The organism is Stenotrophomonas sp. 3(2025) (genome assembly GCF_052665395.1).
On sequence record NZ_JBQOIF010000023.1, the window covers coordinates 1 to 56,426 of the forward strand.

The 56,426-nt window shown below is 64.7% G+C and carries 48 protein-coding genes (1 of these 48 running past the window's edge); 28 read left to right on the plus strand and 20 right to left on the minus strand.

Annotated features, from left to right (window positions below):
- The first annotated feature begins 1,320 nt into the window (after positions 1 to 1,320).
- The 3 genes from ACUXVE_RS16025 to fabV all read left to right on the plus strand — a co-directional run bounded on the left by ACUXVE_RS16025 (position 1,321) and on the right by fabV (position 6,412).
- A complete protein-coding gene (locus ACUXVE_RS16025) occupies positions 1,321 to 2,448 on the plus strand; it encodes a hypothetical protein (protein ID WP_445514782.1) in 1,128 nt (375 codons plus the stop codon).
- Positions 2,449 to 2,911: 463 nt separating this feature from the next.
- Complete coding sequence (locus tag ACUXVE_RS16030) at positions 2,912 to 4,969, plus strand: peptidase domain-containing ABC transporter (RefSeq protein ID WP_445514783.1); 2,058 nt, start codon at positions 2,912 to 2,914, stop codon at positions 4,967 to 4,969.
- Positions 4,970 to 5,152: 183 nt separating this feature from the next.
- Positions 5,153 to 6,412 (plus strand): enoyl-ACP reductase FabV, encoded by a 1,260-nt coding sequence (gene fabV, locus ACUXVE_RS16035; RefSeq protein ID WP_445514784.1) that lies wholly within the window; start codon positions 5,153 to 5,155, stop codon positions 6,410 to 6,412.
- Positions 6,413 to 6,530: 118 nt separating this feature from the next.
- On the opposite strand, the gene ACUXVE_RS16040 is transcribed toward fabV, so the two are convergent.
- The 3 genes from ACUXVE_RS16040 to ACUXVE_RS16050 all read right to left on the minus strand — a co-directional run bounded on the left by ACUXVE_RS16040 (position 6,531) and on the right by ACUXVE_RS16050 (position 10,421).
- A complete protein-coding gene (locus tag ACUXVE_RS16040) occupies positions 6,531 to 8,600 on the minus strand; it encodes an EAL domain-containing response regulator (RefSeq protein WP_222389898.1) in 2,070 nt (689 codons plus the stop codon).
- Positions 8,601 to 8,691: 91 nt separating this feature from the next.
- Positions 8,692 to 9,876, minus strand: a complete 1,185-nt coding sequence (locus tag ACUXVE_RS16045) for an NAD(P)/FAD-dependent oxidoreductase (RefSeq protein WP_445514785.1) — start codon at positions 9,874 to 9,876, stop codon at positions 8,692 to 8,694.
- The gene (locus ACUXVE_RS16050) at positions 9,873 to 10,421 is read right to left on the minus strand and encodes a YaeQ family protein (protein ID WP_025875114.1); all 549 of its coding nucleotides are present in this window, start codon (positions 10,419 to 10,421) and stop codon (positions 9,873 to 9,875) included. Before ACUXVE_RS16050 ends, ACUXVE_RS16045 begins: the two co-directional genes overlap by 4 nt.
- A 127-nt stretch (positions 10,422 to 10,548) precedes the next feature.
- Between ACUXVE_RS16050 and ACUXVE_RS16055 the strand changes: the two genes are divergently transcribed.
- Positions 10,549 to 11,418: a pseudouridine synthase gene (locus ACUXVE_RS16055; RefSeq protein ID WP_222389894.1), complete on the plus strand. Its 870-nt coding sequence runs from the start codon at positions 10,549 to 10,551 to the stop codon at positions 11,416 to 11,418.
- A gap of 13 nt (positions 11,419 to 11,431) precedes the next feature.
- Here the strand turns inward: ACUXVE_RS16055 and ACUXVE_RS16060 are convergent, their stop codons facing one another.
- Complete coding sequence (locus tag ACUXVE_RS16060) at positions 11,432 to 11,920, minus strand: YaiI/YqxD family protein (RefSeq protein WP_127563463.1); 489 nt, start codon at positions 11,918 to 11,920, stop codon at positions 11,432 to 11,434.
- Between the two features lie 304 nt (positions 11,921 to 12,224).
- On the opposite strand from ACUXVE_RS16060, the gene ACUXVE_RS16065 reads away from it, so the two are divergent.
- Complete coding sequence (locus ACUXVE_RS16065; RefSeq protein WP_025875108.1) at positions 12,225 to 12,434, plus strand: cold-shock protein; 210 nt, start codon at positions 12,225 to 12,227, stop codon at positions 12,432 to 12,434.
- Positions 12,435 to 12,512: 78 nt separating this feature from the next.
- Here ACUXVE_RS16065 and ACUXVE_RS16070 read toward each other — a convergent pair whose 3' ends face one another.
- Positions 12,513 to 12,932 (minus strand): hypothetical protein, encoded by a 420-nt coding sequence (locus ACUXVE_RS16070; RefSeq protein ID WP_445514786.1) that lies wholly within the window; start codon positions 12,930 to 12,932, stop codon positions 12,513 to 12,515.
- Positions 12,933 to 13,023: 91 nt separating this feature from the next.
- On the opposite strand from ACUXVE_RS16070, the gene ACUXVE_RS16075 reads away from it, so the two are divergent.
- From ACUXVE_RS16075 to ACUXVE_RS16085, 3 genes are all read left to right on the plus strand, one after another.
- The gene (locus tag ACUXVE_RS16075) at positions 13,024 to 13,713 is read left to right on the plus strand and encodes a glutathione S-transferase (RefSeq protein ID WP_445514787.1); all 690 of its coding nucleotides are present in this window, start codon (positions 13,024 to 13,026) and stop codon (positions 13,711 to 13,713) included.
- A gap of 31 nt (positions 13,714 to 13,744) precedes the next feature.
- Complete coding sequence (locus tag ACUXVE_RS16080; protein WP_445514788.1) at positions 13,745 to 15,310, plus strand: protein adenylyltransferase SelO; 1,566 nt, start codon at positions 13,745 to 13,747, stop codon at positions 15,308 to 15,310.
- Between the two features lie 192 nt (positions 15,311 to 15,502).
- Positions 15,503 to 16,039 carry an adenine phosphoribosyltransferase gene (locus ACUXVE_RS16085; RefSeq protein ID WP_222389889.1) on the plus strand — a complete coding sequence of 179 codons (537 nt, stop codon included), beginning with the start codon at positions 15,503 to 15,505 and terminating at the stop codon, positions 16,037 to 16,039.
- A gap of 78 nt (positions 16,040 to 16,117) precedes the next feature.
- Here ACUXVE_RS16085 and dbpA read toward each other — a convergent pair whose 3' ends face one another.
- The 3 genes from dbpA to ACUXVE_RS16100 all read right to left on the minus strand — a co-directional run bounded on the left by dbpA (position 16,118) and on the right by ACUXVE_RS16100 (position 18,977).
- Positions 16,118 to 17,494 (minus strand): ATP-dependent RNA helicase DbpA, encoded by a 1,377-nt coding sequence (gene dbpA, locus ACUXVE_RS16090; RefSeq protein WP_025875072.1) that lies wholly within the window; start codon positions 17,492 to 17,494, stop codon positions 16,118 to 16,120.
- Positions 17,495 to 17,596: 102 nt separating this feature from the next.
- Positions 17,597 to 17,869, minus strand: coding sequence for a hypothetical protein (locus ACUXVE_RS16095; protein WP_222389888.1), 273 nt, complete (start codon positions 17,867 to 17,869; stop codon positions 17,597 to 17,599).
- 28 nt (positions 17,870 to 17,897) lie between these two features.
- Positions 17,898 to 18,977: a YeiH family protein gene (locus ACUXVE_RS16100; RefSeq protein WP_445514789.1), complete on the minus strand. Its 1,080-nt coding sequence runs from the start codon at positions 18,975 to 18,977 to the stop codon at positions 17,898 to 17,900.
- 102 nt (positions 18,978 to 19,079) lie between these two features.
- Between ACUXVE_RS16100 and ACUXVE_RS16105 the strand changes: the two genes are divergently transcribed.
- Both ACUXVE_RS16105 and ACUXVE_RS16110 read left to right on the plus strand, forming a co-directional pair.
- Positions 19,080 to 19,955 (plus strand): LysR family transcriptional regulator, encoded by an 876-nt coding sequence (locus tag ACUXVE_RS16105; RefSeq protein WP_222389883.1) that lies wholly within the window; start codon positions 19,080 to 19,082, stop codon positions 19,953 to 19,955.
- 329 nt (positions 19,956 to 20,284) lie between these two features.
- Positions 20,285 to 22,165, plus strand: coding sequence for an ATP-binding cassette domain-containing protein (locus ACUXVE_RS16110; RefSeq protein WP_032977580.1), 1,881 nt, complete (start codon positions 20,285 to 20,287; stop codon positions 22,163 to 22,165).
- Positions 22,166 to 22,297: 132 nt separating this feature from the next.
- On the opposite strand, the gene ACUXVE_RS16115 is transcribed toward ACUXVE_RS16110, so the two are convergent.
- Positions 22,298 to 22,759: a c-type cytochrome gene (locus ACUXVE_RS16115; RefSeq protein ID WP_049466129.1), complete on the minus strand. Its 462-nt coding sequence runs from the start codon at positions 22,757 to 22,759 to the stop codon at positions 22,298 to 22,300.
- 9 nt (positions 22,760 to 22,768) lie between these two features.
- Positions 22,769 to 23,161, minus strand: coding sequence for a c-type cytochrome (locus ACUXVE_RS16120; RefSeq protein ID WP_025875058.1), 393 nt, complete (start codon positions 23,159 to 23,161; stop codon positions 22,769 to 22,771).
- Between the two features lie 205 nt (positions 23,162 to 23,366).
- Here ACUXVE_RS16120 and ACUXVE_RS16125 point away from each other — a divergent pair, with 205 nt between their 5' ends.
- The 3 genes from ACUXVE_RS16125 to ACUXVE_RS16135 are packed head-to-tail and all read left to right on the plus strand — an operon-like array spanning position 23,367 to position 31,113.
- The gene (locus ACUXVE_RS16125) at positions 23,367 to 24,518 is read left to right on the plus strand and encodes an efflux RND transporter periplasmic adaptor subunit (protein ID WP_445514790.1); all 1,152 of its coding nucleotides are present in this window, start codon (positions 23,367 to 23,369) and stop codon (positions 24,516 to 24,518) included.
- Entirely contained in the window at positions 24,515 to 28,036 is a 3,522-nt protein-coding gene (locus ACUXVE_RS16130; RefSeq protein WP_445514791.1) for an efflux RND transporter permease subunit, read from the plus strand. The genes ACUXVE_RS16125 and ACUXVE_RS16130 overlap by 4 nt, the downstream gene beginning before the upstream one ends.
- On the plus strand, positions 28,033 to 31,113 hold the full coding sequence (locus tag ACUXVE_RS16135) for an efflux RND transporter permease subunit (RefSeq protein WP_093819826.1): 3,081 nt from the start codon (positions 28,033 to 28,035) through the stop codon (positions 31,111 to 31,113). Before ACUXVE_RS16130 ends, ACUXVE_RS16135 begins: the two co-directional genes overlap by 4 nt.
- A 262-nt stretch (positions 31,114 to 31,375) precedes the next feature.
- Here ACUXVE_RS16135 and ACUXVE_RS16140 read toward each other — a convergent pair whose 3' ends face one another.
- The 6 genes from ACUXVE_RS16140 to ykgO form a co-directional block, all read right to left on the minus strand.
- Positions 31,376 to 32,596, minus strand: coding sequence for a TraB/GumN family protein (locus ACUXVE_RS16140; RefSeq protein ID WP_025875050.1), 1,221 nt, complete (start codon positions 32,594 to 32,596; stop codon positions 31,376 to 31,378).
- Between the two features lie 4 nt (positions 32,597 to 32,600).
- Positions 32,601 to 33,131 carry a GNAT family N-acetyltransferase gene (locus ACUXVE_RS16145; RefSeq protein ID WP_108265786.1) on the minus strand — a complete coding sequence of 177 codons (531 nt, stop codon included), beginning with the start codon at positions 33,129 to 33,131 and terminating at the stop codon, positions 32,601 to 32,603.
- A gap of 14 nt (positions 33,132 to 33,145) precedes the next feature.
- On the minus strand, positions 33,146 to 34,033 hold the full coding sequence (locus ACUXVE_RS16150) for a carbon-nitrogen hydrolase (protein ID WP_099821258.1): 888 nt from the start codon (positions 34,031 to 34,033) through the stop codon (positions 33,146 to 33,148).
- Positions 34,034 to 34,196: 163 nt separating this feature from the next.
- Positions 34,197 to 35,234 carry an agmatine deiminase family protein gene (locus tag ACUXVE_RS16155; protein WP_222389878.1) on the minus strand — a complete coding sequence of 346 codons (1,038 nt, stop codon included), beginning with the start codon at positions 35,232 to 35,234 and terminating at the stop codon, positions 34,197 to 34,199.
- Positions 35,235 to 35,273: 39 nt separating this feature from the next.
- Complete coding sequence (locus tag ACUXVE_RS16160; RefSeq protein ID WP_025875042.1) at positions 35,274 to 35,603, minus strand: hypothetical protein; 330 nt, start codon at positions 35,601 to 35,603, stop codon at positions 35,274 to 35,276.
- 146 nt (positions 35,604 to 35,749) lie between these two features.
- A complete protein-coding gene (ykgO, locus tag ACUXVE_RS16165) occupies positions 35,750 to 35,875 on the minus strand; it encodes a type B 50S ribosomal protein L36 (RefSeq protein WP_005409283.1) in 126 nt (41 codons plus the stop codon).
- Positions 35,876 to 36,072: 197 nt separating this feature from the next.
- Here ykgO and cmk point away from each other — a divergent pair, with 197 nt between their 5' ends.
- From cmk to galU, 8 genes are all read left to right on the plus strand, one after another.
- A complete protein-coding gene (cmk, locus tag ACUXVE_RS16170) occupies positions 36,073 to 36,750 on the plus strand; it encodes a (d)CMP kinase (protein ID WP_032977572.1) in 678 nt (225 codons plus the stop codon).
- Positions 36,751 to 36,951: 201 nt separating this feature from the next.
- On the plus strand, positions 36,952 to 38,637 hold the full coding sequence (gene rpsA, locus ACUXVE_RS16175; RefSeq protein WP_445514792.1) for a 30S ribosomal protein S1: 1,686 nt from the start codon (positions 36,952 to 36,954) through the stop codon (positions 38,635 to 38,637).
- 89 nt (positions 38,638 to 38,726) lie between these two features.
- Positions 38,727 to 39,032: an integration host factor subunit beta gene (locus tag ACUXVE_RS16180; RefSeq protein WP_005409286.1), complete on the plus strand. Its 306-nt coding sequence runs from the start codon at positions 38,727 to 38,729 to the stop codon at positions 39,030 to 39,032.
- 77 nt (positions 39,033 to 39,109) lie between these two features.
- Positions 39,110 to 39,394: a lipopolysaccharide assembly protein LapA domain-containing protein gene (locus tag ACUXVE_RS16185; protein WP_025875021.1), complete on the plus strand. Its 285-nt coding sequence runs from the start codon at positions 39,110 to 39,112 to the stop codon at positions 39,392 to 39,394.
- A 6-nt stretch (positions 39,395 to 39,400) separates the two neighbouring features.
- Complete coding sequence (gene lapB, locus ACUXVE_RS16190) at positions 39,401 to 40,579, plus strand: lipopolysaccharide assembly protein LapB (RefSeq protein WP_049466151.1); 1,179 nt, start codon at positions 39,401 to 39,403, stop codon at positions 40,577 to 40,579.
- 3 nt (positions 40,580 to 40,582) lie between these two features.
- Positions 40,583 to 41,560, plus strand: coding sequence for an MraY family glycosyltransferase (locus ACUXVE_RS16195; RefSeq protein ID WP_445514793.1), 978 nt, complete (start codon positions 40,583 to 40,585; stop codon positions 41,558 to 41,560).
- Positions 41,561 to 41,575: 15 nt separating this feature from the next.
- A complete protein-coding gene (locus tag ACUXVE_RS16200; protein ID WP_162292037.1) occupies positions 41,576 to 43,489 on the plus strand; it encodes a polysaccharide biosynthesis protein in 1,914 nt (637 codons plus the stop codon).
- Complete coding sequence (gene galU, locus ACUXVE_RS16205) at positions 43,486 to 44,364, plus strand: UTP--glucose-1-phosphate uridylyltransferase GalU (protein ID WP_025875017.1); 879 nt, start codon at positions 43,486 to 43,488, stop codon at positions 44,362 to 44,364. The genes ACUXVE_RS16200 and galU overlap by 4 nt, the downstream gene beginning before the upstream one ends.
- Positions 44,365 to 44,795: 431 nt before the next feature.
- Here galU and ACUXVE_RS16210 read toward each other — a convergent pair whose 3' ends face one another.
- The 3 genes from ACUXVE_RS16210 to ACUXVE_RS16220 all read right to left on the minus strand — a co-directional run bounded on the left by ACUXVE_RS16210 (position 44,796) and on the right by ACUXVE_RS16220 (position 49,141).
- Positions 44,796 to 46,004: an acetyl-CoA C-acyltransferase gene (locus tag ACUXVE_RS16210; protein WP_032977565.1), complete on the minus strand. Its 1,209-nt coding sequence runs from the start codon at positions 46,002 to 46,004 to the stop codon at positions 44,796 to 44,798.
- 69 nt (positions 46,005 to 46,073) lie between these two features.
- On the minus strand, positions 46,074 to 48,446 hold the full coding sequence (locus ACUXVE_RS16215; RefSeq protein WP_445514794.1) for a 3-hydroxyacyl-CoA dehydrogenase/enoyl-CoA hydratase family protein: 2,373 nt from the start codon (positions 48,444 to 48,446) through the stop codon (positions 46,074 to 46,076).
- 26 nt (positions 48,447 to 48,472) lie between these two features.
- Complete coding sequence (locus ACUXVE_RS16220; RefSeq protein WP_093819811.1) at positions 48,473 to 49,141, minus strand: TetR/AcrR family transcriptional regulator; 669 nt, start codon at positions 49,139 to 49,141, stop codon at positions 48,473 to 48,475.
- Between the two features lie 321 nt (positions 49,142 to 49,462).
- Between ACUXVE_RS16220 and ndk the strand changes: the two genes are divergently transcribed.
- The 7 genes from ndk to der all read left to right on the plus strand — a co-directional run bounded on the left by ndk (position 49,463) and on the right by der (position 56,082).
- Positions 49,463 to 49,888, plus strand: a complete 426-nt coding sequence (gene ndk / locus ACUXVE_RS16225) for a nucleoside-diphosphate kinase (RefSeq protein WP_008265389.1) — start codon at positions 49,463 to 49,465, stop codon at positions 49,886 to 49,888.
- A 10-nt stretch (positions 49,889 to 49,898) separates the two neighbouring features.
- Positions 49,899 to 51,104 carry a 23S rRNA (adenine(2503)-C(2))-methyltransferase RlmN gene (rlmN, locus tag ACUXVE_RS16230; protein ID WP_445514795.1) on the plus strand — a complete coding sequence of 402 codons (1,206 nt, stop codon included), beginning with the start codon at positions 49,899 to 49,901 and terminating at the stop codon, positions 51,102 to 51,104.
- A complete protein-coding gene (locus tag ACUXVE_RS16235; RefSeq protein WP_093819806.1) occupies positions 51,091 to 51,879 on the plus strand; it encodes a tetratricopeptide repeat protein in 789 nt (262 codons plus the stop codon). Before rlmN ends, ACUXVE_RS16235 begins: the two co-directional genes overlap by 14 nt.
- Positions 51,880 to 51,897: 18 nt before the next feature.
- Positions 51,898 to 52,758 carry a helix-turn-helix domain-containing protein gene (locus tag ACUXVE_RS16240; RefSeq protein WP_445514796.1) on the plus strand — a complete coding sequence of 287 codons (861 nt, stop codon included), beginning with the start codon at positions 51,898 to 51,900 and terminating at the stop codon, positions 52,756 to 52,758.
- A 64-nt stretch (positions 52,759 to 52,822) separates the two neighbouring features.
- On the plus strand, positions 52,823 to 53,461 hold the full coding sequence (locus ACUXVE_RS16245) for a YfgM family protein (RefSeq protein ID WP_093819802.1): 639 nt from the start codon (positions 52,823 to 52,825) through the stop codon (positions 53,459 to 53,461).
- Positions 53,461 to 54,669 carry an outer membrane protein assembly factor BamB gene (gene bamB / locus ACUXVE_RS16250; RefSeq protein ID WP_093819799.1) on the plus strand — a complete coding sequence of 403 codons (1,209 nt, stop codon included), beginning with the start codon at positions 53,461 to 53,463 and terminating at the stop codon, positions 54,667 to 54,669. The genes ACUXVE_RS16245 and bamB overlap by 1 nt, the downstream gene beginning before the upstream one ends.
- 15 nt (positions 54,670 to 54,684) lie before the next feature.
- Complete coding sequence (der, locus tag ACUXVE_RS16255) at positions 54,685 to 56,082, plus strand: ribosome biogenesis GTPase Der (RefSeq protein WP_093819797.1); 1,398 nt, start codon at positions 54,685 to 54,687, stop codon at positions 56,080 to 56,082.
- 65 nt (positions 56,083 to 56,147) lie between these two features.
- Here der and ACUXVE_RS16260 read toward each other — a convergent pair whose 3' ends face one another.
- Positions 56,148 to 56,426, minus strand: the 3' end of a protein-coding gene (locus ACUXVE_RS16260) for a GNAT family N-acetyltransferase (RefSeq protein ID WP_445514797.1). 282 nt of this gene lie beyond the right edge of the window; the window shows 279 of its 561 coding nt (coding positions 283-561); its start codon lies off the right edge, out of view; the stop codon is at positions 56,148 to 56,150.

Here is a 56,426-nt window from a genome sequence, read left to right on the forward strand (position 1 = left end):
GGGGGGGGCTGGTGGCAGAGGGCCATTCAGTCGGCAGTCACCTTGTGGAGTGCACTTGGCTTCGAAACGCTATCAGTGTGCGCATTGCTACTTCAGCGTCCGAATCGCCCGCTCTACTATCTTGTTCTGCTATGGCAGTGCGGGGTTGACGAACTCCCGCAGCGGGCCCTGGCTGCGCGCCAGTCGCGCGTATTAACAGCTGGAGAAAACCAAGGCGCCGTCAGGCTATAGAAGAATAGGCACAGGAACGAGCCCCAGCATTGTGTAGCTGGCAAAAAGGCCAGCGCGGTGCGGCCGATGCGGTGTTCGCCTTGTCAGTTCGCGACAGGCGCCAACCAAGCAACTGTCGCGCATCAGCGCCAGGCTGATCCAACCATCCTTGCCACCTTAGCCCCGGCACGGACCGGTGCCGCATTGCTTATCCGGGCCGTCAGCGTAAGGAGCCTTCGCCTAAGTCTACGGACGCCGACCAACTGGGTGCTTACGCACATGCCAACTTTTAGTTGAAAGGTCCGCTTGACGGTGTTTGTTCTTGTCAAGCAGCGCAGCCGTGGTGCGATAGCGGAAGGAAAGCTCGGATTCGATCAACTCCTTGGCTGGCTCAGCCAGCTCAGACTCCACCTCGGCAGGCGCTTTAGTCGGCTTACAGAGCGTCGATCGATACGCTATACCGGATCACGGTGCAGCGTGGCAATGAGAATGGCAATATCCTCGTTTTTCAGGGTCTGATGGACCGCAAACATGTGCTCTCGTCCTTTGTCAGTAGTGACACCAGTCTTTCTCGGACAAGGATCTTCGGCATTGCCTCGTCGTAAGTCCTCCGCATCTCTTGAACCGCCGTTCGTGCCGCGCGCACACATCCTGAAGCTTTGCACGCGGGCACTCTCCATGCCGCACTCGCCATCCTCTACCCACATCTCGATCTTGGAAAAAGACAGGTCGAGCTAGCGACCTATTTCTGCCACCGTCTTCTTACCCTGCACGAACTCTAGTGTCAGCGTGGACTGGTGCCGGACGGTCCGGCAGACTTCTAGCGGGCCATCGCAGGTGTGCGAATCAACAAAAATTGCACGCGCTTAGCAAGAGTTTTCCTGGAAAATTCGATGCACGTCATGGCGCGAAAATTATACGGGGTAATGCCACTCCCGCATGTTTTGAGGCCGAAGTTGATGGTGGCCCACCATGGAAGTTTGCAATTGCTAGCCTCAAATCCATGGGCGCGATGAGCTATTTTCAATTGCCAATGTCGCATATGTACCTTGCGCGCTCTTCGCAAGTGAAGTAGGTTGACATCGACAACTGGTGGGATGGAGCTTGCCAATGACTGTTCTTATACTGTCTGAACCTAATGATTTTCATGCGGCAGCCGTGAATTGGGGGCTCGAGATGCTTAATGTCCCCGCTGATCTATGGGACAGATCTCAACTCGCAAACTCATCTACGCTTGCTATTAATGTAAGCGACGATTCGTGTAGTTTGGTGGTTGCGGGTCTTCATCTGAAAACGCAGTACAAAAGCGTATGGAATCGCCGGGGCTTGAAACCAGCGCCCAATAGAAGGGTGCATCCGTCAGACATGTACTACGCTCACCGAGAGGCGGTACGGGCGGTTGAAGTAGCGATGCTGATGCTTGAAGAGGAGTTTCATGGGGCTCTTTGGATTAATTCAAGATCATCTCAAATTCGCGCCGATCTAAAGCCTAATCAATTAGCTGTAGCGCGTCGGGCAGGATTTCTTATTCCTGAAACGCTATATAGTAATGATCCAAGAGAAGTGCGAAATTTTGCAAGTATTGGTCGGGTGATTGCAAAGTCCCACTTCCCGGCGGTTTGGACAGACCAGAGCGGCACTAGGAGGTGGTTTCATACAACCCGCTTTCATAGTGAAAGCTCTTCAGATTTTTCGCTATTTGCGTGTCCAATGATTTATCAGAAGGAGCTTGATATCGACTCCGAGCTGAGAGTTATTGTGATGGGGCGGTCTGTATTCTGCGTGAAGCGCAAAAGAGTGGCGCGAAATGATGTCCCCAGTGAAGTTCGAGATATTAGGGTCGAGGACCCAATTTCTTCCATTTATGCCTTGGATGAACGGACTAAAAGCGCTTGCATTGCCTACGTCAAATTGATGAATTTGAATTACGCGGCAATTGATCTGGCAATCTGCACGGATGGTCGTCTGTTATTTCTGGAGGGGAATGAGAGTGGTCAATTTCTCTTCCTTGAGCACGATGTACCTAGTGTGCCAATCTTGGATGCATTCTGTAGGTTTCTAGCGTCAGGCGATCCTTGCTTTGAGTATGAGGCGGGTGACCGGCGAATCCGTTTAGATGAATTTACTCGTACCAGCTCCTGTTCGGAGCTTATTGATCGATTGCACAAGGTCTGGTCCGGAAAGTTTCCTGCAAGCTTCGAATTCGATGAGGTACTTCACGGAAGTGAAGCGCGCTGAGGCGGCGTACGGCCTCCAACTTGAAGAAGGAAGTTTCTATGAAAAATGCAGAGCAGGACAGTTTCCGAATTCTCGCGCGCGAGCTTTCACGGGAGCTAACCCCGGCGGAGATGGATTCGGTTGGAGGGGCGGGAGGTACTGGTTTGTCCACTTGTTTGAAATCAACTACCATTTGCGACATGGACGCGTGGGAAGATTGGATCGCAGATTGATTGGATGAAATAAATAAGCCTCGTCAGAGTTCGTTATCCTCTGACGGGGCTTTTTTTTTGAAATTGTACGAATTTTGGAAAGAGGTGGCCGGCAATGCGGGTCATAATTGTCTCTTTCCTTTGCATTCAGATCTCCTGGAGTTGTGCAATCTTAGGTTTTTTAAGGATGTGTTCATTGGGGGGCTGTTGTGAATATGATTGGCGCAAAGACGTGGGGGGTGAAAAGGTTGATTGGCTCCCGAAGGATTGCCTTGTCTCTGCAGTCCGAAGGCGCGGAGTGTGGCTTGGCTTGCATAGCCATGATTTGTTCATACTACGATATTCCGCTAAGTCTTAATCAGCTAAGGCGACATTATGGGTCGTCCCGCCGGGGCGACTCCGTAGCTCGTTTGGTTGGAATTTTAAGAGATCTTGGCGTTAATTGTTCCGCGCTAAAAGTTGATAGCGGGTATATTCCTTCTCTGCAGGGTGTTTGGATTGCGCACTGGGAATTCAATCATTTTGTGGTAATTGAAAGTGTGGGTGGAGGGCGTGTTCGTGTCTTGGATCCTGCAAGAGGGAAGTATGTTGCGAATTATTGTGATATTGCCGCAAGTCTAACTGGTGTCGTGATTGAATGCTCATCAGCGGCGGCGAGTGAGGCTTGGCTTCAGGTGTCGGAAGTTGAGGATGGGAGTGAGTTACGTTTTCGCCGGTTCTGCAGATTGGTTGGTGGGCGCTCTGGGCTTGATAGGAAGCTTGTGGTTGCCGTTCTTCTCTCATTGCTTATTGAATTGGGCATGTTGCTTCTCCCGTTGCACATGAAGTGGATCGTTGACGGTGCAGTGGCAGGGTTGGATAGGAGTGATGTTCTTCTTTGGGCCGGTGCCTTCTCTTTGGTTGCCTTACTTCTCTGCCTGGCGATGTATATTCAGGGTTTTCTTCTTTCAAAGATAAGTGCCACGATGTCCTTGAGGTGGACGGTTGGACTGCTTACGCGTTTTATGAGTCTATCCCCTGAATTTTCAATGCGACGCTCGGTCGCTGATGTTCTTTCTCGCTTTCAGTCACTGCGAATCGTGCAGATGGCTCTTACTGGAGCTTTTGTTCGTGCCATCATTGATGGTCTTGCGTCTGTGGTTACTATTTCGGTGATCATTTACATTGACGTTTTTGCGGGAATCTTCGTTTCTGTTATTGCACTGATCTATTTGTTGCTTCGCTTGGTGACTGTTGGGTTGGTTGTTTCAAGTAGTACTGAGTTGGCGGGAGTGTATGCAAGGCAGCAGGGGGTAATGATGGAGTGTGTTCGAGGCATGCCGGCCATCAAGCTTTCTGGAAAGGAGGTGGAGCGTGTTTTGACGCTTGAGGAGGTAACCAAAAGAGTCTCCGAGAAGGATGTCTTATTACAGAAGATCTCTGCATTGTTTCAGGCCTTGTCTGCAGGAATGGTGCATTGGCAGCGGATTGCTCTCCTTTCCGCGGGTGTGATTTTAGGGTCGAGCGCGGGGAGTCAAATTGGCGCAACGATTGTTCTAGTGATTTTGGCGGATCAGTTCCTTGTCAGGTCTAATATGTTGGTCGACAGGCTGGTGCAGTTCAGTGAACTCGGAGCTCATGTCTCCCGAGTGGATGAGATCGCGAGGGAGTCGCCCGAATTGCTTGACGCGGATAGCACTGCGTCATTTCGAATGGATAGGCCTTCAATAACCCTCGTTAACATTGGATATAGATATTCAGCTGCCGACCCTTGGATTTTCCGTGGTATTTGCATGCATTTCGATTTTGGCGAGAGTGTGGCGATAGTGGGCCCTTCTGGTCGAGGAAAGTCGACAATTGTTAAAATAATTGTAGGTCTTCTGCAGCCCACGGAAGGGTGGATTGAGGTGGACGGTGTAAAGGTGGAAAATATTGGGTTGGCGCGTTATAGAGCGATTATGTCGAGTGTCATGCAGGATGACCACCTTTTTGCGGGGTCGTTGCGGGACAATATTTCATTCTTCGATAGATTTCCTGATGAGGAGAGGGTGAGGTCGTCTGCGCTGATGGCAGAAATTGATGTAGATATTGACGCTATGCCCATGCGATATGAAACCCTTGTTGGTGAGATGGGGGGCGCTATTTCCGGTGGTCAGAAGCAGAGGCTACTACTGGCTAGAGCTCTTTATGCCATGACTCCCGTGTTGGTTCTGGATGAGGCGACTAGTTATCTGAGTGTGGATTGTGAGCAGAGGGTGGTGGACAGAATTAGGTCATTAGAAATGACTAGGATCGTGGTGGCGCATCGGCCCGACAGTATTAATATGTGCGATAGGATTATTGAGCTTTAAGGCTTTTTGATTGCAGTGCCATTGTTTGCTGGATTGACTGCTGGAATTTGTCAGGCGGTTGTAGGCCAGTTGCTTTGCGTTTAATATTTCCAGTTGTTCACAGTCGCGCTGAGGCATCTGGGTTGGACGCCCGGATTTTTTCAGTGGAGGCGTTTTAGAGCTCACGACCCATAAGGGGTATCCATGGTCATCAAACCGCGCGTCCGCGGCTTCATCTGCGTCACCACCCACCCGACCGGCTGCGACGCCGCCGTCAAGCAGCAGATCGACTACATCCGTGCGCGCCCGCCGATCCAGAACGGCCCCAAGCGCGTGCTGGTGATCGGCGCCTCGACCGGCTACGGCCTGGCCGCGCGCATCACGGCCGCCTTCGGCAGTGGCGCGGCAACCCTGGGCATCTTCTTCGAGCGCCCGGGCAGTGAAACCAAGCCGGGCACGGCGGGCTGGTACAACTCGGCGGCGTTCCACAAGTACGCCGACGAAGCGGGTCTGTATGCCAAGAGCATCAACGGCGATGCGTTCTCCGATGAGGTGAAGGCCAAGACCATCGAGATGATCAAGGCCGATCTCGGCCAGGTCGACCAGGTGGTCTACAGCCTCGCTGCGCCGCGCCGCAAGCATCCCAAGACCGGCGAGATCATCAGCTCCACGTTGAAGCCGATCGGCGAGCCGATCACCCTGCGTGGCCTGGATACCGACAAGGAAGTGCTGACCGAAACCCATCTGCAGCCGGCCACCCCGGAAGAAATCGCCGGCACCGTCGCGGTGATGGGCGGCGAGGACTGGCAGATGTGGATCGACGCGCTGGCCGATGCCGGCGTGCTGGCCAACGGCTGCACCACCACGGCCTTCACCTATGTGGGCGAAGAGATCACCCAGGCGATCTACTGGAACGGCTCCATCGGTGCTGCCAAGAAGGATCTGGACGACAAGGTGCTGGGGCTGCGCGAGAAGCTGGCCAGGATCGGCGGCGATGCGCGCGTGTCGGTGTTGAAGGCGGTGGTGACCCAGGCCAGCTCGGCCATTCCGACCATGCCGCTGTACCTGTCGCTGCTGTTCAAGGTGATGAAGGAAAAGGGGACCCACGAAGGCTGCATCGAGCAGCTCGACGTGCTGTACGACATCCTGTACGGCGCCAAGGCCGATGGCGTGGCGGTCGATCGCCTGCGCCACGACCTGGTCGATGGCGATGGCCATACCGTTGTGCTGATCGATGAGGAAGGCCGCCTGCGCGCTGACTACAAGGAAATGGCCGCTGACGTGCAGGGCAAGGTGCTGGCGCTGTGGCCGCAGGTGACCAACGAGAACCTGTACGAGATCAGCGACCTGGCCGGCTACAAGGCCGATTTCCTGCGCCTGTTCGGTTTCGGCGTCGAAGGTGTCGACTACGAAGCCGACGTCAACCCGGACGTGAAGATCGACAACCTGGTCGATCTGACCTGATCAACGGAAAAGGCCGGCGCAAGCCGGCCTTCTTCATGGGTAGCGCCGGGCCATGCCCGGCGAGCGCAGCGGTCTGCAGGCCATCCGCCGGGCAAGGCCCGGCGCCACCGGTGAGGTGTCAGCCGAACTCGAAGTTCATCGCCGGCGCTGCCGGGCCGACGAAATCGCCCTGCACGTAGTCCACGCCGGCACTGAACAGCAGTGTCATCGAGTTGGCGTCGCTGACGAACTCGGCGATGGTGCGGATGCCCGCTTCCTGCGCGCGTGCGGTTATCTGGCTGACCCGGTCGATGTTCTCGCGGGTGGCGGCCAGGTCGCTGGTGAAGCCGCGATCAAGCTTGAGGAACTGCGGCTGGAAGTGGGCCAGCAGCTGGAACGAGTCCAAGCCCGAGCCGAACTGCTCCAGGCCGATCCGGCAGCCGAGCGGTGCCACTTCCGCCAGGAACTGCTGGGCACTGCGCAGGTGGGTGAACACCTTCGATTCCGGTGCATGCAGCCACAGGCGTTCGCCCGGCACGCCGTGCGCCTGCAGCTGCTGGCGCAGCGTGGCGATCATCTTCGGATCATCGAACGATTCCGGCGTGACCTTCACCAGCACCTGGGTGGGATGACCCTCGCGGGCACGCGCGCCCAGCACCGCGATTGCCTGCGAGACGACCCAGCGGTTGATGTCCGCCAGCAGGCCATGCTCTTCGGCAATGCCGAGGAAGGCGGTCGGGCTCAGCAGTTCTCCGTTGTGTTCCAGCCGCAGGTACGCTTCATACAGTTCCAGCGACTCGCCCTGCAGGTTCAGCACCGGCTGGTAATGCAGCTGGAAGCCATCGCCTGCCAGGGCTTCGCGGATGCGCGCGACCCAGCGCTGCACGCGCTCTTCCTCCACGCGATCAACAGCGGCCGGGTCGAAGATGCGGCAGGTATTGCCGAGGGCGGCTGCGGCCTGCGTGCATTCGCTGGCGCGCGCCAGCACCTGGCCGATGCTGGCGATCTTCTCGCCCACCTGCACCCCGCCAATGCTGACGGTCACCGTGGCCGAGCGCGCGCCGATGCTGAAGACGTGTGCGGCGTAGGCTTCGCGGATGCGCTCGGCCAGTGCCACGGTCTGCGCATAGGGGCCGGACTGCAGTACGGCGAAACTGTGTTCGCCGAAACGGGCCAGCTGCGCATCGTCGCCAACAACGTCGGCCAGCAGGGTGGCGAGGGCGCCGATCAGGGCGTCGGCCGAGGCCAGTCCGATATCCGGGAGCAGGCGCGCGTAGTGGTCCGGTTCGACCATCAGCAGTCCGAACTGGCCTTCGCTGCGCCCGGCCTGGGCAACCGCGTCCTCGACCTGCAGCATGAAGGTGGGGCGGTTGAGCAGGCCGGTGACCTGGTCGCGCTGGCGCAGGTCCTCGACCTCGCGCGCCAGCTCCGGGTCGAATTCCATGCGCCGGCGGAACACCACCTGCAGGCAGGATTCGCCCTCGTAGGTGGCTGCGGTGAATTCCATCGTCGCCGGGAAGGCGCTGCCGTCCTGGTGGCGGGCGTCCAGCTGGTACTGCGGCGGAGGCGCTTCGCCGCGGCTGAGTGACTTCAGCAGCTGCTTGAAATCATCCACGTGCTGGGCGGCAACCATGTCCAGCAGCGAGATGCCTTCGACCTCCTCGAAATCCTCGTAACCGAACATTTCCAGGTAGGCATCGTTGGCGCGGATATGCATGCCTTCGTGGACATAGGCGATCGGCTCGCGCGAAGAGGCGATCAGCGCGTCGCAGCGACGCTCGGTCTCGCGCATCTGCGCTTCGATCCGGCGCAGGCCGCGGCGCGCCTGCAGGTCGACCCACTGGTCGCGGACCACCGCCAGCAGGTGTTCGGTGCGCTGGCGCAGGGCGAGGGCGCGAACCCCGTTGCTGCTGGCCTGTACCAGTTCGTCCTCGTCGATGCGTTCGGCCAGCAGCACCAGCGGGATGTCCTTGCCGCTGGCGGCGATGTGCTGGGCCACCAGTGGCAGTGGAATGCTCTGCGAGGGCGCAGCCAGCACCAGGTCGATCGCCTGGCTGGCCAGCACCTGCGACAGCTCGGCCGAGTCCTGCGGGCGCCATGGGCGCACGGCGATGCCGCTGTTGCGCAGGGTGCTGACGATGGCTTCGGCGTTCTCGCCGCTGTCATCGACGATCAGCAGGCGGATGGTGATGTCGTTCGCGTTCTGCATGCACTGCTCCCCAATCTGCAAATCTAGATACACGATGCGTGGCGGCGCGTCCATGCGCGCAACGGTTGCGTGCATGGAACGGCGATGCGGTTCACACCACGGCGCCGGCCGCGTGCCCGCTGGCCCAGGCCCACTGGAAGTTGTAGCCGCCCAGCCAGCCGGTCACGTCCAGCACCTCGCCGACGAAATGCAGGCCGGGTACGCGCTTGGATTCCAGCGTCGAGGAAGAGACCTCGTTGGTATCGACGCCGCCCAGGGTGACTTCGGCGGTGCGGTAGCCCTCGGTGCCGCTGGCCACCAGTGGGAACGCTGAAAGCACCTGTGCGGCCTTGCGCAGGTCCGGCTCGTCCAGCTGGCGTACCGGGCGGTCGGGCAGCCAGTGCTCGCACAGGCGCTGCGCCAGCCGCTTGGGCAGCACATCGCCCAGCACCGTGCGCAGTTCCGCGGCGGGGCGTTCGCGTTTCATCTGGCGCAGCCATTCGGCGGCATCCTGGCCGGGCAGCAGATCCAGCGACAGCGCGTCGCCGGGCTGCCAGAACGAGGAAATCTGCAGGATGGCCGGGCCACTGACGCCGCGATGGGTCAGCAGCATGAAGTTGCGGAAACTCGTGCCATTGCAGCTGGCCTCGACCGGCAGGGCGACGCCGCTGAGCTCGGCCAGGCGCTCCTGGTGGGTGCCGCTGAGGGTCAACGGCACCAGGCCGGCGCGGGTGGGCAGCACCTGGTGGCCGAACTGGCGCGCGATCTCATAGCCGAACCCGGTTGCACCCAGGCTGGGAATGGACAGGCCGCCGGTGGCGACCACCAGCGAGGCGCAATGGAACAGGCCGTGCGTGGTGTACACGCGGAAGCCGTCAGTGCCGTGCTCGATGCGCTCCACGCTGCACTGCGTGCGGATCTGCACGCCGGCCTGCTGGCATTCGTCCACCAGCATCTTCACGATCTGCTTGGACGAGACATCACAGAACAGCTGGCCCAGTTCCTTCTCGTGATAGGCGATGCCGTGGCGCTCGACCATGTCGATGAAGTGGTACGGCGAGTAACGCGCCAGTGCCGACTTGCAGAAATGCGGATTGGCCGACAGGAAGTTGGCCGGGGTGGTGCCGGTGTTGGTGAAGTTGCAGCGGCCACCGCCGGACATCAGGATCTTCTTGCCGATCTTGTTGGCGTGGTCGATCACCTGCACATGCCGGCCTCGCTGGCCCGCCGTGATCGCGGTCATCAGCCCGGCAGCGCCGGCACCGATCACCAGCACGTCGCAGCGGATCGTGCTCATGCCTTGGCGCGCTTTCGCCAGTTGGGGATCACGTCCAGCTGCATCTGATCGTTGAGCAGCTGCACTTCGGCGTCCTGGATCAGCACGCTCCAGCGCATCGCGCGCTGGATCTGCTGGCCCCACAGATCGACGAAGCCGCCGTCCAGGTCGACCACCGACAGGTTGTCGAAGCGGGCCAGGCCCTTGCCCTGCTTCTGCCACCAGATGTCCGATGCATTGCCGCCGTAGTTGACCACCTGCACCTGCCGGCTGCGGTTGCTGGCCTTGCGGATGCGCGACTCGTCCGGATGGCCGAGGTCGATCCACTGCAGGATGTCACCGGTGTAGTCGTGTTCCCACAGGTCCGGCTCGTCGTCGGTGCTCAGGCCGCGGCCGAATTCCAGGCGGTCGCCAGCGTTCAGCGCGAAGGCGAGCAGGCGCACCATCAGGCGTTCGTCGGTTTCGGACGGATGCTGGGCCAGGGTCAGGTTGTGGGTCGCGTAGTAGCCGCGATCCATGTCGCTGATCTGCAGTTCGGCCTTGCGGATGGTGGCGGTGAGGGCCATGAAGATCCAGAGGGGTAAAGACCGTCAATGATAGAGGTTTGCCCCGGGGGTGTCCGATATGGGGGTGTCGGCAGGGCGTGATCGGTGGCACGCTGGCCGCCCTGATGCTTCTGGCGTGTCCTGTCGTATGTCCCTGCCCAGCCGACTTCAGCTGCCGCCCGGTAACTGGGTTTCCCTGCTGGACGGCCTGTGCGCGCGCTTCCCGCGCATCGACCGGCTGCAATGGGAGAGTCGCTTCGCACGCGGGCGGATACAGGACGCACAGGGCAGGGCGCTGGCACCGGACATGCCGTGGCAGGTGGGGCTGGAGATCCGCTACTTCCGTGAAGTGGCCGATGAGCCGGTGATTCCCTTCGAGGAGAACATCCTGCATCACGACGCGCACCTGCTGGTGGCTGACAAGCCGCACTTCCTGCCGACCGCCCCGGCCGGTGCGTTTGTGCGCCAGACCCTGCTGGCGCGCCTGGTCGAGCGCACCGGCAACGCCGACCTGGTGCCGTTGCACCGGCTGGACCGGCTGACGGCCGGCCTGGTGCTGTTTTCCACCCAGCCGCAAACGCGCGACGCGTACCAGAGGCTGTTTCGTGAGCGCCGCATCGAGAAGACCTACCAGGCGCTGGCGCCGGACCTGCCGGACCTGCGGTTTCCACTGGAGCGGCATAGCCGGCTGCAGCCGGGGGAACCGTTCTTCCGTATGGCTGAAGTTCCCGGCGAGCCGAATGCGCTGACCCGTGTCGAGGTCTTGGATGCGCACGGCCCGGTCTGGCGCTACCAGCTAGCGCCCGAATCCGGGCGCAAGCATCAGCTGCGCGTCCATATGGCCGCGCTCGGGGCGCCGATCCTGGGCGACGAGCTCTATCCGCAGCTGCACGTGCGGCCACAGGGTGTGGCCGAGCCACCGTTGCAGCTGCTGGCGCAGGCCTTGGCCTTCGACGACCCGTTGACCGGCCAGCGACGCAGCTTCCGCAGCGCGCGCACCTTGTGCGTTCCCGGCTGACGCACAGCCGGATTCACCTGCCCGGTCGTCGCGCCAGCCAGCGGTCCAGCTCGGCAGCGAACAACTGGCGGTCACGCGCGCCAAGCGGCGGCGGCCCGCCGGTCTGGACGCCGGCGCCACGCAGTTCTTCCATGAAATTGCGCATCGACAGCCGCTCGGCCATGTTGTTGGGGGTGTACAGCTGGCCGCGCGGATTCAGGGCCACGCCCTTCTTCTCCAGCACCAGGGCCGCCAGGGGGATGTCCTGGGTGACCACCAGGTCGCCGGCGGCCACCCGCTCGACAATGGCGCTGTCAGCCACATCCAGTCCCTGCGGAACCTGGATGGAGCGCAGCCAGCGCGAAGGCGGGGTGCGGATCCACTGGTTGGCGACGAGGGTCAGCTCCACGCCGACCCGTTCAGCTGCGCGGAACAGGATGTCGCGGATGACGACAGGGCAGGCGTCTGCGTCCACCCAGATGCGGGGGAGCAGGGGTTCAGCTCGGGTTTCAGCTTCAGTCATTTACCCAGTGTAGGGTAGGAAAAACCTGAATGGGGACCCGGGTTTAGCCTCGATCTGGTGCAACCCCTTGCCCTGTCTAGAGGCTGGCCGTTTGACGCTGAATATCATGGCTATCGCTTTTTGCTCAAAACACGCGTATCGTCTGGCCCACTGTGTTTGCTAGGGTCACCGTGAATCGTGGCCTGGTGCAGTTGATCTCACGATCCGCTCATCGATCCGCTTTACCAACGCCTGCAACTCAGTCTCGGCCCCGATACCCGGTGGCTGCGATTTTTTTCAACATGTGTTTCAGGAGTTAGTAAATATGTCTGATCGTCAGACCGGCACTGTCAAGTGGTTCAACGACGCCAAGGGCTTCGGCTTCATCACCCCGGAAAGCGGCCCGGACCTGTTCGTGCATTTCCGCGCGATCCAGGGCACCGGCTTCAAGACCCTGCAGGAAGGCCAGAAGGTTACCTTCGTCGCCGTCCAGGGCCAGAAGGGTATGCAGGCTGACCAGGTGCAGGCGGTCTAATCCGTCTGCTACCGTTTGGTAGCCAGAACGCCGGGAGCGAAAGCCCCCGGCGTTTTTCGTTTGCGTCGCACGAGGGGTTCAACCCGCAGCCAGCGCCCGCTCCAGCAGCTGGGTTATTTCCTGGTACTCGGCGCGTTCGGCTGCCGGAATGCGCGACAGGATCTCGCGCAGGACATCAACCACCTCCGGACCCACCGGCACTTCCATCCATTGCAGGTGATAGGCCGCCAGTATCCGGCTGTCGTCATCGCTGGAATGGAGCTGACTGAACAGCAGCGGCAAGGCTTCGGGCCTCATGCATTCACCCAGCGCGTCTGTGCAGCGTTGCTGCCAGAACGCGGGCTGCGCTGCGATCATCTTCTGCAGGCGCCGCCAATCGTGTGCTTCGAATCTGCGCAGGACGCCCTTGGCAACGTGTTCGCAGATGTACTGCGTCCAGTTGTGGTCCTCGGATTGCCCGAGGTAACCAAGCAGTGCATCGAACGGCGGGGTGTCCATGCTGGCAGGCCTTCCACGGCCGGGCAGGGTAGCAGACACCTGCGTGCACCAGGCCGCGCTACCATCGGGCACCTTTCTGCGGAAGCCGCCCATGCGCATCGTCCATCATCTGGAAAATTCCCGTTCGCTTCGCGTGCTGTGGATGCTGGAAGAGCTGGGACTGGACTACGAACTGCGCCGCTACCCGCGCGATCCGAAGACCCTGCTGGCGCCGCCGGAACTGCGCCAGGTGCATCCGCTGGGCAAGGCGCCGGTGCTGCAGGATGGCGAGCTCATCCTGGCCGAATCCGGCGCCATCCTCGACTACCTGGTTGACCGCTACGACGTGCATCGCCAGCTGTCGCCGTCGCCGGTACCGGCCGAAGGCAAAGAGCGCATCGATTACCGCTACTGGCTGCACTATGCCGAAGGTTCGGCCATGCCGCCGATGCTGCTGACCCTGGTGATCAGTCGCATCCGCAGCGCGCCGATGCCGTTCTTCGCGCGGCCGATCGCCCGCAGCATCGCCGACAAGGCCGAGCGCGGTTTCATCGGCCCGCAGCGGCGCCTGCATCTGGACTGGATGGAACGGCGTCTGGCCGAAAGCCCGTGGTTTGCAGGCGAACGCTTCACCGCTGCGGACATCCAGATGAGCTTCCCGATCCAGGCGGCGGCCGCACGCGGCGGCGGGCTGGACGACAAGCCGGCATTGCGTGGCTTCCTCAGGCGCATCGGCGAGCGCCCGGCCTACCGGCGCGCCGAGGCGCACGGCGGGGCATTGCAGGCCTTGCGCGGCGATTGAGGATGGCCGTCGCCGCCCCCATGCTTTGCCCATGGATACCACTGCCCCCCAGTTCGACAACCGCCTGCTGAATCTGCTGCCGGGCGATCCCGAGTCCGGTCCGCGCCGGCGCGAAGTGCTGGGTGCGGCCTGGTCGTCGGTGATGCCGACGCCTGTCGCAGCGCCGGTGCTGCTGGCGTGGTCGCCAGAGGTTGCCGGGATGCTGGGGTTCGATCCTGCGCAGGTCGATGACGAAGGCTTCGCCGAGGTGTTCGGCGGCAACGCGTTGTATGCGGGCATGCAGCCGTGGGCGGCCAACTATGGGGGCCATCAGTTCGGCCATTGGGCCGGTCAGCTCGGTGATGGCCGCGCCATCTCGCTGGGCGAGGTGATCGCCCCCGATGGCCGGCATTGGGAGCTGCAGCTGAAGGGTGCCGGGCCGACGCCGTATTCGCGCGGCGCCGACGGCCGTGCGGTGCTGCGCTCGTCGATCCGTGAATTCCTGTGCAGCGAGGCCATGCATCACCTGGGTGTGCCGACCACGCGCGCCCTGTCGCTGGTCGGCACCGGCGAAGACGTGGTGCGCGACATGTTCTACGACGGTCATCCGCGCGCGGAGCCCGGCGCGATCGTCTGCCGGGTATCGCCCTCGTTCCTGCGCTTTGGTTCGTTTGAACTGCCTGCGTCACGTGGCGAGACCGCACTGCTGAAGCAACTGGTCGAGGCGTGCATCGCCCGCGATTTCCCGGAGCTGAAGGGGCAGGGCGAAGCGCTGTATGGCGACTGGTTCGCACAGATCGCCGTGCGTACCGCAGAGATGATCGCGCACTGGATGCGCGTGGGCTTCGTGCATGGGGTGATGAACACCGACAACCTTTCCGTGCTCGGCGTGACGCTGGACTATGGCCCCTATGGCTGGGTCGAAGACTTCGACCCGGACTGGACCCCGAACACCACCGATGCGCAGGGACGCCGCTATCGTTTCGGCACCCAGCCGCAGGTGGCGTACTGGAATCTCAACAGGCTTGCGCAGGCGCTGTCGCCGTTGTTCGCCGACGTGCAGCCGCTGCAGGCAGGGCTGGCCGCTTACCAGGCGACCTTTGTCGCCTGCACCCGTCGCGATGTTGCGGCCAAGCTGGGGCTGGCCGCGGCCGACGATGCCGATCTGCAGCTTTACCAGCGCTGGCAGCAGCTGATGCAGGACGGCGGCATGGACATGACCCTGGCATGGCGTGCGTTGATGCGCATCGATGCCAACGCACCCGATGCAAGCGTATTGGCCGAGGTCTTCTACGACGCCGAGCGCCAGCACGCGGTGCAGGAACCTCTGCAGCAGTGGCTGCAGGAGTACGCGGCGCGGCTGCGTGCCGATCCGCTGCCGGCAGCCGAGCGTGTGGCGAAGATGGGTGCGGCCAATCCACTGTATGTGCTGCGCAACTGGCTGGCACAGGAAGCGATCGACCGCGCCGAGCAGGGCGACCTGGGCGGTGTGCATGCCCTGCAGGACGTACTGCGTGATCCGTACACCGAACGCCCGGGTCTGGAACATTACGCCGGCAAGCGGCCGGCGTGGGCTGACGACCGCGCAGGCTGTTCGATGCTGTCCTGCAGTTCCTGAAACGCGTTCTTTCGCAGGGCTGCGCCCTGCACCTGCTGCGGTGCCGGCCGATCCGCCAACCCATGGAATGCTGGTGCTTCGGCGGTTGCCTGGAGGCCTTTGCAGGTGCCGGAGGCAGTCCGGCCGGATCCCCGACAGGCAGCCGGCGCCCGGAACGGGTACCCTATGCCGCCATCAGTCAACCGAATCGCCATGACCGACGCCATCGTCGCTCCGCAGTGGGCCTCCCGCCTGCGCGACATCGCCGACTTCCCCAAGCCGGGCATCCTGTTCAAGGACATCATGCCGCTGCTCGCTCACAGCGAGGACTTCCGTGGCGCGGTCGTGGCGATGGCCGATCGCTGGCGCGATCAGAAGCTGGACGCGGTGGTCGGTATCGAATCGCGCGGCTTCATCCTCGGTGCGGCCATGGCGCTGGAACTGGGCGTGGGCTTCGTGCCGGTGCGCAAGCCGGGCAAGCTGCCGGGCAAGGTGCTGCGCGAGGAATACACGCTGGAATACCGCAGCGACTGCATTGAAGTGCATGCCGACGCGCTGTCGGCCGGTGCGCGCGTAGCGATCATCGACGACGTGCTGGCAACCGGCGGTACGCTGGTTGCTGCGTTGTCGCTGGTGCGCCGCCTGGGCGTGGACGTGGTCGGCGCCGGCGTGCTGGTCGAACTGGATGGCCTGGGCGGCCGTGGCCGCTGGGAAGCGGATCTGCCGCTGCACACCGAACTGGTGTTCTGATTGCGTCGCCGGGCATGGCCCGGCGCTACCCACGGCAAGCAGGTAGCGCCGGGTCATGCCCGGCGGATGTCCTGCCCGTTACATCATCCGCACGCGGAAACGACGGCCCTTGATCTTGCCCGCTTCCAGCTTCGCCACCGCCTTGTTGACCTGCTCGCGGGCGATCGCCACGTAGGAACGGGTCGGGAAGATCGCGATCTTGCCGATGAACTTGGCCGACAGGCCGGCATCGCCGGTGAGGGCGCCGAGGATGTCGCCTGCGCGCAGCTTGTCGGTCTTGCCGCCATCGATGCGCAGGGTGCGCATGGCCGCCTGCGGCAGCTCGGCAGGGCGCGATGTCGCCAGCGGCGTCTTCTGCCAATCCAGCGGCTCGCCGCGCTGCGCTTCGATGGCGTCGGCGCGGTTCTTTTCGCGGCCCGCCACCAGGCTGATCGCCAGGCCACTGGCGCCGGCACGACCGGTACGGCCGACACGGTGCTGGTAGCTCTCGACGTCGGTCGGCAGCTCGTAGTTGATCACCGCGGCCAGCTCTTCCACGTCCAAGCCGCGCGCGGCAACGTCGCTGGCAACCAGCACGTTGCAGCTGCGGTTGGCCAGGCGCAGCAGCACTTCCTCGCGGTCGCGCTGCTCCATGTCGCCATGCAGGGCGAGCGCGGAGAAGCCGAACTGCTGCAGCGAGTTGGCCACTTCGTCCACGTCCTTGCGGGTGTTGCAGAACACCACGGCCGATTCGGGCGTGTACTTCAGCAGCAGGCCGGCCAGTGCCTTCTGCCGGTGTGCCGGTTCGACTTCGCAGAACAGGTGGCGGATGGCCGGGGCCTGGTCGGCGCCTTCCACGGTCACTTCCACGGCATCGCGCAGCAGGTCGCGGGCCATGGCGCGGATGGTGTCGGGGAAGGTGGCCGAGAACAGCAGGCTCTGGCGATCACGGTGGGTGCGGCCGGCGATCTCACGGATCGGTTCCTCAAAGCCCATGTCGAGCATACGGTCGGCTTCATCCAGCACCAGGGTGCGCACGGCGCCCAGATTCAGTGCGCGCTTGCGCGCCAGTTCCTGCACGCGGCCGGGCGTGCCGACCACCACGTGCGGATCGTGGCTTTCCAGCGACGCCAGCTGCGGGCCCAGCGGCGTGCCGCCGGTCAGCAGCAGCAGCTTCAGGTTGGGGATGCCGGTGGCCAGCTTGCGGATCTGCTTGGCCACCTGGTCGGCCAGCTCGCGGGTGGGGCACAGCACCAGCGCCTGTACGCGGATCAGGCTGGGATCGATGGATTGCAGCAGGCCAAGACCGAAGGCGGCGGTCTTGCCGCTACCGGTCGGGGCCTGGGCGATCACATCGCGGCCATCAAGGATGGCGGGCAGGCTCTGCGCCTGGATCGGCGTGAGGGTGGTGTAGCCGAGGGCATCCAGGCCGGGCTGCAGGGCCGGGCTCAGCGGCAGGGTCGAGAAATCAGTCATGGCGCATTGTACCTGCGCGCGCGCCCGGTCCCGCCGTCGTTCACGATTGTGGGGGCACCCGGTAGCGGGCGACCTTGGTCGGCACCTTGGCCGAACGTCGCCTCAACCCAGCCCGATGACCACCAGCCGCGCAGCCATCGCCTGCAACTGCTCCGGGGTGGCGGGTTTTCCACTGACCCGGGGCTCCAGCAGCAGCTGGTGGAACCACGGATTGGCGTGCCGCGTGTCGACGTCGAACGAGCAGGTCGCCTGCACGCCCATCACCGCCTGAACGATCTCGACCAGCGTGTCTTCGGCTTCATCGACATTGCCCCGCCCATATCGATCATCCAGCAGGCGCAGCGGGATCTGCAGCAGGGTGGGGGAGACTGGCATGCCTCAAGTCTAGCGATCCACCTTGCCCTCAGCCCAGCACCGCCAGCACACCCTGGTGGATCGCCAGGCCACCCAGCAGCAACCAGGCGAACAGGATCGATGCCAGCAGCAGCGGCTTCAACCCGGCCTGGCGCAGCGCAGACACATGGGTGGTCAGGCCCAGTGCGGCCATCGCCATGGCCAGCAGCACGGTATCCAGCTGCACCAGCCCGGCCTGGAGGCCGGCCGGCAGCAGATGCAACGAGTTGAAACCGGCCACCGCCACGAAACCGAACGCGAACCACGGCACCACGATGCGCGCCTTGCTGCCGTCAGCGTTGGCCTTGCCGCCACGCGCCAGCCACAGCGACAGCGCGACCAGGAACGGTGCCAGCAGCATCACCCGCACCATCTTGGTGATGACCGCGGTATCGGCGGCTGACTCGCCCACCGCACGTCCGGCAGCCACCACCTGTGCCACTTCATGCACGGTGGCGCCGGTGAACAGGCCGTACTGCCGCGCGTCCATCGCCAGCCAGCCGTGCGACTGCACCAGCGCATACAGGGCGGGATACAGGAACATCGCCAACGTGCCGAACACCACCACCGTCGACACCGCCACCGTCACCTGCGCAGCACGGCCGCGCACCACCGGTTCGGCGGCCATCACCGCCGCCGCACCGCAGATCGCGCTGCCGGCACCGATCAGCATGGCGGCCTCGCGCTCCATCCTGAACACCCGTACACCCAGCCAGCACGCCAGGCCGAAGGTGCTCGCCACCACCAGCACGTCCATCAGCACGCCGGCGACGCCGACGTTGCCGATGTCCTGAAAGGTCAGCCGCAGGCCGTACAGCACGATGCCCGCACGCAGCAGCCAGTGCTTGGAGAAGCCCACGCCCGCCGCGCTGGCGGGGGCCAGTCGCGGGTACACGGTGTTGCCGACCACGATGCCGGCGACGATGGCGACGGTCAGCGCACTCAGGCCATGCGCCTGCAGCCAGGGCAGCTCGGCCAGGTACAGCGACGCCGCCGCCACCAGGCCGACCAGCAGCAGGCCGGGCAGGCGCGGTTGCCAGCGCTGGCGCAGGGCGGGCAGGGACCAGGAGGACAGGGCAGGCGCGTTCATGGCGGGTGGGATGCGGGAGAGAGGCGTACAGCCTGCATCCATGCGATTGACCCGTAAAACGAATAATATCGGTGAAACCTACCCATAACACAGGTAATGGACATGCGCCTGACGCTCCGCCAGCTGCAGGTCTTCGTTGCCATCGCCGACCAAGGCAGCACCACCGCAGCAGGCCAGGCCATCGCGCTTTCCCAGTCCGCCACCAGCGCCGCCCTGCAGGAGCTGGAAGCGCACTTCGGCACGCCGCTGTTCGACCGCATCGGCCGTCGCCTGACATTGAACGGCCACGGCCGGGCCTTGCTGGAGCCGGCGCGCGCGCTGTTGGTCAATGCCGCCGATCTGGAGCGGCAATTGGCGGCGGGCGGTGACCCGTCCCAAGGCGCGCCGCTGCGGCTGGTACTGGCCGCCAGCACCACCATCGGCAACTACCTGCTGCCGCCGCGCATCGCCGAGCTGCTGCGGCAGGCACCGCAGGCCGAGGTCGATCTGCGCATCGACAACAGCGCAGGCGTGGTGGCGGCCGTTCAACGGCTGGACGTGGATGCAGGATTGATCGAAGGCCCATGCCACGAGCGCGGTCTGCAGGTCACGGCCTGGCAGCAGGACCCGCTGGTGATTGTGGCGGCCGCCGAGGCCCCCGCGCGCTGGTCGCTGGACGAACTGCGCCGCGCACGCTGGCTGCTGCGCGAACCGGGCTCGGGCACCCGCGAAGCGGTGGAGCAGGCATTGCTGCCGCATCTGCGCGGCTTCGCCCAGACCCTGCAGCTGGGCAATACCGAAGCGATCAAGCAGGCCGCCATCGCCGGCCTCGGCCTGGCTTGCCTCTCGCGCCACGCCCTGGAAGAACCCTTGGCCCTCGGCCGCCTGCGCATCCTTGAAACGCCATTGCCGGCCCTGCACCGCACGCTGTGGCTGGTACGCCACCCCGGCAAGCGATGGTTGCCGGGGTTGCAGGCGTTGTTGGGGGAAGTGCAGTAGCCGGGATCCATCTTCCACAGCGTGAATTCCACGTAGGTGTCAGAGCCTATTGCGCAGCAACAGGATCCGACCCCGTGCCGACCAACGGTAGGCACCCACCAACAGCAGCGGGAAACTGTCGAAGGCGGGGTGGGTCCGGTTGCGGGGGCGTGAGCGCCATGGATGGCGCGACCGAGCTTACATGGACGTACTTGCAGCGTCCCCCGCAACCGGACCCACCCCACCATCCCCCAGCAAGTCGGGGTTGGCTGTTGCTGTTGCTGCGGCCGTTGCCTCCGCGGGTGCCGGGCGCCGCCCGGCCAAGCCCCGCAACCCGCTACAATGGCCGGATGCCTCTGATTACTCTGCAAAACGTCGACTTCAGCGTCGGCGGCCCGCTGTTGCTGGAAAAAGCCGAACTGTCGATCGAGCCGGGCGAACGCATCGCCCTGATCGGCCGCAACGGCGCCGGCAAATCGACCCTGCTCAAGCTGCTGTCCGGCGACCACAAGCCCGATGACGGTGAAGTGCGCGTGCAGCAGGGCGTGCGCGTGACTCGCCTGGAGCAGGAGGTGCCGCACGGCGCCGCTGGCTCGGTGTTCGACGTCGTCGCCGATGGCCTGGGCGAACTGGGCCAATGGCTCGCCGAATTCCATCACCTCAGCCACGCCGACGTGTTCGATGGCGAAGCGCTGGGCAACGTCCAGGCCAAGATCGATGCCGCCAACGGCTGGGGCCTGGATCAGCGGGTCAGCGAGACCCTGACCAAGCTCGACCTCGATGGCGACGCGGAGTTCGCGCGCCTGTCCGGCGGCATGAAGCGCCGCGTGCTGCTCGGCCGCGCGCTGGTCTCCAGCCCCGACCTGCTGCTGCTGGACGAACCGACCAACCACCTCGACATCGAAGCCATCGACTGGCTCGAAATGTTCCTCAAGAACTGGAACGGCAGCGTGGTGTTCGTCACCCATGACCGCCGCTTCCTGCGTGCGCTGGCCACCCGCATCGTCGAGATCGACCGCGGCCAGGTCACCAGCTGGCCGGGCGACTGGGCCAACTACGAGCGCCGTCGCGAAGAACGCCTCAACGCGCAGGCCCAGGAAAACGCACGGTTCGACAAACTGCTGGCGCAGGAAGAAGTGTGGATCCGCCAGGGCATCAAGGCACGCCGCACCCGCGACGAAGGCCGCGTACGCCGCTTGAAGGCGATGCGCAATGAGCGTTCCGCGCGCCGCGACCTCAGCGGCAACGTCAAGATGGAAGCGGCCCAGGGCGTGAGCTCGGGCAAGAAGGTCATCGACATCAAGGACATTTCGTTCGCCTTCGGCGATCGCACGATGGTCCGCGATTTCTCCACCACCATCCTGCGTGGTGACCGCATCGGCCTGATCGGCCCCAACGGCAGTGGCAAGACCACGCTGTTGAAGCTGCTGCTGGGCGAACTGCAGCCGCAGAAGGGTGAGGTCAACGCCGGCACCAACCTGCAGGTTGCGTACTTCGACCAGTACCGTGCAGTGCTGCGCGAAGACTGGAGCGCGATCGAGAACGTGGCCGAAGGCCGCGATTTCCTCGAGTTCAACGGCAAGCGCAAGCACGTGCACGCCTACCTTCAGGACTTCATGTTCACCCCTGAGCGCGCGCGCGCGCCGATCACCCGCCTGTCCGGTGGCGAGCGCAACCGCCTGCTGCTGGCCAAGCTGTTCGCGCAGCCGTCCAACCTGCTGGTGATGGACGAACCGACCAACGATCTGGACGTGGAGACCCTGGAGTTGCTGGAAGAGCTGCTGGGCGAATACAACGGCACGTTGCTGCTGGTCAGCCATGATCGTGACTTCATCGACAACGTGGTGACCTCCACGCTGGTGATGGAAGGCGATGGCGTGATCGGCGAGTACGTGGGCGGCTACAGCGACTGGCAGCGTTACGCGGCCAGCGTGGCCGCTGCGCCCGCGGTGGTTGCTGCCGCCAAGCCGGTGGTCGCTGCCCCGGCGGCTGCTGCGGAACCGGCAGCGCCCAAGCGCAAGCTCGCCTACAAGGAAGCGCGTGAGCTGGAACAGCTGCCGAAGACCATCGAAAAGCTGGAAGGCGATGTCGAAGGGCTTACCTCGGCAATGAACGATCCGTCGTTCTACACGCGCAGCAGCGCCGAAGTGACCGCGCACACCCAGCAGCTGGCCAAGGTGCAGGCCGAACTGGATGCCGCGTACGCACGCTGGGAAGAACTGGAAGGCTGAGCGCCGGCCGGATTCAGTAGATCCACGCCATGCGTGGATATCCGGATACGTGCGGACCAACGGTCCGCACCCACCAACCAACGGTCCGCACCCACCGGCCAACGGTGCGCACCCACTGGGGCGGGCCGGCGGTCATTTGACCCCGTGCAGATCCCGCAGCTGGCTCGGCCGGCTGCCGAAATACGCGGCCAGATCGGCAATGTCCTGATCGCTCAGGTCCTTCGCCTGCGGTGTCATCAGCGCATGCTGGCGATCACCGGCACGGTAGGCCTGCAGCGCATGCGCGAGGTAATCGCCGTATTGACCACCCAGCTTCGGATAGGTCGGATCGATCGGCGCATTGCCGTCGGCACCGTGGCAATCGATGCAGCTCTGGCTGGTGGCCTTGCTCTTGACCTTGGCGCGGGCCTCGCCGGCGGCTTCACGCCCGGCAGGCAGGCCCGCGGAGGAAGACGATCCGTGCTCGCCGCTGGCGTGGCCGGGATCGCCGGCGGATGTCTCGCTGTTCTCCACCTGTGACTGCGAGCAGGCCGCCAGCAGCAGGGCGACGGACAGGGCGATGGCGTGACGCAGTGGATGCGCGGCTTTCGACATGGGCGGGCCTTACTTGACGGTGGACAGGTAAACAGCGAGATCGGCGATCTCCTGTTCGCTGAAACTCATCGACTGCGCCTGCATCGTCGGATGCCGGCGCTTGCCCTGGCGGTACTCGGTCAGGGCCTGGGTCAGGTACTGCTGGGTCTGGCCACCGATCTTCGGTACCCGGTAACTGGGGTAGGCATTCTTGTAACCGGTGATGCCGTGGCAACCCTGGCAGGTGTAGGCCAGCACACGGCCATTGTCGAAACTGCCGGTGGGCGTGGCAGCCGCCGGCACAGGGGCCGGAGCCGGTGCCGGGGCGGGTGGTGCTGCAGGAGCAGGTGCGGGCTGTGCGGCGGCCCCGAGGGGCAGGAGGACGGCCAGAGCGAGACAAGCGGCGAGCGGCTGCGGGCGCATGGTGTCTTTTCCGGGGATTCGGGTCTGGTCGTTCCGGCGTGGGGTACGGAACGACCCGAGTATAGCCTCAGGTTTCATCTAGCTGAAATGGGGTCGGCCCGACCGGCGGCGTGAAGACACCATGACCTTTGGGATATGGTGTTGCCGTGAAGTGGTGCATTACTTTGCTACCACACCTGCCCACGCATCCTCCAGGGATCTGACGATGTCGCACCAAACCTTCCTGCCCGGCCCCCGCAGCGGACTCTGCGCTGCCGCGCTGCTGCTCTCCACCTCCCTGCTGCTGAGCGGTTGCGCCGCTGGGCCCAACAACGAGGCCAAGGCGGCCGAGACCAAGGACGAGAAGAAGGTCGACGCGGTGCCGGTTGAAGTGGCCGTGGCCAGCCATCGCGCGGTGGCCGCCAGCTACACCGGAACGGCGGCACTGGAGCCGCGCGCCGAATCGCAGGTGGTCGCCAAGACCTCGGGCGTCGCGCTGGCGGTACTGGTCGAGGAAGGGCAGCGGGTCAGCGCCGGGCAGCCTCTGGTGCGGCTGGATCCGGACCGCGCACGCCTGGCCGTTGCCCAGAGCGAGGCGCAGATGCGCAAGCTGGAGAACAACTACCAGCGCGCACAGAAGCTGGTCGGCCAGCAGATGGTCAGCGCTGCCGATGTCGACCAGCTGCGCTACGACCTGGAAAACGTGCGCGCGCAGTACCGCCTGGCCACGCTGGAACTGTCCTACACCACCGTGGTCGCACCGATTTCCGGCGTGATCGCCTCGCGATCGATCAAGACCGGCAACTTCGTGCAGATCAACACGCCGATCTTCCGCATCGTCGACAACTCGCGGCTGGAAGCCACCCTCAACGTGCCCGAGCGCGAACTGGCGACCTTGCGCGCAGGCCAGCCGGTCACGCTGTTGGCCGATGCGCTGCCGGGCAAGACCTTCACTGGTGTCGTCGACCGCATCGCACCGGTGGTGGATTCGGGCAGTGGCACCTTCCGTGTGGTCAGTGCTTTCGACGGTGCCGCGCAGTCGCTGCAGCCGGGCATGTTCGGCCGTATCCGCATCGACTACGACCAGCGTGCCGACGCACTGGTGGTGCCGCGCCTGGCACTGCTGGACGATGGTGAGCCGGCAGTGTTCCGCGTGCGCGAGGGCAAGGTCGCGCGGGTGCCGGTCAAGCTTGGCTACGCCGAAGGGCCGTGGGTGGAAATCCGTGAGGGACTGGCGGCGGGCGACCAGATCGTCACCGCCGGCAAGGTCGCCCTGCGCGACGGTACTGCGGTGCAGGTGATCGCCGATCCGAAGGCCAAGGCGAAGACCGTAACCGCCTCGGCCAAGCCGGCAGAGAAGGCCGGGAGCACGCAATGACCGCGCCCGGCCACGATCACGGTGCCTCGCCCGGGAGCGATGGCGCCGCCGCAGGCATGCGTGGCGGCCTGGTGGAGTTCGCCACCCGCCGTCGCGTCACCATCGCCATGTGCACGGTCACCCTGCTGCTGTTCGGCCTGATCGCACTGGGCAACCTCAAGGTCAACCTGCTGCCCGACCTCAGCTATCCGACGCTGACCGTACGCACCGAGTACACCGGTGCGGCGCCGACGGAGATGGAAACCCTGATCACCCAGCCGGTCGAAGAAGCCGTGGGCGTGGTCAAGAACCTGCGCAAGCTGAAGTCGGTCTCGCGCACCGGCCAGAGTGATGTGGTGCTCGAGTTCGCCTGGGGCACCAACATGGACCAGGCCAGCCTGGAAGTGCGCGACAAGATGGAAGCGCTGAACCTGCCCCTGGAAGCCAAGGCGCCGGTGCTGCTGCGCTTCAATCCCTCCACCGAGCCGATCATGCGCCTGGTGCTGTCGACCAAGGCCGCGCCTGCGACCGACGAAGAAGCGATCCGCGAACTGACCGGCCTGCGTCGCTATGCCGACGAAGACCTGAAGAAGAAGCTGGAGCCGGTTACCGGCGTGGCGGCGGTGAAGGTGGGCGGTGGCCTGGAAGACGAGATCCAGGTCGACATCGACCAGCAGAAACTGGCCCAGCTCAACCTGCCGATCGACACCGTCATCAAGCGCTTGAAGGAAGAGAACATCAACATTTCCGGCGGCCGCCTGGAGGAGGGCTCGCAGCGCTTCCTGGTGCGCACCGTCAACCAGTTCGCCGACCTGGAAGAGATCCGCAACCTGCTGGTCACCACCCAGTCCGCCAACGGCAGCGCGGCCGACTCGGCGCTGCAGCAGATGTTCAACATCGCTGCCTCTACCGGTTCGGCTGCAGCCGTCGCCGCCGCTTCCGCTGCGCAGAGCGCTTCCTCTGGTGGCGCCTCCAGCGTGGTCGCCAACGGCGTGCCGGTGCGCCTGAAGGACGTGGCCACCGTGCGCCAGGGCTACAAGGAGCGCGAAGCGGTCATCCGCCTGGGCGGCAAGGAGTCGGTCGAACTGGCGATCTACAAGGAAGGCGACGCCAATACCGTGGCCACCGCCGAAGCGCTGCGCAAGCGTCTGGAGCAGATCAAGGCAACGTTCCCGGCCGATGCCGAACTGACCACCATCGAAGACCAGTCGCGCTTCATCGAGCACGCCATCGCCGACGTCAAGAAGGACGCGGTGATCGGTGGCCTGCTGGCGATCCTGATCATCTTCCTGTTCCTGCGCGACGGCTGGAGCACGTTCGTGATCAGCCTGTCGTTGCCGGTCTCGATCATCGCCACGTTCTTCTTCATGGGCCAGCTTGGCCTGAGCCTGAATGTGATGTCGCTGGGCGGCCTGGCACTGGCCACCGGCCTGGTGGTGGATGACTCCATCGTGGTGCTGGAGAGCATCGCCAAGGCGCGCGAACGCGGCCTGGGCATCCTGCAGGCGGCGATCGCCGGTACCCGTGAAGTGAGCATGGCCGTGGTCGCCTCGACCCTGACCACCATCGCGGTGTTCCTGCCGCTGGTGTTCGTCGACGGCATCGCCGGCCAGCTGTTCCGCGACCAGGCGTTGACCGTGGCCATCGCCATCGCGATTTCGCTGCTGGTGTCGATGACCCTGATTCCGATGCTGAGCTCGCTGAAGGGTCGGCCGCCGCTGGCCTTCCCGGAAGAAGCCGCAGCCGAGCCGTGGCAGCCGCAGAGCCGCTGGCAGAAGCCGGTCGCACTCGGCCGCCGTGGTGTGGTGGCGACGATGCGCTGGAGTTTCTACGCGCTGGCATGGCTGGTGGTGCGCCTCTGCCGTGGCGTGGCTGCAGTGGTCGGCCCGGTGATGCGCAAGGCCAGCGACATCGCCATGAAGCCGTACGCCGGTGCCGAACGTGGCTACCTGCGGCTGCTGCCGGGTGCGTTGGCCCATCCCGGCAAGGTGCTGGGGCTGGCCGCACTGGCATTCGTCGGCACGATGGCGCTGGTGCCGATGCTCGGCGCCGACCTGATCCCGCAGCTGGCGCAGGACCGTTTCGAAATGACGGTCAAGCTGCCGGCCGGCACGCCGCTGAAGCAGACCGATGCGCTGGTGCGTGAGCTGCAGTTGGCGCATGGCAACGGCGAAGGCGTGGCATCGCTGTACGGTGTCAGCGGCAGCGGTACCCGCCTGGATGCCAGCCCGACCGAGAGTGGCGAGAACATCGGCAAGTTGACCATCGTGATGGAAGGCGGCGGCAACCCGCAGACCGAAGCGGAGATCACCGAGCGCCTGCGCGACACCATGGGCCAGCACCCGGGTGCGCAGGTCGACTTCGCGCGGCCGGCATTGTTCAGCTTCTCCACGCCGCTGGAAATCGAACTGCGTGGGCAGGACATGGCAACCCTGGAAGTGGCGGGCCAGCGCTTGGCGGCGCTGCTGCGCGGCAACGCGCACTACGCCGACGTCAAATCCACCGTGGAAGAGGGCTTCCCGGAAATCCAGATCCGCTTCGACCAGGAGCGCGCCGGTGCACTGGGCCTGACCACGCGGCAGATCGCCGATGTGGTGGTGAAGAAGGTGCGCGGCGATGTCGCCACCCGCTACAGCTTCCGCGACCGCAAGATCGACGTGCTGGTGCGCGCGCAGGAAACCGATCGTGCCAGCGTGGAGAGCATCCGCCGGTTGATCGTCAATCCGGGCAGCACCCGTCCGGTCACCCTGGATGCGGTTGCCGACGTGGTGGCCACCACCGGCCCCAGCGAGATCCATCGTGCCGACCAGACCCGGGTGGCCGTGGTCTCGGCCAACCTGCGCGACATCGACCTGGGCGCGGCCATGCGCGAAGTACAGCAGATGGTGTCCGAACAGCCGCTGGGCGCCGGCGTGGGCCTGCACATCGGCGGCCAGGGCGAGGAACTGGCACAGGCGGCGAAGTCGCTGATCTTCGCCTTCGGCCTGGCGATCTTCCTGGTCTACCTGGTGATGGCTTCGCAGTTCGAATCGCTGCTGCATCCGTTCGTGATCCTGTTCACCATCCCGCTGGCGCTGGTCGGCGCGATCCTGGCATTGATGCTGACCGGCAAGCCGATTTCGGTGGTGGTGTTCATCGGCCTGATCCTGCTGGTCGGCCTGGTCACCAAGAACGCGATCATCCTGATCGACAAGGTCAACCAGCTGCGCGAGGCCGGCGTGGCCAAGCACGAGGCCTTGGTGGAAGGTGCGCGTTCGCGCCTGCGGCCGATCATCATGACTACCCTGTGCACGCTGTTCGGCTTCCTGCCGCTGGCGGTGGCGATGGGCGAGGGCGCCGAAGTGCGCGCACCGATGGCGATCACCGTGATCGGTGGCCTGCTGGTGTCGACCCTGTTGACCCTGCTGGTGATCCCGGTGGTGTACGACCTGATGGACCGCCGCGGCGATGCCTACTACCGAGAGCGGGGCCGCAAGCATGCCGGTGAGGGCCTGCACGGTGCCGAGGGCAGTGCGTCGGGTGCGGAGGAACCGGCATGAGCGTTGCCGAGTTCTCCATCCGCCGCCCGGTCACCACCATCATGTGTTTCGTGTCGCTGGTGGTGGTCGGCCTGATCGCCTCGTTCCGGCTGCCACTGGAAGCGCTGCCGGACATCTCCGCACCGTTCCTGTTCGTGCAGATTCCCTATACCGGCTCCACCCCGGAAGAAGTCGAGCGGACCATCATCCGGCCGGTGGAGGAGTCGCTGGCGACGATGACCGGCATCAAGCGCATGCGGTCGTCGGCGACCTCCGAAGCTGCGTCGATCTTCATCGAGTTCAGTGACTGGGATCGTGATATCGCCATCGCCGCTTCGGACGCGCGCGAGCGCATCGACGCAATCCGCAGTGATTTGCCTGACGACATGCAGCGCTACAACGTGTTCAAGTGGTCCAGCAGCGACCAGCCGGTGCTGAAGGTGCGCCTGGCCAGTACCACCGACCTGACCACTGCCTATGACATGCTCGACCGCGAATTCAAGCGGCGTATCGAGCGGATTCCGGGCGTGGCCCGGGTCGAGATCACCGGCGCGCCACCGAACGAGGTGGAGATCGCGATCGATCCGAACCGCCTGAACGCCCACGGCCTGAGCATCAATGAGCTGAGCGATCGCCTGCGCACGCTGAATTTCTCGATCTCGGCCGGGCAGATCGACGACAACGGCCAGCGCGTGCGCGTGCAGCCGGTGGGCGAGATCACCGACCTGCAGGAAATGCGTGACCTGGTGATCAATGCCAAGGGGCTGCGCCTGGGCGACATTGCCGATGTGCGGCTGAAGCCGGCGCGGATGAGCTATGGCCGCCGTCTGGATGGCAATCCTGCCGTCGGCCTGGACATCTACAAGGAACGCAGCGCCAACCTGGTGGACGTCTCGCGCGGCGCGCTTGCCGAGGTTGAAGCGATCCGCGCGCAGGCGTCGATGCGCGACGTGCAGATCAAGGTGATCGACAACCAGGGCAAGGCGGTGACCTCGTCCCTGCTGGAGCTGGCCGAAGCCGGCGGTGTCGGCCTGATCCTGTCGGTGACGGTGCTGTTCTTCTTCCTGCGCCACTGGCCGTCGACGTTGATGGTGACCCTGGCCATTCCGATCTGCTTCACCATCACCCTCGGCTTCATGTATTTCGCCGGGGTGACGCTCAACATCCTGACCATGATGGGCCTGCTGCTGGCCGTCGGCATGCTGGTCGACAATGCCGTGGTGGTGGTCGAAAGCATCTACCAGGAGCGTGAGCGGCTGCCGGACCAGCCACGCCTGGCCTCGATCATCGGCACCCGCAACGTTGCCATCGCGCTCAGCGCCGGCACCTTGTGCCACTGCATCGTGTTCGTACCCAACCTGTTTGGTGAAACCAACAACATCAGCATCTTCATGGCGCAGATCGCGATCACCATCTCGGTCTCGCTGCTGGCCTCCTGGCTGGTGGCGGTCAGCCTGATCCCGATGCTGTCCGCACGCATGGCCACGCCGAAGCTGGTGCACTCGCAGACCGGCGTGATCGCGCGCCTGCAGCGCCGCTACGCGCAGCTGCTGGACTGGTCACTGCGCCATCGCGGCTGGAGCCTGCTCGGCATCCTGCTGGTGGTGCTGGTCAGCCTGGTGCCGATGAAGCTGACCAAGATCGACATGTTCGGTGGCGACGGTGGCAAGGACATCTTCATCGGCTACATGTGGAAGGGCGCCTACACCTACCGGCAGATGTCCGAGGAAGTGGCCCGTGTCGAAGGCTGGATCGAGCAGAACCGCGAGCGCCTGCACGTGCAGCAGGTCTATTCCTGGTACAGCGAACAGGAAGGCAGTTCGACCGTGGTCACCCTGGACGAGAAGTACGCCAAGGACATCAAGGCGCTGCAGGAGGAACTGCGGAAGGGCCTGCCGAAGTCCGCGCGCACCGACTACTTCGTCGGCAACCAGGGCGGTGATGGCGGCGGTGGCGGCAATCAGGGCGTGCAGGTGCAGCTGGTTGGCGACTCCAGCGCGATGCTGCAGGAGATAGGCCAGGAAGTGCTGCCGCTGCTGGCACAGCGCGCCGAGCTGCGCGATGTGCGCATCGACAATGGCGAGAAGGGCGGCGAGCTGAAAGTGCACGTCGACCGCGAGCGTGCAGCGGCGTTCGGATTCAATGCCGAGCAGGTTGCCAGCTTCGTTGGCCTGGCGCTGCGTGGTGCGCCGATGCGCGAGTTCCGTCGGGGCGACAACGAAGTGCCGGTGTGGGTGCGCTTCGCCGGTGCCGAACAGAGCAGCCCTGAAGACCTGGCTGGCTTCAGCGTGCGCACCGGCGATGGCCGCAGCGTACCGCTGTTGAGCCTGGTCAGTGTCGATGTGGGTTCCTCGGCGACCCAGATCGGCCGCACCAACCGCCAGACCACGTTGACCATCAAGGCCAACCTGGCCGAGAAGATCACCGCGCCGGACGGCCGCAAGGCCATGGAGGCAGTGCTCAAGCCGATGAACTTCCCGGCCGGCTACGGCTTCACTTTCGACGGCGGCGACTACGGCGATGACAACGAGGCGATGCAGCAGATGGTGTTCAACCTGCTGATCGCGCTGGTGATGATCTACGTGGTGATGGCCGCGGTGTTCGAATCGCTGCTGTTCCCGGCGGCGATCATGAGCGGCGTGCTCTTCTCGATCTTCGGCGTGTTCTGGCTGTTCTGGATCACCGGCACCTCGTTCGGGATCATGTCCTTCATCGGCATCCTGGTGCTGATGGGCGTGGTGGTGAACAACGGCATCGTGATGATCGAGCACATCAACAATCTGCGCCGCGGCGGGATGGGCCGTACCCAGGCGCTGGTGGAGGGCTCACGCGAGCGCCTGCGCCCGATCATGATGACCATGGGCACGGCGATCCTGGCGATGGTGCCGATCTCGCTGACCGATACACAGATGTTCGGCAACGGGCCGGAGTACTCGCCGATGGCGCGTGCGATTGCCGGTGGCCTGGCGTTCTCGACCGTGGTCAGCCTGCTGTTCCTGCCGACGATCTATGCGGTGCTCGATGACCTGCGCAATGCGGTGGTGCGGCTGATCCAGCGCGCTCGCGGCCGCGAGGTCGTGGCGGGAACCGCGGTGTAGTGGTCGAGCTTGCTCGACCGTAGGGGCGGAAACGTGTTGTGGTGGGGGGGAGACCGGTCGTAGTGGGGCGGTCTCCCCTTTTTTCGCCGGGCATGGCCCGGCGCTACCATCGCCGTGGGTGTAAATGACGTGCCAGCCAAGGTTGGCACCTACCGGTCGCGCCGGGCCATGCCCGGCGGGACAGCGCGATCAGCTCGCGACCTTGCTCCACACCTTTGGCACCTACCGGTAGCGCCGGGCCATGCCCGGCGGGACAGCGCGATCAGCTCGCCACCTTGCTCCACACCTTGCCCGCGGTCAGCCACAGGCCCAGCATGCTGCCCAGGTTGGTCAGCATGAAGGTCAGCACCACGCGGGTGACACGGTTGCGGTACCAGCCCTTCAACGACTGCGCATCGTCACGCAGCTTGAGGAAATCCTCGTAGGTCGGCTTGCGCAGGCGCGCTTCCACCAGTGCCGCGAATGCGCCGGTGGGGATGCTCAGGCGGAACGGCTTGAACGGCGCCACCACGATCGCGGTGAGGATGCTCAGCGGGTGGCTGCCGGCCACCAGGCAGCCCAGGCCAGCCAGGCCGCCGGTATACATCGCCCAGGTCGCCAGCAGTTCGGTGCCCACGCCCAGTCCACCGCGATAGAAGCCGACACCGATGCCGGTGGCCACGATGGCGAGGATCGCCAGGGTGAACCACGGGATGTTGCGCTTCTTCGGCACCGCTTCGAGCTGCTCGCGCAACGGCGCAGGCGCCTCGGTATCGGTTTCCAGGTAACGCGCCAGGCCGGCCAGATGGCCGGCGCCGACCACCGCCAGCACTTCGCGCTGCTGCGGATCATGCGCTTCACGCAGGCGCGTGGCCATGTAGCGGTCGCGCTCGCCGATGATCGTTTCGTACAACGCCGGGTTCTCGCTGGCGAACTCGCCGAAGCTCGATTCCAGCATGTCGCCCTGCTTCAGCTTCTCGATCTCGTCTTCGCCGACATCCTCGGACGAGAACAGGCCGGCGCCAAGCCCGGCCACCAGCTTCAGCTTGCCGAAGAAGCCCAGTCGCTGCGAAGCACGACGGAACGTCAGGCCGACTTCGCGGTCGATCAGGTGCACCGGCAGGTTGCGCTCGCGCGCCAGGTCGACCGCACGCTTCAGTTCGGCGCCCGGCTCGATGCCGAGCTGTTCGGCCAGTCGGCGCTGGTAGGCCGACAGCGCGAGGTTGGCCGCGAACAACGCGACGCGGCCCTTGCGGATCACTTCCACCAGGTCCAGTTTGGCCAGCGTGTCCGGGTCGCTCAGTGCCTGCAGGCGCTGTGGGTCCAGCTCGACGGCCACCGCATCGAAACGTCCGCTGTCGATGGCTTTTTCCACCGCCTCGACGCTGGCATGGGAGACGTGGGCAGTGCCCAACAGGGTGTAGCGCACGCCATCGCGCTCGACGACGCGCACGGGCTGGCCGGCAAACAGATCGTCGCCGGTTTCGGGAAGGGTTTCGGTCATGGAATCATTCATTGGAAGGAGCGGAATCGGCGCCATCGCCGAGCGCGCGCTGCATCTGTACGGTGTCCAGCCAGCGGCCATGTTTGCGGCCGAGGCCACGGAACACGCCCACCAGCTGGAAACCGAAGCGTTCGTGCAGCTTGATGGAGGCCGTGTTGGTCGGCTCGCCGATCACCGCCACCATCTGTCGATGGCCGCGCGCGGTGCAGGCATCGATCAGTGCCTGCAGCAGGCCGGTGCCGACGCCACGGCCCTGGAAGCGGGCATCGACATAGACCGAGTTCTCAACGGTCCACTGGTAGGCGATGCGCGTGCGGTAGGTATTGGCATACGCATAGCCGGCAACCTGGCCGTCGACCTCGGCCACCAGGTAGGGGAAGCCGCGGTCGATGATGTCGCGCATGCGGCGCAGCATCTCGGCCTGGTCAGGGATCTCGTACTCGTAGGTATTGACGAAGTCGGTCACTTCCACCGCGTAGATCGCGGTGATCGCAGCGATGTCGGCAGGGCCGGCATCACGGATGAGTACGGCCATGCGCGGGCTCCGGGTCAGTCGATGTAGCGCTTGAGCAGGTCGCCGTAGGCGTCGATGCGACGATCGCGCAGGAACGGCCAGATGCGGCGCACGTGTTCGCTGCGCTGCAGGTCGACCTCGCACATCAGGATGGTCGCTTCGGTGCCGGCCTCGGCCAGGAACTCGCCCTGCGGGCCCAGTACGTGGCTGTTGCCCCAGAACTGGATGCCCGAGGCGCCCAGCGGCGAGGCCTCGTGGCCGACGCGGTTGCAGCTGAGCACCGGCACGCCGTTGGCTACGGCATGGCCACGGTGGCTCAGTACCCAGGCGTCGCGCTGGCGGGTCTTCTCGTCCTGCACATCATCCGGGTCCCAGCCGATCGCGGTGGGGTAGAGCAGCAGCTCAGCACCGGCCAGCGCCATCAGGCGCGCCGCTTCCGGGTACCACTGGTCCCAGCACACCAGCACGCCGAGGCGGCCGACCGAGGTGTCGATCGGCTTGAAGCCGATATCGCCCGGGGTGAAGTAGAACTTCTCGTAGAAGCCCGGGTCATCGGGAATGTGCATCTTGCGGTACTTGCCCAGCAAGGTGCCGTCCTTCTCGAAGACCACGGCGGTGTTGTGGTACAGGCCGGCAGCGCGGCGCTCGAACAGCGAGCCGACCAGCACCACGCCGTGCTTCTTGGCCAGCGCGCCCAAGCGCTCGGTGCTCGGGCCCGGAATCGGCTCGGCCAGGTCGAATTCATCGACCGATTCGTGCTGGCAGAAGTAGGGACCGTTGTGCAGTTCCTGCAGCAGCACCAGCTTCGCGCCCTGCGCCGCGGCGTCGGCAACACGCGCTTCGATCACCGCCAGGTTGGCGGCGGCATCACCGTGGTTGCGCTCCTGGATCAGGGCGACGGTAAGGGGGCTGCGCGAGTTCATGCGGGGCGATCCTGCGGGGGAAAACCCGCATGTTAACGCGGATGCGCCACGACAGCGTGTTGGCTGCTGAATGGTGCACGCAACCGGTAGCGCCGGGCCATGCCCGGCGGATTTTCCAGATGCCGCCGCGCTCGCCGGGCATGGCCCGGCGCTACCGCCTGGCTTATGCCTTCAGCAGCCCAGCCGGCAGCTGCATGGTGATGCAGTGCAGGCTGCCGTTCTGCCAGATCAGCGAGCGGCACGGCACCTGCACGATCTCGCGGCCCGGGTGGGCCTGTGCCAGCACGTCGCGGGCCAGGTCATCGGCCGGGTCGCCATAGGCCGGCATCAGCACCGCGCCGTTGACGATCAGGTAATTGGCATACGAAGCAGCCAGGCGGCGACCTTCATCGATCACCGGCTGTGCCCACGGCAGCGGGAACAGGCGGTACGGCTTTCCGTCAGCCGTGCGCAGTGCAGCCAGCTCGGCGCCCATCGCCTGCAGCTCGGCGTAATGCGAGTCGCTGGCGTCGTCGCAGGCCTGGTAGACGATGCTGTCGGCCGAGGCGAAGCGGGCGAGGGTGTCGATATGGGCGTCGGTGTCGTCGCCTTCCAGATAGCCATGATCCAGCCACAGCACGCGCTTCTGCTGCAGCCAGTCGGCCAGGTCGGCGCTCAGGCTGTCGCGGTCGCGGTCGGGATGGCGCTCGTGCAGGCACTTCCAGGTGGTCAGCAGGGTGCCTTCGCCATCGGTCTCGATGCCGCCGCCCTCCAGCGCGAACGGAATGCTGCGCACCGTCGCGTCGTTGAATACGCCAGCCTGGTCGAGCACGCCGACCAGCTGGTCGTCCAGGGTGGCGTCGAACTTGCCGCCCCAGCCGGTGAAGCGGAAGTCCAGCAGCTGGAAGCTGCCGTCGGCGCGGCGCAGGGTGATCGGGCCCGAATCACGCAGCCAGGTATCGTCGTAGGCGGCGGTGGTGAAGTGGACCTTGTCCATGTCGATGCGGTTGGAGCGCAGCCGCATCTCGGCGTAGGTCTCCACGTCATCGTCGGCCACGCAGATCAGCACCGGCTGGAAGCGGGTGATCGCTGCAACCAGGGCGATGTAGGTCTCTTCCACCTGGCCCAGGCGGTCGGCCCAGTCGGTGTCGGCGGTGGGCCAGGCAATCAGGACGCCGCTCTGGGCTTCCCATTCGGCAGGAAAACGAAGGGTCTGGTTCATGGTCTCGCTACACGCGCCCGCCGGTGGCGGGCATGGGGGTCAACGGATCGGCGGCTTGGGGCCGATTTCGTTCGGATCCGCCTGGTTTGCCACCACGTCGATCACCTTCTGCTTCTCGAAGTAGACGGTGAACTGCGGGTACACCCAGCGGTGGATGGTCGGCCATTGCCGTTTCTGTCCGCCGCGCGGCTGCAGCTGCTCTGCCGGCGCGCCGAACTGCGACTGCACCTGCTGCATACTCTGGCCGCGGACGGGCAGGGCGCCGGCCGGCTTTTCACGGGCGCGGTCGACAAGCAGGGTATCGGCCATCGCCGGGGTGGCGGCAGCCAGGGTGGCCAGTACGGCCAGGGTGCACAGGTAACGCGTCATCTCGATCTACTCCCCAGTGGTCAAGAACAGCGATTACAGCAAAAACGGCAGGAAAAAACCGCATAAACAAAAAACCGCCCGAAGGCGGCTTTTTGCATCGGGTCGGCCCCGCGTGGGGCCAGCCGCGGTCACAAGGACCGTTGGGCTCAGCGCTGACGCGCCTTGAAACGCGGGTTCGACTTGCAGATGACGAAGATCTTGCCACGACGACGCACGACCTTGCAGTCACGGTGACGGGCCTTCGCCGACTTCAGGGAGGACAGAACTTTCATGGCATACCTCGGCGTAAACAGTAGTTGTTCGGGTGGAGCGTGGCCGCGATATGCGAAAGACAATCGGCAGTGGACGCTCGTTCAAGCCCGCCATTCTACCGGGCTTTTCCCCATGGTTTCAAGTGGTTGCACAAAAGGCCCGTTGCGGGGTGTCCGGCAGGGGCTAGAATGCCCCCTTCACACGCGCAAGGACCCCCATGAATCCACTCGTTCCCGTCCTGACCATCGACGGCCCGTCAGGGGCCGGCAAGGGTACCATCAGCCGCATTGTGGCGCGCCGGTTGGGCTGGCACTACCTGGATTCGGGTGCTCTGTACCGCGCGGTCGGCGTGGCGGCCAGCTGGGCCGACATCGACACCTCCGATGCCTCCGCGCTGGTGCGCTGCACCTTTGATACCCATGTCCAGTTCGTCGAGCAGGGCGATGCCATGCGGGTGCTGGTCAATGGCACCGACGCCACCGACGAGCTGCGGCTGGAGACCACCGGGGCGCTGGCGTCGGCAATTGCCGCCATTCCCGAGGTCCGGGCCGCCCTGAAGGAGCGCCAGCGCGCATTCAGGATGGAGCCGGGGCTGGTTGCCGACGGCCGCGACATGGGTACGGTGATCTTCCCGGACGCCCCCTACAAGGTCTTCCTGACCGCCAGTGCCGAGGAGCGCGCCGAGCGCCGGCATAAGCAGTTGAAAGACAAGGGGGTTTCTGTTAACTTTGAAGACCTCCTGCGCGAGATCATGGCCCGCGACGCCCGTGATGCTCAGCGTACCGTGGCGCCCCTGAAGCCGGCAGACGATGCTGTCCTCATCGACACCACAGGCATCGGCATCGAAGATGTCGTTGCCAGAGTGATGGATCTGCTTCCGGTTCCGGCTGCCTGATCCGTTCGCGCGGGAGCTCTGCCAGCAGCATCGGTGGAGGTCGCGCATCTGCAGTGCTGTAAAAGCTCCGTCGCGCAATGATGCGTGGCGGTTTTCCTACTTCCACACACGACCTGCATTTCCGGGGTCGACCAACAGGCGGGCGGTAGCCATTCCCTGAAGGGAAGCCAACCGACCCATGTGTCCAACAGAGTAAATCTAATGACCGAATCATTTGCCGAACTGTTTGAAGCCAGCCAGGCCAACCTGGCCAAGCTGAAGCCGGGCGCCATCGTCAGCGGTACCGTTGTTGAAGTCCGCGGCGACGTCGTGGTGATCAACGCCGGGCTGAAGTCGGAAGGCATCGTGCCGATCGAACAGTTCCGTAACGACGCTGGCGAAATCGATGTTGCCGAAGGCGACATCGTCAAGGTCGCCCTCGACTCGATCGAGAACGGCTTCGGTGAAACCGTCCTGTCGCGCGAGAAGGCCAAGCGCGCGATGGTGTGGGACGAGCTGGAAGAAGCGTTGGAAAAGAACGAAACCATCACCGGCCGCATCAGCGGCAAGGTCAAGGGTGGTTTCACCGTGGACATCAAGGATGTCCGCGCCTTCCTGCCGGGTTCCCTGGTCGATGTGCGCCCCGTGCGCGATCCGGCCTACCTGGAAGGCAAGGAGCTGGAATTCAAGCTCATCAAGCTTGACCGCAAGCGCAACAACGTCGTGGTCTCGCGCCGCGCTGTCGTCGAAAGCGAGCACTCGGAAGAGCGCGAGCAGCTGATGGACAAGCTGCAGGAAGGCGCGATCCTGAAGGGTGTCGTCAAGAACCTGACCGATTACGGCGCATTCGTGGACCTGGGCGGCATCGACGGCCTGCTGCACATCACCGACATGGCATGGAAGCGCGTGCGCCATCCGTCCGAAGTCGTCAATGTCGGCGACGAGCTGGACGTGCGCGTGCTGAAGTTCGACCGCGAGCGCAACCGCGTTTCGCTGGGCCTGAAGCAGCTGGGCGAAGATCCGTGGGATAACATCGCCCGTCGTTACCCGGCCAACAGCCGCGTGTTCGGCAAGGTCTCCAACGTCACCGATTACGGCGCATTCGTCGAGATCGAGCCGGGCGTCGAAGGTCTGGTGCACGTTTCCGAGATGGATTGGACCAACAAGAACGTCAACCCGTCCAAGGTTGTGCAGGTCGGTGACGAAGTTGAAGTCATGGTCCTGGACGTTGACGAGGAGCGTCGCCGCATCTCGCTGGGCATGAAGCAGGTTGCCGCCAATCCGTGGGAAACCTTCGCTGCCACCCACAAGAAGGGTGACAAGGTGTCGGGCCAGATCAAGTCGATCACCGACTTCGGCATCTTCATCGGCCTGGACGGCGGCATCGACGGCCTGGTTCACCTGTCCGACATCAGCTGGGCGACCACTGGCGAAGACATCGTTCGCAACTTCAAGAAGGGCGACAACCTGGACGCAGTGGTCCTGGCCGTCGATCCGGAGCGCGAGCGCATTTCGCTGGGCGTCAAGCAGCTGGAGCAGGATCCGTTCGGCCAGTACATGGCGACCAATCCGAAGGGCTCCAAGGTCGAAGGCGTGGTGAAGGAAGTCGACGCCAAGGGCGCGATCATCGAGCTGGCCGACGGCATCGAAGGCTATGTTGCAGCTCGCGACATCGCCAACGAGCGTGTTGACGACGCGACCCAGCACCTGAAGGTCGGTGACAAGGTTGAAGCCAAGTTCGTGGGCATGGATCGCAAGGGTCGTACCCTGCAGCTGTCGATCAAGGCCAAGGACGACGCGGAAATGCGCGAAGTGCTGGAGGAATACCAGACCTCTTCGGCATCCAGCGGCACCACCCAGCTGGGCGCGCTGCTGCGTGCACAGCTGAACGGCAACAAGTCCGAGTAATATCGGCCTTACGCTGTTCGTTGTTTCCTGGACGGCCCGGGCACTGCCCGGGCCGTTTCAGGCTGAGATGCCCCTGATGTGAGCCGGTAATGACCAAATCCGAACTGATCGAAATCCTCGCGCGCCGGCAGGCGCACCTGAAGGCCGATGATGTCGATCTGGCGGTCAAGTCATTGCTGGAAATGATGGGGGGCTCACTGTCGGCCGGCGATCGCATCGAGATCCGCGGCTTCGGCAGCTTTTCGCTGCACTACCGTCCGCCGCGCCTGGGTCGCAACCCGAAGACCGGCGAATCGGTTGCCCTGCCGGGCAAGCATGTCCCTCATTTCAAGCCAGGCAAGGAATTGCGCGAGCGGGTCAGCAGTGTGCTGCCGCTGGACGCAGATCCGGCCTGAGCCATCCGTCGCGCGACTTCGTGCGAATCCCACCACGAGTCGGATAAGCTACGGCCTCCTGCCAATGGAGCTGTCGCATGAAAGTTTTTCGTCTGCTGGTCCTGCTGGCGGTGCTGATCCTTGGTCTGATCATCGGTGCGGTCAACATGACGGCCATGTCGATCAACCTGCTGTTTACCCAGTTGAACACGTCCGTCGGCGTGGCGCTGATCGCCGCCCTGCTGATCGGTGTCGTGGTCGGCGCTGGCCTGGTGCTGGTAAGCGTGGTCATTCCGCTCTACAGCCAGCTGCGCCGCGCCAACAAGTCGGCGGCTGCACCGTCGGCGCCGGTTGCCCCCTCCCAATCTTTTGATGGACGTTGATCGACGATGGAATTCGTTTCCGAGTGGTTCTGGTTCTTCCTGTGCCTGCCGTTGGCGGCCCTGGCCGGCTGGGTGATCGGACGCCGCGGCGGTCAACGCCACGGTGACAACCAGGTCAGCCACCTGTCGAGCACCTATTTCCGTGGCCTGAACTACCTGCTCAACGAGCAGCCGGACAAGGCCATCGAACTGTTCCTGCACATCGCCGAGCTGGACAAGGAAACCTTCGAGACCCAGGTCGCGCTGGGCCATCTGTTCCGCCGCCGTGGCGAAGTGGACCGCGCCATCCGCCTGCACCAGGGCCTGGTCAACCGCCAGGACCTGAGCGACGCGCAACGCGTGCAGGCCCTGCTGGCACTGGGCGAGGACTACATGAAGTCCGGCCTGCTGGACCGTGCCGAAACCGTGTTCACTGAACTGGCACAGCTGGACCAGCGCGCACCGCAGGCACTCAAGCACCTGATCGGCATCTACCAGGCCGAGCGCGACTGGGAAAAGGCGATCGACAACGCTACCCGCTTCGAGGATGTCACCGGCGAGCCGATGGGCAAGCTGATCGGGCAGTTCGAATGCGAGCTCGCCGAGCGCTTCCGTGGCGCTGGCAAGCTGGAGGAGGCGAGGGCGGCCATTGCCCGCGCCTACCAGGCCGATGCCATGTCGGTCCGTGCCGGCATCATCGAAGGACGACTGGAAACCGATGCAGGCAATGCCGAGGCCGCCGTGCGCGCCTTCGAGCGTGCCGCCCGCAACGATCCGGAGTACCTGCCGGAAGTGCTGCCGGCGCTGATGGACAACTACCGCAAGGTCGGCGACCTGGGTGGCGCGCGCGCCTTCCTGTCCGAGATGACCGAGCATTACCGCGGCATCGCCCCGGTGCTGGCCCTGACCCGCCTGATGGAAGAGCAGGAAGGGGTTGCGCCTGCGCGCGCCTACCTCGGTCGCCAGCTCAAGGACCGCCCGTCGGTGCGTGGCGAATCGGCCCTGATCGACCTGACCCTGGCCGAGGGCGCAGATTCGACCGCGACCCTGCATGACCTCAAGCACATCACCGACCAGCTGCTGGTGCGCAACCCCGCTTACCGCTGCACGCGCTGCGGGTTCGGCGCCCGCACCCACCATTGGCAATGCCCCAGCTGCAAGGAATGGGGTACGGTCAAGCCGCTGCTGAACTACGCGGTGCTCTGAACCATGCCGTGGCTAGTGATGGCCGCGCTGCTGGGCCTGGCCCTGCTGAGCGCGGCATTGACCTGGGCAGCGCGCGTGTATGCGCTGCGCAGGCAGCTGCTGGATCAGCCCGGCGAGCGCCGCAGCCATAGTGTCGCAACCCCTCGCGGTGGCGGTATCGCCATCGTGATCAGTCTGCTGGTTGCCGCAGCCGTGGCTGCATTTTTCTGGCCGGACGCCGCGCCCAGCCTGGCCGTCGCCGGACTTGGCCTGCTGCTGGTGGCCGGCATTGGCTGGTGGGATGATCATCGGCCGCTGCCAGCCATGCGCCGGCTGCTGGTGCATTTCCTTGCCGCCCTGTTGCTGGCAGGGCTGGTCAAGATGCATGGCGGCAGCTGGCTGTTGAGCCTGCTGGTGCTGTTCTTCACCGCCTCGCTGATCAACATCTGGAACTTCATGGATGGCATCAACGGGATTGCCAGCAGCCAGGCCGTCATCGTTGCGCTGGGCTTTGCCACCGTGCTGCCGTGGCCCTATTCGCTGGTGGCCGTTGTTCTTGGCCTGGCGTGCGTGGGTTTTCTGCCATTCAACTTCCCGCAGGCGCGGATCTTCATGGGTGATGTGGGCAGTGGCGCGCTGGGTTATGCCGTGGCCGTCGTGCTGGCGGTCGCCGCACTTCACACCGACATCAACTGGATCCTGCTGTTGCTGCCGTTGTCTGCATTCCTTGTGGACGCGGGCTTCACGCTGTTGGCGCGCATGCTTTCAGGCCAACGCTGGATGGAACCCCACACCCAGCATGTCTACCAGCGCGCGGTGCAGGCAGGAGCCAGCCATGCCCTGGTGACAGGGATGTACTTTGTTCTGGGCCTGTTCAGTATTACAGTGTTCAATATCTGCACCAATTTGCAGCCGAGGTGGGAGGCTGCCGTAGCGGTCGCGTGGTTTGCCGCGCTGACCCTGCTGTGGCTCCTCCTGCGCAATGGATTGCGCCACCGATAAGGAATTACTCGATCTATGTCTTCACCCTGGCGGGACAGAATCCTCGGTCTGATGCCGCGTACGGCCATCGTCTGCCACGACTTGTTCATGGTATGGGCCTGTTGGCAGCTGTTGCATGCGGGTCGGTACTCGATCCTTGCCGACGCTCCCGCATTGCCGTTGTGGAACGTGGATACGACGCTGGTACTGGCGCTGCAGGGACTGGTGTTCTGGCGTATCGGCCTCTATCGCGGCCTGTGGCGTTTTGCCAGCGTCAGCGACCTGCTGAACATCTTCAAGGCCAGCTTCATCGGCCTGATCGCCATTGTTCTGGTACTGGCCTGGAAGCGCTTCGACGGCGTGCCGATGTCGGTGCTGGTGATCTATCCGTTCGCGCTGTCGGCACTGCTGGGCGCGCCGCGCCTGCTGTACCGGGCATGGAAGGACTATCAGTCGCTGCAGTCCGACTCCACCGCGCGCCGGGTGCTGATTCTCGGCGCCGGCCAGGCCGCCGAGACCCTGGTGCGCGACCTGCGCCGGTCCGGCAATTTCGAGCCGGTCGGCCTGCTTGATGATGCACCGCACCTGCGTGGCGCCAAGCTGCAGAGCCTGCCGATCCTGGGGACCCTGGACGACGCGCCGGCAGTAGCCCGCGAGACCGCAGCCAAGCTGCTGGTGATCGCCATGCCCTCACTGGATGCGGTGGGCATGCAGCGCGTGGTGGCCATCTGCGAGAGCACCGGCATTCCGTTCCGGACTGTGCCCAAGCTCAGCGACATCCTGCAGGGGCAGTCGCTGCCGGGCCAGTTGAAGGAAGTGGCGATCGAAGATCTGCTTGGCCGCAAGCCGATCATGCCGGACTGGAACCTCATCCGTGGCTGGTTGGGCGGGCGCACGGTGATGGTGACCGGTGCCGGTGGCTCGATCGGGTCCGAACTGTGCCGCCAGTGTGCCCGCCATGGCGCCGGTCGTATCGTGCTGCTGGAGATCAGTGAGCTGCTGCTGTTGACCATCGAGGGCGAGCTGCGCCGCAGCTTCCCCGATGTCGAGATCGAAGCGGTGCTCGGTGACTGTGGCGATCCCGCGGTGATCCGCCACGCGCTGTCGCTGCACCCGGTCGACACCGCCTTCCATGCGGCTGCCTACAAGCACGTGCCGGTGCTGGAGCGTCAGCTGCGTGAAGCCGTGCGCAACAACATCCTGGCCACGGAGAACGTGGCCCGCGCCTGCCTGGAAGCCCACGTCGAGCACTTTGTGTTCATCTCGACCGACAAGGCGGTCGACCCGGTCAATGCGCTGGGCGCCAGCAAGCGCTATGCGGAGATGATCTGCCAGAGCCTGGACCAGAAGTCCACGCACACCCGTTTCGTGACCGTGCGTTTCGGCAACGTGCTGGCGTCGGCCGGCAGCGTGGTGCCGCTGTTCCGCGAACAGATCCTCAAGGGCGGCCCGGTCACGGTGACAGACCCGGAGGTCAGCCGCTATTTCATGACCATTCCCGAGGCGTGCCAGCTGATCCTGCAGGCGGCCGCGTCAGCGTCGCACGGCGCGATCTACACCCTGGACATGGGCGAGCCGGTGCCGATCCGGGTGTTGGCCGAGCAGATGATCCGCCTGGCGGGCAAGCAGCCCTACAAGGAAATTCCGATCATCTATACCGGCCTGCGCCAGGGCGAGAAGCTGCACGAGACGCTGTTCTATTCCGACGAGGACTACCGGCCGACCGCGCACCCGAAGATCCTCGAGGCCGGCGTCCGTTCGTTCTCGCGGGACATCGTGCTGGGCAACGTGCCGAAGCTGCGCGAGGCCATTGCCCGGTACGACATCGATACGATCCAGGAAATCCTGTTTGCGACCATGCCGGAATTCTCGCCAATCGAACAGGATGCTTACATTTCATCCGCTAAGGTTGTGCCCTTTCCGGCACGTGAGGCCAACAGGCACCAATGAGCAAGCGCATTCGCAAGGCGGTATTCCCGGTAGCGGGTCTGGGCACGCGTTTTCTTCCGGCGACCAAGACGGTGCCGAAGGAGATGCTGCCGATCATCGATCGGCCGCTGATCCAGTACGCCGTGGATGAGGCGATCGAAGCAGGCTGTGACACCCTGGTGTTCATCACCAACCGTTACAAGCACGCCGTCGCCGATTATTTCGACAAGGCCTACGAGCTGGAGCAGAAGCTCGAGCGCGCGGGCAAGCACGAGCAGCTCGAATTGATCCGCCATGTGCTGCCGGAAGGCGTGCGCGCGATCTTCGTCACCCAGGCCGAGGCTCTGGGCCTGGGCCATGCAGTGCTGTGCGCCAAGGCGGTCATCGGTGACGAGCCGTTCGCGGTGCTGCTGCCCGACGATCTGATCTGGAACCGCGGCGCGGGTGCGCTCAAGCAGATGGCCGACCTCAACGAGGCCAGTGGTGCCAGCGTCATTGCCGTGGAGGACGTGCCCCACGACAAGACGGCCAGTTACGGCATCGTCGCCACCGAGGCGTTCGACGGCCGCAAGGGGCGTATCTCGCAGATCGTGGAGAAGCCCAAGCCGGAAGATGCACCGAGTGACCTGGCAGTGGTGGGGCGTTATGTGCTGAGCCCGAAGATCTTCGAGCTGCTTGAGCAGACCCGCACCGGTGCCGGTGGCGAGATCCAGCTGACCGATGCGATCGCCGAACTGCTGAAGACCGACGAGGTCGATGCCTATCGTTTCGAGGGCACCCGTTTCGACTGCGGCACCCATCTGGGGCTGGTCGAGGCCACGATCCGCTTCGCGCTGGACAACCCGAAGCTGGCCGGCCCGGCGCGCGAGAAGCTGGCGGCGATGCTGGCGGAGTAAGGGTTTTTCGAGCGCTCCGGCAGCGCCTTACTGCATAGCTGGGGGAGGCGCAGGCAGGCCGCTGCAGGACACGCCTCTCGACAGTTTCCTGCGAGCGCGGACGGGCAGGGCGGAATCAAAGGCAGAAGCAAGAGCAAAAAGGCAGCCATTGGCTGCCTTTTTTCGTGGGTCGGGGTCGGATCCCTTTGCGCAGCAAAGGGCTCTGACCCCAAGGCCGAAAGCATCCACGCATGGCGTGGATCTACTACCTTTGCTCATCCCTCCGCTGCGCGGAATGTTGGGTGGCTCGGGTGGGTGAGGCTGGCCGGGACTGTCAGCGGCATGGATGCCGCTGCCAAGCCCCCAGGGACGGGTTTACGGCGTGTCCCGGGCAGTCTCACCCGCCCGGGCCCTTCCGCAAACCGACAGGTCCGCCGGCAACGCTTTGAACCTTACAGTGCCTCGAAAATGCCCGCCGCACCCATGCCGGTGCCGATGCACATCGTCACCATGCCGTACTTCTGCTGGCGACGGCGCAGGCCGTGCAGCAGGGTCGCGGTACGGATCGCGCCGGTCGCACCCAGCGGATGGCCCAGCGCGATCGCGCCGCCCAGCGGGTTGACCTTGCTCGGGTCCAGGCCGCAGTCACGGATGACGGCCAGCGACTGCGCGGCGAAGGCTTCGTTGAGCTCGATCCAGTCCAGCTGGTCCTGGCTCAGGCCGGCCTGCTTCAGCGCCTTCGGAATCGCGGCGATCGGGCCGATGCCCATCACTTCCGGGCGCACACCAGCCACCGAGAAGCTGACGAAACGGGCCAGCGGGGTCAGGCCGTAATCCTTGATCGCCTGTTCCGACGCCAGCAGTACCGCACCGGCGCCATCGCTCATCTGCGAGGAGTTGCCGGCAGTGACGGTGCCGCCGAACTGGCCGTTGCGGAACACCGGACGCAGCTTGGCCAGGCCTTCAGCGGAGGAATCCGGGCGCGGGCCTTCGTCGGTGTCGGCCACCTTGTTGCGGGTGATGATGCGCTTGCCGTCGGCCAGGTCGGGCTGGTGCGAGACGATCTCGTACGGGCTGATCTCGTCCTTGAAGTCACCATTCTGGATGGCGGCCATGGCCTTCTGGTGCGAGGCCAGGGCGAACGCGTCCTGTTCTTCGCGCGAGACCTTCCACTCTTCAGCGACCTTCTCGGCGGTGATGCCCATGCCGTAGGCGATGGCGACGTGGTCGTTGTCGAACACGCTCGGGGCCATCGCGATCTTGTTGCCCATCATCGGCACCATCGACATCGATTCGGTGCCGCCGGCCAGCATCAGGTCGGCGTTGCCAAGGCGGATCGCGTCGGCCGCCTGCGCCACGGCCTGCAGACCGGAGGAGCAGAAGCGGTTCACGGTCTGCGCGGCAATGGTGTTCGGCAGGCCGGCCAGCAGCACGCCGATGCGGGCCACGTTCATGCCCTGCTCGGCTTCGGGCATCGCGCAGCCGATGATCGCGTCATCGATGCGGTTGACGTCCACGCCCGGCGCCTGCGCCACGACGCTGCGCAGCACGTGGGCGAGCATGTCGTCGGGGCGGGTGTTGCGGAACATGCCCTTGGGCGCCTTGCCAACCGGGGTGCGGGTAGCGGCGACGATGTAGGCGTCCTGGATTTGCTTGGTCATTGCAGTGATCTCTTGAATAGGGGTTGGAAGAGGTTGCCGGCCAGCGGCCGGCACTACCGATGTCTTCCGTCAGTTCCGCAGCGGCTTGCCGGTCTTGAGCATGTGCGCGATGCGGGCCTGGGTCTTTTCCTGCTGGGCCAGTTCGACGAAGTGCTTGCGCTCCAGGGTCAGCAGCCACTCTTCGTCGACCAGGGTGCCGCGGTCGACCTTGCCGCCGCACAGCACGGTGGCGATGCGCTCGGCGATCTCATAGTCGTATGGGCTGATGAAGCGGCCTTCCAGCATGTTGACCAGCATCATCTTGAAGGTGGCGATGCCGACGTCGCCGGCCACCTGGATGCGGCGTGCCGGCAGCGGCGGACGGTAGCCCGCTTCGGCCAGGGCGCGTGCTTCGGCCTTGGCGATGTACAGCGCCTCGTAGCTGTTGAACACCACCTTGTCGGTGCTGCGCAGCAGGCCCAGTTCCTTGGCGTTGACCGCCGAGTTGGACACCTTGGCCATCGCCACGGTCTCGAAGGTCTTCTTCAGTTCGGCGAACACGTCACCGCCCGGGCCAGCGGCCTGCGAGGCACGCACCGCCAGTTCCTTCAGGCCGCCGCCTGCCGGCAGCAGGCCGACGCCGGCCTCGACCAGGCCGATGTAGCTTTCCAGGAAGGCCACGGTCTTGGCACTGTGCATCTGGAACTCGCAGCCGCCACCCAGTGCCAGGCCGCGCACGGCAGCCACCACCGGCACCAGCGAGTACTTGATGCGCTGGCTGGTGCGCTGGAAGTTGTGCACCATTTCTTCGAACTGGTCGACCTTGCCGGCCTGCAGCAGGCCCAAGGCGCCAGCCAGGTCGGCACCGGCGGAGAAGGGCTCCTTCTGCTGCCAGATCACCAGGCCCTGGAAGTCCTTCTCTGCGCGGGTGACGCATTCCTGCAGGCCATCCAGCACGTGGTCGGACACGGTGTTCATCTTGGTCTTGAAGCTGACCACGGCGATGCCATCGCCGTCGTGCCACATGCGCAGGCCGTCGTTCTCGAACACGGTCTCGCCCGGCGCGAACTTCTCGCCCAGCAGCGGATCGGGGAAGCGCTGGCGCTGGTACACCGGCAGCGACGAACGCGGCAGCTTGGCGTTGCGCGACGGGCTGTAGCTGCCCTCGGCGGCATGCACGCCGTCACGGCCGTCAAATACCCAATCCGGCAGCGGGGCGTTGCTCATGCTCTTGCCGGCGACGATGTCATCGGCAATCCACTGCGCGACCTGCTTCCAGCCGGCAGCCTGCCAGGTTTCGAACGGGCCCAGCGACCAGCCGTAGCCCCAGCGGATGGCCAGATCGACGTCGCGCGCGGTCTCGGCGATGTCGGCCAGGTGGTAGGCGCTGTAGTGGAACAGGTCGCGGAAGGTCGCCCACAGGAACTGCGCCTGCGGGTGCTGGCTCTCGCGCAGCTTGGCGAACTTCTCGGCCGGGTTCTTGATCTTCAGGATCTCGACCACTTCCGGTGCGGCGGCGCGATCAGCCGGACGGTAGTCCTGCTTTTCCAGGTCCAGCACCACGATGTCCTTGCCGACCTTGCGGAAGATGCCGGCGCCGGTCTTCTGGCCCAGTGCGCCCTTGGCAATCAGCGCATCCAGCCACTTCGGCGACTTGAAGAACTCATGCCACGGGTCGTTGGGCAGGGTATCGCCCATGGTCTTGATGACGTGGGCCATGGTGTCCAGGCCGACCACGTCGGAGGTGCGGTAGGTGGCCGACTTCGGGCGGCCGACCAGCGGGCCGGTCAGGCCGTCCACTTCGTCGAAGCCCAGGCCGAATTCCTGGGTGTGGTGGATGGTGGACAGGATCGAGAACACACCGATGCGGTTGCCGATGAAGTTCGGGGTGTCCTTGGCGTACACCACGCCCTTGCCCAGGGTAGTGACCAGGAACGCTTCCAGGCCTTCCAGCACGCTGGCGTCGGTGGTGATGGCCGGGATCAGCTCGGCCAGGTGCATGTAGCGCGGCGGGTTGAAGAAATGCACGCCGCAGAAGCGGTGGCGCAGCTGTTCGGGCAGCACGTCGGCCAGCTTGTTGATGCCCAGGCCCGAGGTGTTGGAGGCCAGCACGGCGTGGTCGGCCACGTACGGGGCGATCTTCCTGTACAGGTCCTGCTTCCAGTCCATGCGCTCGGCGATGGCCTCGATGATCAGGTCGCAGTCCTTCAGCTGTTCCAGGCCGGTCTCGTAGTTGGCCGGGGTAATGGCTTCGGCCAGCGACTTGCTGGCCAGCGGCGCCGGGCTCAGCTTGCCGAGGTTGGCGATCGACTTCAGCACGATGCCATCGGCCGGACCTTCCTTGGCAGGCAGGTCGAACAGCACGGTGTCGACGCCGGCATTGGTGAGGTGGGCGGCGATCTGGGCACCCATGACGCCGGCACCCAGCACGGCGGCGCGGCGGACTAGCAGGGAATTGGACATGGTGTAGGGCCTTTGTTGGTCAGCAGTTACTGGGTGGAATCAAGGGAGGCGGGCAGGGCGCTGCCGCTGCGGGCGGCGGCGCGGAATCCGGCCTCGGCGAAATGGATCAGTTCATGGGCGGCATGGGCACGATGCGCCGTTTCGGTGACACCGGCAGGTCGCTTGATCAGCCCGAAATCGGCCATGGCATAGGTCAGCGAGCCAGCGAGGAAATCCAGGCGCCAATAGAGCTCTTCCTTGCTCAGGCCGGGAACGCAGGTGGCAATCGCCTTGCCGAACTCACGCAGCACGTGGCCGTAGTGGTCGGACAGGAACTTGCGCAGGTTGTCGTTCTTTTCAGCGTAGGCACGGGCGATCACGCGGACGAAGGCACCGCCGTTCTGGCGGTCCTGGGCCAGCGCCAGGGCCGGCTCGACGAAGGCGGCCAGCACCGGCCGCAGTTGCCCGGGGTGTTCGTTGCGGGCACGCTCGAGCTGGGCCAGGCGGGCGCCGGTCATCTCGTCCATGCGGCGGCGGAACACCTCGTTGACCAGGTTTTCCTTGGAGCCGAAGTGGTAGTTGACCGCAGCAATGTTGACGTCGGCCTGGCTGGTGACCTGGCGCAGCGAGGTGCCGGCAAAGCCGTGCTGGGCGAACAGCTCCTCGGCGGCGCCGAGGATCCGGTCCTTGGTCGAGAAGTGGGCGGGCTTGGCCATCGGGCGGGCGGACCTTAATCAAACGATTGTTTGATACTAGAACCAGACGGTACCGTATGGCATTTTGCAGTGCAGCAAAATCCTGTCACCCGGTTACAAGGGATTCAGTAGTGCCAGCCCATGGCTGGCAACGCTTGATCCTGAATGGGCAGGCTCCGGGGCTCGAGATCCGGCATCCTGCCTGCCAGCCATGGGCTGGCACTACTGAGCGGGATCTTTTACAATCCGCGCACGTTTATCAGGCTAAGCCCGCGTTTCGACGCGGCTTTTTTTTTGTTACCCTTCGGGCCATCAGCGGCCCGATTCCATTGGAGACATCCCATGGCGCTGGAGCGCACCCTTTCGATCATCAAGCCGGACGCCGTTGCCAAGAACGTCATCGGCGAAATCTACGCCCGCTTCGAAAAGGCCGGCCTGAAGGTCGTGGCCGCCAAGTACAAGCAGCTGTCCCGTCGTGAAGCCGAAGGCTTCTACGCCGTGCACCGCGAGCGTCCGTTCTTCAACGCACTGGTCGAGTTCATGATCTCCGGCCCGGTGATGATCCAGGCCCTGGAAGGCGAGAACGCCGTCCTGGCCCACCGCGACCTGCTGGGCGCCACCAACCCGAAGGAAGCCGCTGCGGGCACCATCCGCGCCGACTTCGCCGAATCCATCGATGCCAATGCCGCCCACGGCTCGGACTCGGTCGAGAATGCCGCGATTGAAATCGCGTACTTCTTCGCCGCCACCGAAGTCGTCTCGCGCTGAGAGTAATGCCGTGAACGAGGTCGTACAGAAAATCGCCATCCAGCCGCTGCCGAAGTCGGCACCCACGGCTGGCAAGCAGAACCTGCTCGACCTCGATCGCGCGGGCCTGGAGAAGTTTTTCGTCGAGGTTCTCGGCGAGAAGAAGTTCCGCGCCCATCAGGTGATGAAGTGGATCCACCATCGCTACGTCACCGAGTTCGATGAGATGACCGACCTCGGCAAGGTCCTGCGCGCCAAGCTGCAGGAGCATGCCGAGGTCCTCGTCCCGAACGTCATCTTCGACAAGCCCTCCGCCGACGGCACCCACAAGTGGCTGCTGGCGATGGGCGTGGATGGCAAGAACGCCATCGAGACCGTGTACATCCCCGACAAGACCCGCGGCACGCTGTGCGTGTCCTCGCAGGTCGGTTGTGGCCTGAACTGCACGTTCTGCTCCACCGCCACCCAGGGCTTCAACCGCAACCTGACCACCGCCGAGATCATCGGCCAGGTGTGGATTGCCGCACGCCACCTGGGCAACGTGCCGCACCAGATGCGCCGCCTCACCAACGTGGTGATGATGGGCATGGGCGAGCCGTTGATGAACTTCGACAACGTCGTGCGTGCCATGAGCGTGATGCGCGACGATCTGGGCTACGGCCTGGCCAACAAGCGCGTGACCCTGTCGACCTCCGGCCTGGTGCCGCAGATCGACCGCCTGTCCGCCGAAAGCGACGTGTCGCTGGCGGTGTCGCTGCATGCGCCGAACGATGAGCTGCGCGAGACCCTCGTGCCGCTCAACAAGAAGTACCCGATCGCCGAGCTGATGGCTTCGTGCGCACGCTACCTGCGCGCCAACAAGCGCCGCGAATCGGTCACCTTCGAATACACCCTGATGAAGGGCATCAACGACCAGCCCGAGCATGCCCGCCAGTTGGCGCGGCTGATGCACCAGTTCGACAACGCGGTGCAGGCCAGGGACTCGGGCAAGGTCAACCTGATCCCGTTCAACCCGTTCCCCGGTACCCGCTACGAGCGCTCGGAAGAAGCGCATATCCGCGCCTTCCAGAAGATCCTGCTCGACAGCAACGTGTTGACCATGGTGCGCCGCACCCGTGGCGACGATATCGACGCTGCGTGTGGCCAGCTCAAGGGCCAGGTGATGGATCGTACCCGCCGCCAGGCCGAGTTCAACAAGACGCTGCAGGCGGGGAAGGGGAGCGATGCCGCGGCCTGACCGCCTGCCGGTGGCCCTGTTCGCAGGCGCGCTGGCATTGGCAGCGGGCGGATGCACGACCACCAGTGAGATTCCGATCGGCCCGGGCGGGGTTGCGCCGATCCACAGCGTCCGCGATGCGCCGGGCGTGCGCCAGAAGTTCCACTACGAGGACCTGCTGGCGCTGGCCGCCCGTGACATGCAGGTGGGCAGCCTGGACGAGGCCGAGCGCAAGGTGCGCCGCGCGTTGAAGCTGCAGCCCAACGGTGTGGACGCGGTGATGCTGCTGGCCGGGGTGGAAGACCGCAGGGGTCGCGAGCAGCAGGCGGGGGATGGCTTCCGCCGCGCTGCAGAGCTGGCACCGCAACGCGGTGACGTTCTCAATAATTACGCGGCATGGTTGTGCCAGCACGGGCACTCGGCCGAATCGCTGGTCTGGTTCGATCGTGCCCTGACGGCCCCGGACTACGCCACGCCCGCCGCTGCCCTGGCCAATGCCGGTGGATGCGCGCTGGATGCTGGCCAGCTTGAACGTGCCGAACGCGACCTGCGCGCCGCCCTTTCCCACGTGCCTGGCAACCCGGTCGCGTTGGAGGCGATGGCCCAGCTGAGCTTCCGTCGCGGCCAGTTCATGGAAGCCCGGGCCTTCGCCGAACGTAGGATTGCGGCTGCACCGGCCACGCGTTCCGTGTTACAACTTGCGTCTGAAATCGAGGCGCGACTGGGTGATCAGGCAGCATCTGATCGCTATCTTCAGCGGATTCGACAGGAATTTCCGCAGGACGCGGGCTCCTAACTCCAGGGTTGATGCATTGTGATTGATGACCAGACTGTGAGCGATCTCGATACCGTGGCCGGCTGCGGCACCCGCCTGCGCCAGGCCCGTGAGGCCGCCGGACTGACCCTTGAAGACGTCGGCCAGCGCCTGCGCATGCCGGTTCAAGTGGTGAAGTCGCTCGAGCAGGAGCAGTGGCAGAAGCTGGGAGCGCCGGTGTTCGTGCGCGGCCAGCTGCGCAGCTACGCCCGCCTGCTCGGCGTCGATGTCAGCGAACTGCTGGAACAGGCCCAGGTTGGCCCGGTGGTTCCGCCCACCCTGGTCAGCCACACCCACACCCCGCGTGCGCGCCGGATTGCCGAGAATCTTGGCCGCCGTGCGCTGTATGTCGGTATCACCGCCGTGCTGGCAGTCCCGGTCTGGTTCGCCACCCGCGGTCACTTCGATGGCACCGCGCCTTCACCGAGCACCGCCTCGCTGGACGTGATCCCGGCCGCCGTACCGGTTACCCCGGCCGGCCCCGGCTCTGCCGTGCCGGCGCCCGCCGAGGTCGCGGCCGCGCCCGTCGCCAAGCCGGCCGCCACCCCGTACGTCGCCTCGCTGGCCCCGGTGCCGCGCGCTGCGCCGGCCCCTGCCGCCAACCTGGACATGCAGTTCAGCGGTGACAGCTGGGTCGATATCGCCGGCCCCGAGGGCGGTACCGTCGAGAAAGCGCTGATCAAGGCCGGCGAGACCCGCAGCTTCACCCCGGGCCAGGTGACCCGCGTGACCCTGGGCAACGCTTCGGCGGTCCAGGTTCAGCAGAACGGCGCTATCGTCGATCTGACGCCCTACCAGCGAGCCAACGTGGCACGCTTTCAGGTATCCTCTGAAGGCTCCGTTGTCCCGGTTTCGCACTGAGACACGGTTTCACCACCTTCGATAATCCCAATGGTCCCTCCCGATGGGCGGGGCGAGAGTACGCATGGCGATCGACGATCTGCTCGACGAGCACGAACAAAGTGAACGCGTCCGCAGCTGGCTGCGGAAGAATGGCGCCAGCATCCTCGGTGGCGTAGTCATCGCCATCGGTGCCATTGCCGGCTGGCAGTGGTACCAGAAGGATCAGGGCGGCAAGCTGGCTTCGGCCAATGTCGAGTACCAGAAGGCCCTGGTGGGCCTGCAGCAGAACAAGCTCGACGACGCTGCGAAGGCGGTCAAGGCGCTGGAAGCTGGCCCGTCCAGCATCTACGGCGACCTGGCGGCGCTGCAGCTGGCCAAGGCCCAGGTCGATGCGGGCAAGAATGAAGAAGCGCTGGCCACCCTGCGCGCGGTGAAGGTCGACGGCGACCTGCAGCGCGTGGTCGACCAGCGCGTGGCACGCCTGCTGGTGGCAACCGGCAAGGGCGATGAAGCGATCAAGCTGCTGGGCAGCGCCACCGACAGCAGCAGCCTGGAAATCCATGGCGATGCGCTGATGGCGCAGGGCAAGCGTGACGCCGCCCGCGAACAGTATGAGAAGGCGCTGAAAACGCTGGACGTGGCAGCGCCGCAGCGGCGACTGCTGGAAACCAAGGTTATGGACGCCGGCGGCACCGTCGCCGCCCCTGCGGAGTCGGTTTGATGAGTCAGAAGGTCATGATCACCCGCGTCGCCTCCGTGCTGCTGCTCGGCATGGCACTGTCCGGTTGCAGCACCATGAAGGGCTGGTTCGCCGGCAAGGACGCAGCAGCGAAGAAGGCACAGGAGCCGGCCGAACTGGTCAAGTTCGAGCCGACCCTGAAGGTCAACAAGGCCTGGTCGGTCAACCTGGGCAAAGGCGAGCGCCGCATCGGCGTGCGCCAGGGCCCGGCAGTGGCCAATGGCCACGTGTTCGCAGCGGCGATCACCGGTGGCGTGCACGCCATCGACCTGCAGACCGGCAAGAAGGTCTGGACCTGGGAGCCGAAGAAGGAAAAGAAGAAGGCCAAGCTGCGGCTGTCCGGTGGTCCGGGCGTCGGCGAGAACCTGGTGGTCATCGGTACCCTCGATGGCCAGGTGATCGCGCTGGACATCAACGATGGCAGCGAGAAGTGGCGCGCACGCGTGCCCAACGAAGTGATCGCCGCGCCGGCCATTGCCCAGGGCATGGTCTTCGTGCGCAGCAATGACGGTCGCGTCACCGCGTTCGACGCCGGCAACGGCACCCAGAAGTGGTTCAACCCCAGCGAGCTGCCGGCGCTGACCGTGCGTGGCAACGCGCCGGTGGTGGCTGGTCCGGGCGTGCTGTTCATCGGCAAGGACGAGGGCGGTGTCGCTGCGCTGGCCATGCAGGACGGCCGCACGCTGTGGGACCAGAACGTGGGCAGCGGCGAAGGCCGTACCGAGCTGGACCGCATGGCCGACGTCGATGGCGCCCCGGTGCTCGACGGCAACACGCTGTTCGTGAGCAGCTTCAAGAACCAGACCATGGCCATCGAAGGCCCGACCGGTCGCCCGCTGTGGGCGCGCGACCACGGCGGTGCCGGCGGCGTGGCGGTGTCTTCGGGCAATGTTTTCGTTACCGACAACAAGGGCGGCGTGTTCGGCCTGGACAAGGCCAGCGGCGCGGCGATGTGGTCGCAGACCGCACTGGCCCGGCGCTCGCTGACCGGCCCGGCGCTGCACGGCGACTACGTGGTGGTCGGTGACTACAAGGGATACCTGCATTGGCTGCAGGCCTCCGATGGCGCGATGGCGGCGCGGGCGAAAAGCGGCGGTGATGCGCTTCTGGCCCAGCCAATCGTCGTCGATGGAGTGCTGCTGGTGCAGAACGTTGATGGCAAGCTGACCGCATTCCGGTTGGCAAATTAATACGGAGTAATCGCGATGCTGCCTTTGGTCGCCCTGGTTGGACGGCCGAATGTCGGCAAGTCGACCATATTCAATGCACTGACCCGTACACGTGACGCCCTGGTCCATGACCAGCCCGGCGTCACCCGGGACCGCAACTATGGCGTCTGCCGGCTTGACGAGGACAACCATTTCCTCGTCGTCGATACCGGCGGCATCGCAGAGGAAGAAGAAGGCCTGGCTGGCGCTACCACGCGCCAGGCCCGTGCTGCCGCTGGCGAAGCTGACCTGATCCTGTTCGTCGTCGATGCCCGCGAGGGCACCTCGGCGATGGACGATGAGATCCTGGCCTGGCTGCGCAAGCTGTCGCGCCCGACGCTGCTGCTGATCAACAAGATCGACGGCACCGACGAGGACACCGTGCGTTCGGAGTTCGCCCGCTACGGCTTCAGCGAGATGCTGACCGTGTCGGCTGCCCACCGCCAGGGCCTGGACGACCTGTTGGACGAGGTCATCCAGCGCCTGCCGGAAGAGGGCAGCGGTGAAGAGCTGGACAACGATCCGAACCGCATCCGCATCGCCTTCGTCGGTCGCCCCAACGTGGGCAAGTCGACCCTGGTCAACCGCATCCTCGGCGAAGAGCGCATGATCGCCTCGGACGTGCCGGGCACCACCCGCGATTCGATCTCGGTGGACCTGGAGCGTGACGGCCGCGAGTACCGCCTGATCGACACCGCCGGCCTGCGTCGCCGTTCGCGCGTGGACGAGGTCGTCGAGAAGTTCTCGGTGGTCAAGACCATGCAGTCGATCGAGCAGTGTCAGGTGGCCGTGCTGATGCTTGATGCCACCGAAGGCGTGACCGACCAGGACGCCACCGTGCTCGGCGCCGTGCTGGATGCCGGCCGCGCGCTGGTGATCGCGATCAACAAGTGGGACGGCCTGACTGACTACCAGCGTGAGCAGGCCGAAACGATGCTGTCGCTGCGCTTGGGCTTCGTGCCGTGGGCCGAATCGGTGCGCATCTCGGCCAAGCATGGCTCGGGCCTGCGCGAGCTGTTCCGTGCGGTGCACCGTGCGCACGAATCGGCGAACAAGACCTTCACCACCAGCGAAGTGAACAAGGCGCTGGAAGTGGCCTACGAGACCAACCCGCCGCCGACCATCCGCGGCCACGTCTCCAAGCTGCGTTACGTGCACCCGGCCGGCGCCAACCCGCCGACCTTCATCGTGCACGGCACCCGCCTGAAGGAACTGCAGGAGTCGTACAAGCGCTACCTGGAGAACTTCTTCCGCAAGCGCTTCAAGCTGATCGGTACGCCAGTGCAGTTCATCTTCCGCGAGGGTGCCAACCCGTACGAAGGCAAGAAGAACGTGCTGACCGAACGGCAGGTCAAGGCCAAGCGGCGCTTGATGAAGCACGTCAAGGGCAAGTGATCCACGAGAGGCGGCCGCAGGGCCGCCTTCTCGTTTGCGGTAGTGCCGGCCGCTGGCCGGCAACCTCAGCCAGGCAGCCCCGGCACCGGAATCCGATAGACCACCGACGCAAACTTCGCGCTCTGCTCGGTGCCGACCACCTGGCCGCCCAGTGCTTCGGCAATCCGCCGGCTGGCCACGTTGTCCACCGCCACCGGGTAGCGATAGGCGACCGCAGCGAGCCGTTCCGCGCACCAGTGGACGACGGCGCGCACTGCCTCGCGGCCGTAGCCCTGTCCGTGCTCGCGCTCGCTTATCCAGATGCCAAGCTCGGGTTCGCCCTCGGTAGCGCGGTGCACGGCGGC

Bases quoted from the DNA above. Each gene is read 5' to 3' on its own strand.
- ACUXVE_RS16025 (WP_445514782.1), top strand. From the start codon at position 1,321: ATGACTGTTCTTATACTGTCTGAACCTAATGATTTTCATGCGGCAGCC.
- fabV (WP_445514784.1), top strand. From the start codon at position 5,153: ATGGTCATCAAACCGCGCGTCCGCGGCTTCATCTGCGTCACCACCCAC.
- ACUXVE_RS16040 (WP_222389898.1), bottom strand. From the start codon at position 8,600: ATGCAGAACGCGAACGACATCACCATCCGCCTGCTGATCGTCGATGAC.
- ACUXVE_RS16045 (WP_445514785.1), bottom strand. From the start codon at position 9,876: ATGAGCACGATCCGCTGCGACGTGCTGGTGATCGGTGCCGGCGCTGCC.
- ACUXVE_RS16050 (WP_025875114.1), bottom strand. From the start codon at position 10,421: ATGGCCCTCACCGCCACCATCCGCAAGGCCGAACTGCAGATCAGCGAC.
- ACUXVE_RS16055 (WP_222389894.1), top strand. From the start codon at position 10,549: ATGTCCCTGCCCAGCCGACTTCAGCTGCCGCCCGGTAACTGGGTTTCC.
- ACUXVE_RS16060 (WP_127563463.1), bottom strand. From the start codon at position 11,920: ATGACTGAAGCTGAAACCCGAGCTGAACCCCTGCTCCCCCGCATCTGG.
- ACUXVE_RS16065 (WP_025875108.1), top strand. From the start codon at position 12,225: ATGTCTGATCGTCAGACCGGCACTGTCAAGTGGTTCAACGACGCCAAG.
- ACUXVE_RS16070 (WP_445514786.1), bottom strand. From the start codon at position 12,932: ATGGACACCCCGCCGTTCGATGCACTGCTTGGTTACCTCGGGCAATCC.
- ACUXVE_RS16075 (WP_445514787.1), top strand. From the start codon at position 13,024: ATGCGCATCGTCCATCATCTGGAAAATTCCCGTTCGCTTCGCGTGCTG.
- ACUXVE_RS16080 (WP_445514788.1), top strand. From the start codon at position 13,745: ATGGATACCACTGCCCCCCAGTTCGACAACCGCCTGCTGAATCTGCTG.
- ACUXVE_RS16085 (WP_222389889.1), top strand. From the start codon at position 15,503: ATGACCGACGCCATCGTCGCTCCGCAGTGGGCCTCCCGCCTGCGCGAC.
- dbpA (WP_025875072.1), bottom strand. From the start codon at position 17,494: ATGACTGATTTCTCGACCCTGCCGCTGAGCCCGGCCCTGCAGCCCGGC.
- ACUXVE_RS16095 (WP_222389888.1), bottom strand. From the start codon at position 17,869: ATGCCAGTCTCCCCCACCCTGCTGCAGATCCCGCTGCGCCTGCTGGAT.
- ACUXVE_RS16100 (WP_445514789.1), bottom strand. From the start codon at position 18,977: ATGAACGCGCCTGCCCTGTCCTCCTGGTCCCTGCCCGCCCTGCGCCAG.
- ACUXVE_RS16105 (WP_222389883.1), top strand. From the start codon at position 19,080: ATGCGCCTGACGCTCCGCCAGCTGCAGGTCTTCGTTGCCATCGCCGAC.
- ACUXVE_RS16110 (WP_032977580.1), top strand. From the start codon at position 20,285: ATGCCTCTGATTACTCTGCAAAACGTCGACTTCAGCGTCGGCGGCCCG.
- ACUXVE_RS16115 (WP_049466129.1), bottom strand. From the start codon at position 22,759: ATGTCGAAAGCCGCGCATCCACTGCGTCACGCCATCGCCCTGTCCGTC.
- ACUXVE_RS16120 (WP_025875058.1), bottom strand. From the start codon at position 23,161: ATGCGCCCGCAGCCGCTCGCCGCTTGTCTCGCTCTGGCCGTCCTCCTG.
- ACUXVE_RS16125 (WP_445514790.1), top strand. From the start codon at position 23,367: ATGTCGCACCAAACCTTCCTGCCCGGCCCCCGCAGCGGACTCTGCGCT.
- ACUXVE_RS16130 (WP_445514791.1), top strand. From the start codon at position 24,515: ATGACCGCGCCCGGCCACGATCACGGTGCCTCGCCCGGGAGCGATGGC.
- ACUXVE_RS16135 (WP_093819826.1), top strand. From the start codon at position 28,033: ATGAGCGTTGCCGAGTTCTCCATCCGCCGCCCGGTCACCACCATCATG.
- ACUXVE_RS16140 (WP_025875050.1), bottom strand. From the start codon at position 32,596: ATGACCGAAACCCTTCCCGAAACCGGCGACGATCTGTTTGCCGGCCAG.
- ACUXVE_RS16145 (WP_108265786.1), bottom strand. From the start codon at position 33,131: ATGGCCGTACTCATCCGTGATGCCGGCCCTGCCGACATCGCTGCGATC.
- ACUXVE_RS16150 (WP_099821258.1), bottom strand. From the start codon at position 34,033: ATGAACTCGCGCAGCCCCCTTACCGTCGCCCTGATCCAGGAGCGCAAC.
- ACUXVE_RS16155 (WP_222389878.1), bottom strand. From the start codon at position 35,234: ATGAACCAGACCCTTCGTTTTCCTGCCGAATGGGAAGCCCAGAGCGGC.
- ACUXVE_RS16160 (WP_025875042.1), bottom strand. From the start codon at position 35,603: ATGACGCGTTACCTGTGCACCCTGGCCGTACTGGCCACCCTGGCTGCC.
- ykgO (WP_005409283.1), bottom strand. From the start codon at position 35,875: ATGAAAGTTCTGTCCTCCCTGAAGTCGGCGAAGGCCCGTCACCGTGAC.
- cmk (WP_032977572.1), top strand. From the start codon at position 36,073: ATGAATCCACTCGTTCCCGTCCTGACCATCGACGGCCCGTCAGGGGCC.
- rpsA (WP_445514792.1), top strand. From the start codon at position 36,952: ATGACCGAATCATTTGCCGAACTGTTTGAAGCCAGCCAGGCCAACCTG.
- ACUXVE_RS16180 (WP_005409286.1), top strand. From the start codon at position 38,727: ATGACCAAATCCGAACTGATCGAAATCCTCGCGCGCCGGCAGGCGCAC.
- ACUXVE_RS16185 (WP_025875021.1), top strand. From the start codon at position 39,110: ATGAAAGTTTTTCGTCTGCTGGTCCTGCTGGCGGTGCTGATCCTTGGT.
- lapB (WP_049466151.1), top strand. From the start codon at position 39,401: ATGGAATTCGTTTCCGAGTGGTTCTGGTTCTTCCTGTGCCTGCCGTTG.
- ACUXVE_RS16195 (WP_445514793.1), top strand. From the start codon at position 40,583: ATGCCGTGGCTAGTGATGGCCGCGCTGCTGGGCCTGGCCCTGCTGAGC.
- ACUXVE_RS16200 (WP_162292037.1), top strand. From the start codon at position 41,576: ATGTCTTCACCCTGGCGGGACAGAATCCTCGGTCTGATGCCGCGTACG.
- galU (WP_025875017.1), top strand. From the start codon at position 43,486: ATGAGCAAGCGCATTCGCAAGGCGGTATTCCCGGTAGCGGGTCTGGGC.
- ACUXVE_RS16210 (WP_032977565.1), bottom strand. From the start codon at position 46,004: ATGACCAAGCAAATCCAGGACGCCTACATCGTCGCCGCTACCCGCACC.
- ACUXVE_RS16215 (WP_445514794.1), bottom strand. From the start codon at position 48,446: ATGTCCAATTCCCTGCTAGTCCGCCGCGCCGCCGTGCTGGGTGCCGGC.
- ACUXVE_RS16220 (WP_093819811.1), bottom strand. From the start codon at position 49,141: ATGGCCAAGCCCGCCCACTTCTCGACCAAGGACCGGATCCTCGGCGCC.
- ndk (WP_008265389.1), top strand. From the start codon at position 49,463: ATGGCGCTGGAGCGCACCCTTTCGATCATCAAGCCGGACGCCGTTGCC.
- ACUXVE_RS16235 (WP_093819806.1), top strand. From the start codon at position 51,091: ATGCCGCGGCCTGACCGCCTGCCGGTGGCCCTGTTCGCAGGCGCGCTG.
- ACUXVE_RS16245 (WP_093819802.1), top strand. From the start codon at position 52,823: ATGGCGATCGACGATCTGCTCGACGAGCACGAACAAAGTGAACGCGTC.
- bamB (WP_093819799.1), top strand. From the start codon at position 53,461: ATGAGTCAGAAGGTCATGATCACCCGCGTCGCCTCCGTGCTGCTGCTC.
- der (WP_093819797.1), top strand. From the start codon at position 54,685: ATGCTGCCTTTGGTCGCCCTGGTTGGACGGCCGAATGTCGGCAAGTCG.